At 39.3% G+C, this 57671-nt stretch carries 55 protein-coding genes (1 of these 55 running past the window's edge); 25 read left to right on the forward strand and 30 right to left on the reverse strand.

All coding sequences use genetic code 11. The annotated features are described in order from the left end of the window. Window positions 1-182: 182 nt before the first annotated feature. Genes truA through glmU form a run of 7 tightly spaced genes read right to left on the reverse strand, consistent with a single transcriptional unit; the run spans window position 183 to window position 6555 of the window. On the reverse strand, window positions 183-914 hold the full coding sequence (gene truA, locus CVT05_RS08795; RefSeq protein ID WP_103649046.1) for a tRNA pseudouridine(38-40) synthase TruA: 732 nt from the start codon (window positions 912-914) through the stop codon (window positions 183-185). Beyond that, complete coding sequence (locus tag CVT05_RS08800; RefSeq protein ID WP_107698518.1) at window positions 914-1942, reverse strand: LptF/LptG family permease; 1029 nt, start codon at window positions 1940-1942, stop codon at window positions 914-916. The genes truA and CVT05_RS08800 overlap by 1 nt, the downstream gene beginning before the upstream one ends. Next, a complete protein-coding gene (locus CVT05_RS08805; protein ID WP_107698567.1) occupies window positions 1935-2723 on the reverse strand; it encodes a prepilin peptidase in 789 nt (262 codons plus the stop codon). The genes CVT05_RS08800 and CVT05_RS08805 overlap by 8 nt, the downstream gene beginning before the upstream one ends. A 7-nt stretch (window positions 2724-2730) precedes the next feature. After that, a complete protein-coding gene (gene uppS, locus CVT05_RS08810; RefSeq protein ID WP_107698519.1) occupies window positions 2731-3402 on the reverse strand; it encodes a polyprenyl diphosphate synthase in 672 nt (223 codons plus the stop codon). Between the two features lie 3 nt (window positions 3403-3405). Then, the gene (locus tag CVT05_RS08815) at window positions 3406-4092 is read right to left on the reverse strand and encodes a hypothetical protein (protein ID WP_107698520.1); all 687 of its coding nucleotides are present in this window, start codon (window positions 4090-4092) and stop codon (window positions 3406-3408) included. Beyond that, window positions 4089-5261, reverse strand: a complete 1173-nt coding sequence (gene coaBC, locus CVT05_RS08820) for a bifunctional phosphopantothenoylcysteine decarboxylase/phosphopantothenate--cysteine ligase CoaBC (RefSeq protein ID WP_107698521.1) — start codon at window positions 5259-5261, stop codon at window positions 4089-4091. Before coaBC ends, CVT05_RS08815 begins: the two co-directional genes overlap by 4 nt. After that, window positions 5248-6555, reverse strand: a complete 1308-nt coding sequence (gene glmU, locus CVT05_RS08825) for a bifunctional UDP-N-acetylglucosamine diphosphorylase/glucosamine-1-phosphate N-acetyltransferase GlmU (RefSeq protein ID WP_107698522.1) — start codon at window positions 6553-6555, stop codon at window positions 5248-5250. The genes coaBC and glmU overlap by 14 nt, the downstream gene beginning before the upstream one ends. Before the next feature lie 136 nt (window positions 6556-6691). Between glmU and CVT05_RS08830 the strand changes: the two genes are divergently transcribed. Genes CVT05_RS08830 through CVT05_RS08865 form a run of 8 tightly spaced genes read left to right on the forward strand, consistent with a single transcriptional unit; the run spans window position 6692 to window position 16088 of the window. After that, complete coding sequence (locus CVT05_RS08830) at window positions 6692-7459, forward strand: motility protein A (RefSeq protein WP_021091276.1); 768 nt, start codon at window positions 6692-6694, stop codon at window positions 7457-7459. Then, window positions 7459-8238, forward strand: coding sequence for a flagellar motor protein MotB (locus tag CVT05_RS08835; RefSeq protein ID WP_087577924.1), 780 nt, complete (start codon window positions 7459-7461; stop codon window positions 8236-8238). Before CVT05_RS08830 ends, CVT05_RS08835 begins: the two co-directional genes overlap by 1 nt. An 11-nt stretch (window positions 8239-8249) precedes the next feature. Beyond that, the gene (fliP, locus tag CVT05_RS08840; RefSeq protein WP_196781206.1) at window positions 8250-8972 is read left to right on the forward strand and encodes a flagellar type III secretion system pore protein FliP; all 723 of its coding nucleotides are present in this window, start codon (window positions 8250-8252) and stop codon (window positions 8970-8972) included. After that, window positions 8972-10237, forward strand: coding sequence for a TolC family protein (locus tag CVT05_RS08845; RefSeq protein ID WP_107698523.1), 1266 nt, complete (start codon window positions 8972-8974; stop codon window positions 10235-10237). Before fliP ends, CVT05_RS08845 begins: the two co-directional genes overlap by 1 nt. Beyond that, window positions 10234-10977, forward strand: coding sequence for an efflux RND transporter periplasmic adaptor subunit (locus CVT05_RS08850; protein ID WP_107698524.1), 744 nt, complete (start codon window positions 10234-10236; stop codon window positions 10975-10977). The genes CVT05_RS08845 and CVT05_RS08850 overlap by 4 nt, the downstream gene beginning before the upstream one ends. Then, entirely contained in the window at window positions 10974-14000 is a 3027-nt protein-coding gene (locus tag CVT05_RS08855; RefSeq protein ID WP_107698525.1) for an efflux RND transporter permease subunit, read from the forward strand. Before CVT05_RS08850 ends, CVT05_RS08855 begins: the two co-directional genes overlap by 4 nt. Beyond that, a complete protein-coding gene (locus CVT05_RS08860; protein WP_107698526.1) occupies window positions 13997-15232 on the forward strand; it encodes a TolC family protein in 1236 nt (411 codons plus the stop codon). Before CVT05_RS08855 ends, CVT05_RS08860 begins: the two co-directional genes overlap by 4 nt. Continuing rightward, window positions 15225-16088 carry an EamA family transporter gene (locus CVT05_RS08865; RefSeq protein WP_107698527.1) on the forward strand — a complete coding sequence of 288 codons (864 nt, stop codon included), beginning with the start codon at window positions 15225-15227 and terminating at the stop codon, window positions 16086-16088. The genes CVT05_RS08860 and CVT05_RS08865 overlap by 8 nt, the downstream gene beginning before the upstream one ends. On the opposite strand, the gene CVT05_RS08870 is transcribed toward CVT05_RS08865, so the two are convergent. The 7 genes from CVT05_RS08870 to CVT05_RS08900 all read right to left on the reverse strand — a co-directional run bounded on the left by CVT05_RS08870 (window position 16085) and on the right by CVT05_RS08900 (window position 22829). Further along, window positions 16085-17359 (reverse strand): ComEC/Rec2 family competence protein, encoded by a 1275-nt coding sequence (locus tag CVT05_RS08870; RefSeq protein WP_107698528.1) that lies wholly within the window; start codon window positions 17357-17359, stop codon window positions 16085-16087. The genes CVT05_RS08865 and CVT05_RS08870 overlap by 4 nt on opposite strands. Continuing rightward, window positions 17359-18771 carry a replicative DNA helicase gene (locus tag CVT05_RS08875; protein ID WP_107698529.1) on the reverse strand — a complete coding sequence of 471 codons (1413 nt, stop codon included), beginning with the start codon at window positions 18769-18771 and terminating at the stop codon, window positions 17359-17361. The genes CVT05_RS08870 and CVT05_RS08875 overlap by 1 nt, the downstream gene beginning before the upstream one ends. A gap of 10 nt (window positions 18772-18781) precedes the next feature. Further along, window positions 18782-19840, reverse strand: a complete 1059-nt coding sequence (gene ispG / locus CVT05_RS08880; protein WP_103576799.1) for a flavodoxin-dependent (E)-4-hydroxy-3-methylbut-2-enyl-diphosphate synthase — start codon at window positions 19838-19840, stop codon at window positions 18782-18784. A gap of 239 nt (window positions 19841-20079) precedes the next feature. After that, a complete protein-coding gene (locus CVT05_RS08885; protein WP_107698530.1) occupies window positions 20080-21933 on the reverse strand; it encodes a primosomal protein N' in 1854 nt (617 codons plus the stop codon). Continuing rightward, window positions 21933-22349 carry a type II secretion system protein gene (locus CVT05_RS08890; protein ID WP_084042158.1) on the reverse strand — a complete coding sequence of 139 codons (417 nt, stop codon included), beginning with the start codon at window positions 22347-22349 and terminating at the stop codon, window positions 21933-21935. The genes CVT05_RS08885 and CVT05_RS08890 overlap by 1 nt, the downstream gene beginning before the upstream one ends. Further along, on the reverse strand, window positions 22346-22582 hold the full coding sequence (locus tag CVT05_RS08895; RefSeq protein ID WP_054196819.1) for a hypothetical protein: 237 nt from the start codon (window positions 22580-22582) through the stop codon (window positions 22346-22348). Before CVT05_RS08895 ends, CVT05_RS08890 begins: the two co-directional genes overlap by 4 nt. Before the next feature lie 13 nt (window positions 22583-22595). Then, a complete protein-coding gene (locus CVT05_RS08900) occupies window positions 22596-22829 on the reverse strand; it encodes a cell division protein ZapB (protein WP_021091279.1) in 234 nt (77 codons plus the stop codon). Window positions 22830-22954: 125 nt separating this feature from the next. On the opposite strand from CVT05_RS08900, the gene uvrB reads away from it, so the two are divergent. After that, window positions 22955-24931 (forward strand): excinuclease ABC subunit UvrB, encoded by a 1977-nt coding sequence (gene uvrB, locus CVT05_RS08905; protein WP_107698531.1) that lies wholly within the window; start codon window positions 22955-22957, stop codon window positions 24929-24931. A gap of 307 nt (window positions 24932-25238) precedes the next feature. After that, window positions 25239-25598 (forward strand): hypothetical protein, encoded by a 360-nt coding sequence (locus CVT05_RS08910; protein ID WP_103580117.1) that lies wholly within the window; start codon window positions 25239-25241, stop codon window positions 25596-25598. A 2-nt stretch (window positions 25599-25600) separates the two neighbouring features. Here CVT05_RS08910 and CVT05_RS09585 read toward each other — a convergent pair whose 3' ends face one another. From CVT05_RS09585 to CVT05_RS08925, 4 genes are all read right to left on the reverse strand, one after another. Beyond that, window positions 25601-25831 carry a hypothetical protein gene (locus CVT05_RS09585; RefSeq protein ID WP_234400590.1) on the reverse strand — a complete coding sequence of 77 codons (231 nt, stop codon included), beginning with the start codon at window positions 25829-25831 and terminating at the stop codon, window positions 25601-25603. A 298-nt stretch (window positions 25832-26129) separates the two neighbouring features. Beyond that, window positions 26130-26294: a metallophosphoesterase gene (locus CVT05_RS09590; RefSeq protein WP_234400591.1), complete on the reverse strand. Its 165-nt coding sequence runs from the start codon at window positions 26292-26294 to the stop codon at window positions 26130-26132. A gap of 18 nt (window positions 26295-26312) precedes the next feature. Further along, window positions 26313-26960 carry a hypothetical protein gene (locus CVT05_RS08920; protein ID WP_103580116.1) on the reverse strand — a complete coding sequence of 216 codons (648 nt, stop codon included), beginning with the start codon at window positions 26958-26960 and terminating at the stop codon, window positions 26313-26315. A gap of 201 nt (window positions 26961-27161) precedes the next feature. Then, complete coding sequence (locus tag CVT05_RS08925) at window positions 27162-29702, reverse strand: tryptophanyl-tRNA synthetase (RefSeq protein WP_107698532.1); 2541 nt, start codon at window positions 29700-29702, stop codon at window positions 27162-27164. 168 nt (window positions 29703-29870) lie between these two features. Here CVT05_RS08925 and groES point away from each other — a divergent pair, with 168 nt between their 5' ends. The 4 genes from groES to CVT05_RS08945 all read left to right on the forward strand — a co-directional run bounded on the left by groES (window position 29871) and on the right by CVT05_RS08945 (window position 33607). Beyond that, window positions 29871-30131 (forward strand): co-chaperone GroES, encoded by a 261-nt coding sequence (gene groES, locus CVT05_RS08930; protein ID WP_072594386.1) that lies wholly within the window; start codon window positions 29871-29873, stop codon window positions 30129-30131. Between the two features lie 8 nt (window positions 30132-30139). Next, window positions 30140-30448: a monooxygenase gene (locus tag CVT05_RS08935; protein ID WP_107698533.1), complete on the forward strand. Its 309-nt coding sequence runs from the start codon at window positions 30140-30142 to the stop codon at window positions 30446-30448. Window positions 30449-30470: 22 nt separating this feature from the next. Then, window positions 30471-32105: a chaperonin GroEL gene (groL, locus tag CVT05_RS08940; protein WP_002940160.1), complete on the forward strand. Its 1635-nt coding sequence runs from the start codon at window positions 30471-30473 to the stop codon at window positions 32103-32105. A 134-nt stretch (window positions 32106-32239) separates the two neighbouring features. After that, window positions 32240-33607 carry a phosphomannomutase/phosphoglucomutase gene (locus CVT05_RS08945; RefSeq protein WP_107698534.1) on the forward strand — a complete coding sequence of 456 codons (1368 nt, stop codon included), beginning with the start codon at window positions 32240-32242 and terminating at the stop codon, window positions 33605-33607. 439 nt (window positions 33608-34046) lie between these two features. Here CVT05_RS08945 and CVT05_RS08950 read toward each other — a convergent pair whose 3' ends face one another. The 4 genes from CVT05_RS08950 to CVT05_RS08965 form a co-directional block, all read right to left on the reverse strand. Continuing rightward, window positions 34047-34907, reverse strand: coding sequence for a cysteine ABC transporter substrate-binding protein (locus CVT05_RS08950; RefSeq protein ID WP_021091264.1), 861 nt, complete (start codon window positions 34905-34907; stop codon window positions 34047-34049). A gap of 93 nt (window positions 34908-35000) precedes the next feature. Then, window positions 35001-35738 carry an amino acid ABC transporter ATP-binding protein gene (locus tag CVT05_RS08955; RefSeq protein WP_107698535.1) on the reverse strand — a complete coding sequence of 246 codons (738 nt, stop codon included), beginning with the start codon at window positions 35736-35738 and terminating at the stop codon, window positions 35001-35003. Between the two features lies 1 nt (window position 35739). Continuing rightward, a complete protein-coding gene (locus CVT05_RS08960; RefSeq protein ID WP_103593871.1) occupies window positions 35740-36408 on the reverse strand; it encodes an amino acid ABC transporter permease in 669 nt (222 codons plus the stop codon). Next, window positions 36395-37048, reverse strand: a complete 654-nt coding sequence (locus tag CVT05_RS08965; protein ID WP_107698536.1) for an amino acid ABC transporter permease — start codon at window positions 37046-37048, stop codon at window positions 36395-36397. Before CVT05_RS08965 ends, CVT05_RS08960 begins: the two co-directional genes overlap by 14 nt. A 110-nt stretch (window positions 37049-37158) precedes the next feature. Here CVT05_RS08965 and CVT05_RS08970 point away from each other — a divergent pair, with 110 nt between their 5' ends. The 4 genes from CVT05_RS08970 to CVT05_RS08985 are packed head-to-tail and all read left to right on the forward strand — an operon-like array spanning window position 37159 to window position 40172. Continuing rightward, window positions 37159-37404: a CBU_0592 family membrane protein gene (locus tag CVT05_RS08970; RefSeq protein ID WP_103628398.1), complete on the forward strand. Its 246-nt coding sequence runs from the start codon at window positions 37159-37161 to the stop codon at window positions 37402-37404. After that, a complete protein-coding gene (locus tag CVT05_RS08975; RefSeq protein ID WP_107698537.1) occupies window positions 37401-38369 on the forward strand; it encodes an agmatine deiminase family protein in 969 nt (322 codons plus the stop codon). Before CVT05_RS08970 ends, CVT05_RS08975 begins: the two co-directional genes overlap by 4 nt. Before the next feature lie 2 nt (window positions 38370-38371). Then, the gene (locus CVT05_RS08980; protein WP_107698538.1) at window positions 38372-39298 is read left to right on the forward strand and encodes a cation diffusion facilitator family transporter; all 927 of its coding nucleotides are present in this window, start codon (window positions 38372-38374) and stop codon (window positions 39296-39298) included. 1 nt (window position 39299) lies between these two features. Beyond that, the gene (locus tag CVT05_RS08985) at window positions 39300-40172 is read left to right on the forward strand and encodes a carbon-nitrogen hydrolase (protein ID WP_107698539.1); all 873 of its coding nucleotides are present in this window, start codon (window positions 39300-39302) and stop codon (window positions 40170-40172) included. A gap of 26 nt (window positions 40173-40198) precedes the next feature. Here CVT05_RS08985 and CVT05_RS08990 read toward each other — a convergent pair whose 3' ends face one another. The 4 genes from CVT05_RS08990 to CVT05_RS09005 are packed head-to-tail and all read right to left on the reverse strand — an operon-like array spanning window position 40199 to window position 43410. Next, window positions 40199-40864, reverse strand: a complete 666-nt coding sequence (locus tag CVT05_RS08990) for a phosphate ABC transporter ATP-binding protein (protein ID WP_107698540.1) — start codon at window positions 40862-40864, stop codon at window positions 40199-40201. After that, window positions 40833-41690, reverse strand: coding sequence for a PstA family ABC transporter permease (locus CVT05_RS08995; protein WP_107698541.1), 858 nt, complete (start codon window positions 41688-41690; stop codon window positions 40833-40835). The genes CVT05_RS08990 and CVT05_RS08995 overlap by 32 nt, the downstream gene beginning before the upstream one ends. Next, window positions 41677-42534, reverse strand: a complete 858-nt coding sequence (pstC, locus tag CVT05_RS09000) for a phosphate ABC transporter permease subunit PstC (RefSeq protein WP_107698542.1) — start codon at window positions 42532-42534, stop codon at window positions 41677-41679. Before pstC ends, CVT05_RS08995 begins: the two co-directional genes overlap by 14 nt. A gap of 3 nt (window positions 42535-42537) precedes the next feature. Continuing rightward, window positions 42538-43410: a phosphate ABC transporter substrate-binding protein gene (locus tag CVT05_RS09005; RefSeq protein WP_199906750.1), complete on the reverse strand. Its 873-nt coding sequence runs from the start codon at window positions 43408-43410 to the stop codon at window positions 42538-42540. 321 nt (window positions 43411-43731) lie between these two features. On the opposite strand from CVT05_RS09005, the gene CVT05_RS09010 reads away from it, so the two are divergent. Both CVT05_RS09010 and CVT05_RS09015 read left to right on the forward strand, forming a co-directional pair. Continuing rightward, complete coding sequence (locus CVT05_RS09010; RefSeq protein WP_107698543.1) at window positions 43732-44673, forward strand: TAXI family TRAP transporter solute-binding subunit; 942 nt, start codon at window positions 43732-43734, stop codon at window positions 44671-44673. Between the two features lie 83 nt (window positions 44674-44756). After that, a complete protein-coding gene (locus CVT05_RS09015; protein ID WP_107698544.1) occupies window positions 44757-46823 on the forward strand; it encodes a TRAP transporter permease in 2067 nt (688 codons plus the stop codon). Window positions 46824-46939: 116 nt separating this feature from the next. On the opposite strand, the gene CVT05_RS09020 is transcribed toward CVT05_RS09015, so the two are convergent. The 3 genes from CVT05_RS09020 to CVT05_RS09030 form a co-directional block, all read right to left on the reverse strand. After that, window positions 46940-47425 carry a tetratricopeptide repeat protein gene (locus CVT05_RS09020; RefSeq protein WP_107698545.1) on the reverse strand — a complete coding sequence of 162 codons (486 nt, stop codon included), beginning with the start codon at window positions 47423-47425 and terminating at the stop codon, window positions 46940-46942. A 72-nt stretch (window positions 47426-47497) separates the two neighbouring features. Next, window positions 47498-48160 (reverse strand): M48 family metallopeptidase, encoded by a 663-nt coding sequence (locus CVT05_RS09025; RefSeq protein ID WP_107698546.1) that lies wholly within the window; start codon window positions 48158-48160, stop codon window positions 47498-47500. Beyond that, window positions 48136-49455, reverse strand: coding sequence for an MATE family efflux transporter (locus tag CVT05_RS09030; protein ID WP_107698547.1), 1320 nt, complete (start codon window positions 49453-49455; stop codon window positions 48136-48138). The genes CVT05_RS09025 and CVT05_RS09030 overlap by 25 nt, the downstream gene beginning before the upstream one ends. Before the next feature lie 103 nt (window positions 49456-49558). Between CVT05_RS09030 and abc-f the strand changes: the two genes are divergently transcribed. The 5 genes from abc-f to CVT05_RS09055 all read left to right on the forward strand — a co-directional run bounded on the left by abc-f (window position 49559) and on the right by CVT05_RS09055 (window position 57028). Then, on the forward strand, window positions 49559-51490 hold the full coding sequence (gene abc-f / locus CVT05_RS09035) for a ribosomal protection-like ABC-F family protein (RefSeq protein ID WP_107698548.1): 1932 nt from the start codon (window positions 49559-49561) through the stop codon (window positions 51488-51490). 1 nt (window position 51491) lies between these two features. After that, window positions 51492-51926: a hypothetical protein gene (locus CVT05_RS09040; protein ID WP_107698549.1), complete on the forward strand. Its 435-nt coding sequence runs from the start codon at window positions 51492-51494 to the stop codon at window positions 51924-51926. 76 nt (window positions 51927-52002) lie between these two features. Then, the gene (locus CVT05_RS09045; RefSeq protein ID WP_107698550.1) at window positions 52003-53514 is read left to right on the forward strand and encodes a DKNYY domain-containing protein; all 1512 of its coding nucleotides are present in this window, start codon (window positions 52003-52005) and stop codon (window positions 53512-53514) included. Continuing rightward, a complete protein-coding gene (locus CVT05_RS09050; RefSeq protein WP_107698551.1) occupies window positions 53514-54959 on the forward strand; it encodes a DKNYY domain-containing protein in 1446 nt (481 codons plus the stop codon). Before CVT05_RS09045 ends, CVT05_RS09050 begins: the two co-directional genes overlap by 1 nt. 128 nt (window positions 54960-55087) lie before the next feature. After that, window positions 55088-57028 carry a BCCT family transporter gene (locus CVT05_RS09055; protein WP_107698552.1) on the forward strand — a complete coding sequence of 647 codons (1941 nt, stop codon included), beginning with the start codon at window positions 55088-55090 and terminating at the stop codon, window positions 57026-57028. Window positions 57029-57385: 357 nt separating this feature from the next. On the opposite strand, the gene modD is transcribed toward CVT05_RS09055, so the two are convergent. After that, window positions 57386-57671, reverse strand: the final stretch of a protein-coding gene (gene modD / locus CVT05_RS09060; RefSeq protein WP_107698553.1) for a ModD protein. 548 nt of this gene lie beyond the right edge of the window; the window shows 286 of its 834 coding nt (coding positions 549-834); its start codon lies off the right edge, out of view; it ends in the stop codon at window positions 57386-57388.

Below are 57671 nucleotides of genomic sequence, written 5' to 3' on the forward strand. Positions count from 1 at the left end.
CTAAAGCTTCTTGTGCTTTTAGGAAGTGGGTGGTTAAGAGAGTTTCGATCTTGCCACCAAGCGGGCAAGCTTTGGGTTCTGGGTATTAATACAAAGCAGGGGGTAAACTAGCTATGAAATCCTAGCTTACAAGATTCTCTATTTAATATTTAAATAATCTTACTATTGAATATAATAAATACCTAGTTAAATTTATAAAAAACTCTATTTAGATAAAGTCCTTCAGCTGGAGCTGGGATACGCGTTAATGCGGGCCATCCGTTAAGTGAAGCATTGATGAGCTCACCGCCATTTTTTATACTTAAAGCTTTAAGTAGATTTGCAATCATAAGCCGTACTTGGGCGCGCAAAAAGCCATTCGCTTTAAAAACTATGATAGTTTGGTTTTTGTATTCATAACAAAATGCCTTAAAAATTTCTCGTACTGAGCTTTTTGTGTCACTTCCTGTTTTCATATAGGAGCTAAAATCATGCTCACCAACAAAATTAGATAAAATTTCATTTGCTTTTTTGATATCAAATTTTGGCAAAAAGACTTTATAATTTGAGCTAAAAACATCAAATTCTCCATGATCTATAATGTATCTATAAGACCTTGCTACGGCGTCAAATCTTGCTTGAAAATTTTCATCAACTAAATTTATACGTTTTATATGAATATTTGGGTGGGCATGGCGGTTGATTAGCTCTTTTAGATGCTCTAAATTTTTAAAATGATCGCCACAAATTACGCTTGAGCTTTGATTAATCGCATGAACGTTTTTGTCTGTACGTGAGCTAGAGACTATTTTTTCAAATATTCCAACGTGAGCTAGAGCACGCGAAAGCTCATCTTCTACGCCATTTTCATGCGGCTGAGTTTGCGAGCCTTGGAATTTGGAGCCATCGTAGCTATAAATTAGTTGGATTTTCATTAGTATCTTCGCATGATTTTGGCTTTAAAAAGCAAAATTCCTGCCAATAAAAAGACGAAAAATATGAGCGGGATCGCAAAAGCTGGTTTTGATGAAAGTAGCATTATGAGCGTAAAATACCCAAATAAAACGCCAAATGTCCCAACATAAACCATGCCCTTTTCATATCTATAAGTAACGATGCCAAAGCTTATAGCAAAAAGTGTACTGGCAAGTGGAAATAGCGCAACAAGCACATACGTACTAAGATCTTTTCTTCTTTTTTCACTACTATTTGCCTCCGCCCAGTACTCTTTTATGCCGCCTATATCGCTTATCTCTTCACTTTGGGCAGTCCTTATCTTCATAGATTTGAAGTTACTTTGATGATAAATTTCATCTTTTATGTCATACATTTTTCCATCTACTAAAGAGAGTTCGATGCTTTGATTTGTATTAGTGATCTTTGCGTTTTTAGCAGTGATTAAGCGTTGGGAGTCTTTAATGTAAGGATTAAACATCACGATATCTTTATAGGTAGTGCCGTTGTTATCTTGCATTTCACTACCCACATAGACCATCCAGTCAGAAAATTTTTGTCCAAACTGGGTTGGCTTTAAATTTAGCTTTGCGACAGTCTTTTTATAATCAATAAAATTTGCATTTAGCTGTGCGGCTATTGGTATCATTATGGTAGCGATTATAAGTAGAGCAGTGCTTAAAAATGCTGAAAATATTAAGAAAAATTTAGCAATCTTATTTGGTGAGCCACCAAGCGTAAAAATAACGATACTTTCATTCTCTTTTGATAATCTAAAAAAAGTCATCGCAAGTGATACAAAAAATGCTATAGGCACGACAAAAAGTAGCACGCGTGGAAGCATAAATGAGTAGAGTTTAAAAAGCTCGCCAAAGCTGATCTCAATGTAGGAAGTAATGCGCGCGATCTGGATGAAAAATACGATCGACATGATCAAAAAAAGCGTACTAAATAGCGACGCAAAAGTCCCTATGAAGTTAAACAAAAGATATCTGTTCACTCTACTCATAAATAAACCTTAAAATTTCTAAAATTTGCTCTTTAAAAGCGTATGTAATAAGTAAGCCAAGACTTAAAAATGGCACAAAGGCTAGCTCGTAGCTCTTTTTGCGAACGAGCGCATACACTGGAAGTGTAAAAAGTGCTGCAAGATAGATCGCCACTAGAGCCAGTTTGACTGGCAAGATAGCTCCGATGATCGCCGCTATAAAGATATCTGCACTACCCATCGCTTCTTTTTTTATGGCAAAACTTACGACAAATCTAAGCACCCAAAAGATAAGTGCAAAAAGGAATAAATTTAAAATCTGGGCAAAATTTCCTTTAACTATAAAAAGCATCAGAGCGTAGATAAATGCGAAAAATAGCGCCGCAAAAAGAAGCGGATCTGGCACAGCTTTATATCTTATATCTATGACGCTAAGAGCTAGTAGCATTATAAAGCAAAGACCTAAAAATAGCGCATAAAGCAGCGTTTCTACACTTAAAATTTTGCCGCACTCTTTAAAAAAGCAGATCAGAAAAAGTATCCCAGAAACTAGCTCGATCACTGGGTAGATGAGGCTTATTTTTTTCTTACAAAAGGCACATTTGCCGCCTAAAAATAGCCATGAAAAAAGCGGAACATTGTGATAAAAATTTAGCTTATGGTCGCAGTTTGGGCAATGAGAAGCTGGAAAATTTATACTTTCATTTCTTGGTAAGCGGTAGATCAAAACATTTAAAAACGAACCGATGCAAATGCCAAGAATAAATGTAAAAACGGCAAAAAAAATGACTAAATTATCCATTATCTCGCTAAACTCCGCCAAATCTTCGCTCTATATTTTTAAATTTGCTAACGATGCTTGCAAGCTCATCCTTACTAAAGTCAGGCCAAAGTGTGGGCGTAAAAAATAGCTCTGCGTAGCTTGCTTGCCAAAGCATGAAATTTGAAAGCCTGCTCTCGCCACCAGTCCTAATGAGAAGATCCACCGGCTCACTCTCATCAAGTGCTGCATTTAGGCTTGCTTCGTTTATCTCTGTACCTTTTAAATTTAGCTTTCTCACAGCTCTAATAATCTCGTCTTTTGAGCCGTAGTTTATAGCTAAATTTAATAATAAATTTTTATTCTCTCTTGTAGCGTTTTTGGTGATTTCTATCTCGTTTTTTAGCTCATCGCTAAATGGCGAAATATCACCAATCGTATTAAATTTGATCCCATTTTTTATAAAGTCAGCGCGCTTTAAAATGAGAAATTTCTTAAGCAAATTCATCAAAAATTCGACCTCTTTTTGCGGTCTTTTCCAGTTTTCAGTACTAAATGCGTAAAGACTTAAAATTTTCACACCATTATCGATACAAAATTCGCACATATCGCTTACTACATTTGCTCCAGCTTCGTGCCCGTTTGTCCGTAAAAATCCACGTTTTTTAGCCCAGCGCCCATTTCCATCCATGATAATAGCAAGGTGGTTTAATTCATTCAATCTTTAGCCTTTTATATCAATAATTTGTTCTTTTTTGCTCCAAAGAGCACTTACATTTTGCACTGTTATGTTGGCGCTAAATTCACTTTTTAACAAGCTAGCTACATTATTAAATGGAGTGGCGATCTCGTATAAAACTTCATCTTTAAATTTAAAAATAAGTGGAGCAAAATTTGAAAATATTAAAAAAATTTTCATATCACTCTCCTCTTTTTTTAGCTGAAAAACGCCGTTTATGCCATTATAAATAAATGGTATATGCACGACATTTTCTTGCAGAGCAAAGAGCATTTTCGCTAGCACTTTCATCTCGTCTTTTGTCTTAGCTTCACTTAAACTTTTAAATAAATGGTCATAAAACCACGATAAATTCTCATTTTCTATCAAATTTTCGATAAGATTTAGCCCATCAGCCAAGACATCTTCGTCTAAAATTCTTGGCTTTTCGTATAAATTTTTTATGACGATATTTTCGCCCTGGCTTTGCACCTCGCCCCAGTATCTCGAGCCTACGTTTAGCTCTTTTGCGCTTTTTGTGTTTAAATTTCTATTTGCAAAATTTAAAATGTATCTGTTAAAACCGATCTTTTGGCTTACTAAGATACTAAGCGGAAGTGACGAATTTATAGCTACTAACGGTGAATTTGCATTTTTTGCTATTTTTTGAATGCGAGAAATTTTCTCTATCATAAATTTGCCGCTAGCTCCACGATATGTCTTGCGATCTCGTCTTTTGCGGCAAGCGGCAGCAAAGTTTCACTATTTTTCGTGATGAAATTTACCTCATTTTGCTCACTTGCAAAGCCATTTTTCTCACCCAAGATATTTAGGCAAACTGCGTCAAGCCCCTTTTGCTCTAGCATTGCTCTAGCATTTTCGTGTGCGCTCTCGCTTGAGATTTCAAGCTTAAAGCCGATCTTTTTGCATTTAAACTTTTTTAAGCTTTGCAAAATATCGACATTTCTCTTTAGACTTAAGCTTAAAATTTCGCCAACGTCCTCTTTTTTTATCTTGCCATCTATCTTTGTCGGTACAAAATCACTAACTGCAGCACACATTACAATTAAATTCGTGCTCTCACACTCGCTCTTGCAAAGCCCTAAAAGCTCACTACTTGAGCTAAATTTAAGGCTAAGAAATGGCTCATTTGCGGTTTCAAAGCTAGCAAGCAGTTTTACCTCCGCACCTGCATAGTAAAAGGCTCTTGCCAAGGCTCTTGCCATCTTACCGCTTGAGAAATTTGTAATGGCTCTAACATCATCTATCTTTTCGGTTGTTGCGCCACCCGTGATCACCACTTTTTTGCCTGCGAAAATGGGCTTGCTAAGCCTTTTAATGGCCGCTTCTACTATCACTTCAGGGTTTGCAAGACCGCCTTTACCAACGTCGCCACAAGCTAGAGTTTTTAAAACCGGCTCAACTATTAAAGCGCCGTTTTTCTTTAAAATTTCAAGCGAATTTTGCGTCGCGAAGTGCTCTATCATACTGTTATTTGCAGCTAGTGCGACAACCAAAGGTACGTGCGAGGCGGCGATTAGCGTTTGCATAAAGACATTGTCACAGATGCCAGCTATTAGCTTATTTATCGTATTTACAGAGGCTGGAGCGATTAGAACTAGATCCATTTTAGAGTAGGCTATGTGATTTACGCCATCTTGCCAGTTTTGCGTTTGCGAGCTTAAAATTTTATGCTCACTTAGCGCCTCAAAGCCGCTTACACTGCAAAATTCAAGCGCTCCGTCACTTAAAGCCACATAAACATCAGCACCTTTCTTTTTAAGCAGCGATAAAATTTCGAATGCCTTATAAAAGGCGATACTACCGCAAACGGCAAGTAAAATTTTCTTATTTTTTAACATCGTCTTTGCCAAAGAATTTCTCAAAAAAGCCGCTTTTGTTCTCTTGACGAGCTCTGCTAATCGCTAGCGCTCCACTCTCAACATCTTTTGTGATGGTGCTTCCTGCTGCGATGATGACGTTATCAGCGATATTTACAGGGGCAACTAGCTGCGTATCTGAGCCAACAAAGACGTTTTTGCCGATTTTGGTTTTGTATTTTGCTTTGCCGTCGTAATTGCATGTGATTGTGCCACACCCGATGTTTGTGCCGCTTTCTATCTCGCAGTCGCCAAGATAGCTCAAATGTCCAGCTTTTACGCCGCTAAGAACGCCCTTTTTTACCTCGACGAAATTCCCTATGTGTGTGTCAGAAATTTCAGAATTTGGTCTGATGTGAGCTAGTGGCCCTATATCTGAGTTTTTGATAATGCTACTTTCGATCACTGATGAGCTTTTGATGATGCTCTCTGTGATGACGCATTCGCCAAGGATACTTACGTTTTCTTCGAGCACGCACTCGCCTTCAAATTTAGCCCTGCTGTCTATGAAAATGCTCTCAGGCATGCGCATCAAAACGCCAGCTTTCATCAAATTTTGCTTGATCTCATCTTGCATGATCTTTTCTGCAATGCTAAGCTGAAATTTATCATTTATTCCCATGAAATTTTGCTCATTAACATTTACTGCAACGCACTTTAAGCCCTTTTCATTTGCTATTTTTATGGCGTCAGTTAGGTAGTACTCTTTTTGTGCGTTTTGGTTGCTTATGAGTGGTAAAATTTGCTCTAGAGCCCCGCGTTTAAAGCAGTAGCAGCCAGCATTTACGCTTTTTATGGCAAGCTGCGCTTCGCTCGCATCTTTTTGCTCGACGATGCCTTCAACTTTGCCATTTTTTATGATGACTCTGCCGTAGCCAAAAGGATTTGCTGCTTCAAATGAGCTCATAACCACGTCAGCTTCAGCATTTGCTAGACGCATTAGGTCGGTTGATTTTACAAGAGGCATGTCACCACAAGTTACTATCACCTTTTCGCCGCTTAAATTTACGCTCTTTATCGCGCCAGCAGTGCCTGGGTAATTTGTGTGGTCTTGCTCAAAAATTTTAGTTTGAGGGAAAATTTCTTTTATTTTTTGACTAATTAACTCTTTTTCGTAATGAAGCACGACGCTAACGTCATTTGTGATAGCATAAGCTTGCTTTAAGATGTGAATGATCATCGGCTCACCGCAAAGTTCAAATAGGACTTTTGGACGTTTTGATTTCATCCTGGTACCAAGACCAGCAGCTAAAATTATGATTGAAGTATTGTTCATTTTTAAGCCTTTTAACGTTAAAAATTTCGCAGATTGTAGCAAAAAATGCCAAACATTTTTTTTAATTTAACGATTGTTTCAACAAAAAGCTAATAAAATAGCAATTCTTAAGAATTTATAAATAAAGTGAGCTTAAATGGATTTAGGAACCGTCGTCGGCTGGGTTTTGACCCTAGTGCTTTTGTTTGGATCAATGGCGATAGGCGTTGGTATAGGACCATACATCGATATTCCTTCTGTGATGATCGTTTTTGGTGGTACTATCGGCGTTATGATGGTTGGCTTCAAGATGGAGACGCTTAAAGGAATTGGTAAATTTTATGGCATTGCTGTTAAGCCATCAGTCGTAGTAAATTTACCTGAGACTATAAAAAAAATAGTCGATTATTCAACTAAAGCTAGACGTGATGGTATCTTATCGCTCGAAAGCGAAGTAAATAATGAGACAAATCAGTTTTTAAAAAGAGGCCTCTCAATGGCGGTCGATGGCAATGAGCCAGATGCGATAAGAGCGCTTTTAGAGATTGATATCGATCAAACTAGCACAAGACATTCAAATAATATTAAAATTTTTGAGCAAGTCGGCGGTTTTGCGGGTGCTATGGGTATGATAGGAACGCTCATTGGTCTTGTTGCGATGCTTCTTAACATGTCAGATCCTAGTGCGATCGGCCCATCAATGGCGGTTGCCTTGCTTACGACACTTTATGGTGCGATGATAGGTAACATTATAGGTGCACCTGTGGCAAATATCCTCTCTATTCGCGATGCTGATGAAGCACTTGAAAAACAAGTCGTACTTGAGGGAATCATGTCGATACAAGCAGGTGATAATCCAAGAACGCTTGAAGCTAAACTCTTAGCCTTTTTACCACCAAAAGATAGAAAAAGTCAGTTTGAATAATGGGTAAGTTAATAAAACCAGAAGAGTGTCCAAAATGTATGCCTGAGTGGCTAGCTGCTTTTGGCGACCTCATGTCACTTTTGCTTTGTTTTTTCGTTTTATTACTTTCTATGGCGACAATGGATGCTAAAAAGATGGAGGCCGCTGTTGGCTCACTAGCTGGTGCTTTGAGTGTGCTTGAAGGTGGTGCTAGACCTGAAAATCAGATAGAAAAAGAGACGGATCCAGAAAATACTCGTGCAAAAAAGATAAGCAAGCAAAAGGGCTCACAAAGTGAGCTAAATATGAATGTTAAAAAGATAAATGAGTTACTAGCTGCTAGCGGGGCACCTGAGATCACTATGGAGGAGAGTGAAGATGGCTTTATCGTAAGGCTTCCAGCAGCTATGCTTTTTGAGAAAGATAGTGCTGAAATTTCTGGTGAAGATGCGAAGCTGTTTTTAAAACGAATAGGCATGATTGTGGCAAAAATGCCTAATGATGTAAAAGCCGATATTATCGGCCATACAGATAATATAGAACCAAGTAAAGACTCAGCTTATAAAAATAACTGGCAGCTCTCAACTGCAAGGGCTTTAAGCGTGGTTGAAGAGCTAATTAACGATGGCGTACCACAAAATAGAATAATAGCTTCTGGCAAAGCTTCGTTTGATCCGATCGCTAGTAACAGCACAGAAGATGGCAGAGCTAAGAATAATAGAGTAGAAATTCACTTCATATCGCTTGAGCCAAAAAATAAAGAGGCTACTAAGAAAAGTATCCTTGATATGAGGAATTAGTCGTGAAGGCACTGCTTGCTTTAGCGGTTTTACTTTGCACGGTTTTTGGGGCTGATCCTGCGCTACCAACTATAAATTTAAGTCTAAATTCTCCAGCAAATGCCGAGCAACTAGTAAATTCTCTAAACGTTTTACTAATCCTCACCGCACTTGCACTTGCTCCTTCGCTCATTTTTATGATGACAAGTTTTTTAAGGCTTGTTATCGTATTTTCATTTTTACGCCAAGCCATGGGCACACAGCAAGTTCCTCCTTCAACAGTGCTTATCTCGCTTGCGATGGTTCTTACCTTTTTTATCATGGAGCCAGTTGGACAAAAGAGCTATAATGATGGCATAAAGCCTTATATAGCTGAGCAGATAGGCTATGAAGAGATGCTTGATAAGAGCTTAAAGCCATTTAAAGAATTTATGGTAAAAAACACAAGAGAAAAAGACCTTGCGCTTTTCTTTAGGATTAGAAATTTACAAAATCCAGCAAATATTGAAGAGATACCGCTAAGTATCGCAATGTCGGCTTTCATGATAAGTGAGCTAAAGACATCTTTTGAGATAGCGTTTTTGCTCTATTTGCCATTTCTTGTCATCGACATGGTCGTAAGCTCAGTACTGATGGCTATGGGTATGATGATGCTTCCTCCTGTCATGATCTCACTACCATTTAAACTGCTCATATTTGTGCTTGTTGATGGCTGGAATTTACTAATAGGAAATCTTGTAAAAAGCTTTCACTAATGAAAAAATTTTTATTCATTTTTTTGCCGGTATTTTTGCTTGGTTCAAATTTAAGCGTGATCGCAAACAAAGCAACGCAAAATGAAATTTCAAAGATCAAAGAGCTTGAGCTAAAAAGAGCAAATTTAAACGATGAAGCCACATTAAGCTCATATATGCCAAGCCTTAGCCTAGAGGGCTCATACGGCAAAAATGCAAGCACTTTTCCAAGCATAGTCGCTAAAGAGTCAGCTGGCGTGCTGGCTAGAATTGATTTTTTACTATATGATGGCGGAGCGAGAGAGGCTAGGCTAAAGATGAGCCAGCTTTTAAAAAACAAAGCCATGATCGCTAGTGATGAAGCCAAAAACTACCTTGCATTTAAGGCTGTAAATTTATATTTTAATGCTCTAGCACTTGAAAATATAATCACAGCCAAACAGGCTCAAGCAAATTTTTTAAAAGGCGTTCTAGACAAGCTTGAAAAGGCAAACATTGCAGGTCTTGCCGCAAAAGATGAGCTTGAGAATGTAAGGGCTAAATATTACTTAGCTAATAGCACGCAGCTTGAATACAAAAACAAAATGGAGCAAATTTTAAATGAGATAAATTTACTAACTGGTGAGAAAATTTTGCCATTAGGCGGAGCAAAGATGGCTGATATTAGCTCAAATTTAGCTTCAAAGAATGCTGAGCTTGATAGACTAAGCCAAGATATATTTTTAGGTGAAGCTAAGCTTAGCGAGACAAGAGCTGGCTTTTTGCCCCAAATTTCGCTTTATGACACATATGGATTTTATAAAAATAATTACGATATCGATCTAGGCAGGCTTAGTTCTTACCGCTCATACGTGGATAAATACCTAAAAGAAGATACTCATGGCAATAAATTTGGTATCGCTTTTAAATGGAAAATTTTTGATTTTTTCGCCACTAGTAAGATGAGTCAGGCTCAAAAGATCGCACTTGATGAGGCAAGGCTAAATTTGGAGTATAAAAGGCGTGAAAACGAGACAAAGCTTAAAAATTTGCAAAGTGAAATCGTGGTGCTCACTTCAAAAATCACTTCACTAAACGAATATGTAAAAGCAAGCGATTTGGCATTAAAAGCTAGCTATGAGAAGTATAACTCTGGGCTTTTGGGATATAGCGACCTGCTTGAGGTGCTCTCTCAAAAATTTGACGCCATTAGCCTTTTTGAGAGTGCAAAAGATGAGCTTGAGATTAAAAAAGCGGAGTTCTTTTTTGAAAATGGTGAGCCGATTTTAGAGAGGATTAGAGATTGAAAAAACTGATAATTTTGATGATATTTGGCATTTTTTCATTTGCTAGTGAAGAGATTTTTGCTGATTTTGAAGTCTATGCTAAGCAAAGCTCAAAGCTTGCATTTGAGAGCAGCGGCAAGGTGGATAAAATTTTTGTAGATGTCTCAAGTCACGTTAAAAAAGGTGACGTGCTAGCTAGCCTTGATCAAACAAGCCTAGATATCGCTCTAAAAAAGGCAAAAAACGACCTAGCGCTTGCCAAAAATGCCAAAGAATTTGCTAAAAATACCTTTAATAAATTTAGCCAAGTAAAGGACGTCACTTCAAAGCAAGAATTTGATGAAGTAAAGTATAAATTTGATGAGGCAGCTCTAAGAGTTCAAGCGGCTGAGATCGCCATTTTAAATGCAGATGATCATCTTAAAAAGGCTCTTTTAAAAGCTCCTTTTGATGGCGTGATAGCTAGTAAAAATGTCGAGCTTGGCGAGAGTGCTTCGCCGCTTCAGCCAGCCTTTGTCTTAAACTCCGAGGAGGCTAAAATTTTAATAGCGATTGACGAAAAATACGCAAATTTAGTAAAAGTTGGCGATATGTTTAAATTTAAGCTTGACGCGACAAACGAGGAAAAAGAGGTTAAAATCGCGCTAATTTACCCAGAGATAAAAAGAGAGACCAGGAAATTTTACGCCCAAGCTTACGATATGGGGATGAAGCCAGGCATGTTTGGTCAAGGAAAAGTGATAATCGGCGAAAATAAATGATAAAAACAGCCATCAATCGCCCCATAACTACGCTTATGATATTTTTAAGTCTCGTTGTCTTTGGCATCTACTCGCTAAAGACGATGAATGTAAATTTATACCCGCAAGTAAATATCCCAATCGTTAAGATCACGACCTACGCAAATGGCGATATGAACTACATCAAGACAAAGATCACGCAAAAGATAGAGGATGAGGTCTCAAGCATCGAGGGGATAAAAAAGCTTTACTCAACCAGCTTTGACAACCTAAGTGTGGTAAGCATCGAATTTGAGCTAAACAAAGACCTAGAGAGCGCTACAAACGACGTCCGCGACAAGATGCAAAAGGCTAGGTTAAACGCAAACTACGAGATAGAAAAGCTAAATGGCCTCTCTTCAGCCGTCTTTAGCCTTTTTATCACAAGGTTTGATGGCAACGAAACTAAGCTCATGCAAGAGATAGATGATGTGGCAAAGCCATTTTTAGAGCGCATTAGTGGCGTCTCAAAGGTCAAGACAAATGGCTTTTTAGAGCCAGCGGTGAAAATTTTGCTAGATAGATTTAAGCTTGATAAAAACGCTCTTAGCGCAAACGAAGTGGCAAATTTGATAAAGGTTGAAAATTTAAAAGCACCTCTTGGCAAGATAGAAAATGAAAAAATCCAAATGGCGATCAAGTCAAATTTCAGCGCCAAAAGCATAGATGAGATAAGAAATTTAACGATCAAACAAGGGGTCTTTTTAAAAGATATCGCAAGTGTTGATCTTGCTTACAAAGATGCAAACGAAGCAGCGATAATGGATAAAAAAAGTGGCGTCTTGCTTGGTCTTGAGCTGGCTCCAGACACAAACGCTCTAACCGTGATCGCTCTAGCTAAGTCAAAGCTAGATCAGTTTAAAAGCCTGCTTGGTATCAAATACGATGTAAAAATAGCTTATGATAAGAGCGAAGTGATACAAAAACACATCGATCAAACCGCCTTTGATATGATCCTTGGCGTCTTGCTAACCATAGTGATCGTGTATTTATTTTTAAGAAATTTCTCGATCACTATCATCTCGGTCGTAGCGATACCAACTAGCATCGTGGCGACGTTTTTCATCATAAACGCCCTAGGATACGACATAAACCGCCTAAGTCTTATCGCATTAACGCTAGGCATTGGAATTTTTATCGATGATGCGATAGTTGTCACTGAAAATATCGCTAGCAAGCTAAAAGATGAGCCAAATGCCCTAAAAGCAAGCTTTGCAGGTATAAAAGAGATAGCATTTAGCGTCTTTGCGATCTCGCTCGTGTTGCTTTGCGTCTTTGTGCCAATAGCCTTTATGAGCGGCATCGTTGGCAAGTACTTTAACTCATTTGCGATGAGCGTGGCAGCTGGCATCGTCATCTCGTTTTTTGTGAGCATCTTTCTTGTGCCAACGCTTAGCGCTAGGTTTGTAAATGCCAAACAAAGCGGTTTTTTTCAAAAGAGCGAGCCATTTTTTGAGGCACTTGAAAATGGCTATGAGAAAATTTTAGCTTTAGCGCTTAAATTTAAGCTCATATTTTTATCCATAACGCTTGTGGTCGTTGTTTGCTCATTTGCTCTGGCTAAATTTGTAGGTGGTGATTTCATGCCAAGCGAGGATAACTCGGAGTTTAACATCTACTTTAAGCTTGACCCATCACTTAGCCTGCAAGCTAGCAAAGAGAGGCTAAAAGATAAAATTTCACTCATAAATACCGATCCTCAGGTAGCTTACGCCTATTTCATCCTTGGCTACACAGACGCCAAGCAGCCTTATCTTGTAAAAGCTTACGTTAGGCTAAAGGAGCTAAAAGATAGAGCTAATCACGAGAGGCAAAACGCTATCATGCAAAGTTTTCGTGACAGACTGAAGAGCGATGATATGAGCGTCATCGTGGCTGATCTGCCAGTGGTTGAAGGTGGCGATGTGCAGCCAGTTAAGCTTACTATCACATCTGAAAATGGCAAAGAGCTAGAGAAATTTGTGCCAAAGATCAGCAAAATGCTAAAAGAGATAAATGACGCAACGGATGTAAATTCGCCCGAAGAAGATCTGCTAAAGCGCGTGCAAATTTCTATCGACGAAGATAAAGCTAAGAGGCTAATTTTAGACAAAGCCAGCATCGCAAGCGCTGTTTATAGTGCATTTAGCGAAAATGAAGTTTCTGTTTTTGAAAACGAAAATGGCAAAGAGTATGAGCTTTACATGCGCCTTGATGATAAATTTAGAAGCGATACAAACGATATTTTAAAGACCAAGATAAGAAGCAAAGAGGGTTTTTTTGTCACACTTGGTGACGTGGCGACGATTAGTTTTGAGCAAAAGCCAGCTAGTATTTCGAGGTTTAATAGAGCTGATGAGATAAAATTTTTAGCAAATACCAAAAACAACGCTCCGCTAAATAGCGTGGCAAATGAAATTTCAAAGAAGCTTGATGAAATTTTGCCTGCAAATTTCAAGTATAAATTTCTTGGATTTGTCGAGCTCATGGACGATACAAACGCTTCTTTTATCTTTACAGTAAGTGCTAGTGCGGTGCTTATTTATATGGTGCTAGCGGCACTTTATGAGAGCTTTTTGCTGCCATTTCTCATCATGCTTGCTATGCCGCTTGCCTTTTGTGGCGTCGTGATCGGACTTTTTATAAGCGGCAATCCATTTAGCCTATTTGTCATGGTTGGCGTCATCTTACTCTTTGGAATGGTCGGTAAAAACGCCATTTTGGTAGTTGATTTTGCAAACCACTTTGCAAATAGCGGCATAGAGGCAAACGAAGCTGTGAAAATGGCTGCAAAAAAGCGCTTAAGGGCTGTTTTGATGACCACTTTTGCCATGATATTTGCTATGCTGCCGCTTGCACTTAGCAGGGGTGCTGGCTTTGAGGCAAACTCACCTATGGCCATAAGCATCATCTTTGGGCTCATTAGCTCGACCTTGCTAAGCTTGCTTGTCGTGCCAGTGCTTTTTGCATGGGTTTATAATCTTGATAAATTTATAAGAAAATTTTATGAAAGGGAGAGAATTTGAAGAAGATTTTGGCGGTTTTGCTCTTTGCTTTGCCTCTTTGGGCTGGAAATTTACTAGAGATCATCGCTCTGGCGCAAAGTGCAAGGCTTGAGAGTTTGAAAGAATTTAATAAAAATGAATATATAAATAAAAATAAGAGTAAAAAGCTAAATTTATCCCTTGATGGCAGATATACCTTTGTGCCTGATGAGATAAAGGGCGGATATATGACAAAGGCGGGATCGATCACGGCAAAGGTCGAGTATCTTATCTTTGACGGCGGTGCAAGCGAGGCTGCTGATAAAATTTTAGACCACAAGGGCGTGGAGAAAATTTACAAAGATGAAGAGCTGATGAATCTCACTGCTTTTCAGGTCGCAAAGGTCTATTTTAACGCCGTTGCCCTAAATTCACTTATAAATTTAGAGACAAAATTTGTCGATAGCTTTGCTAAGGCTGCGGCTGAAAATGAGTTTTGGTTTGAGTATGGCGAGATAGATAAGAGCGAATTTGATGCGATAAATTTCACCTTAAATAAAAAAAGAGCTGAGCTTGACGAGCTTGGACTTAAGCTAGCTGAGCTAAACTCAAGGATAAATTTGCTCTCAAATGGCGAGATTGGCTTTAATGCTGGCTCAAAGATAATGATGCCTGATTTTAGTAAAGATGATATAAGCGCAAAACTTGGAGCAATGGAGCAAGAAAAATTTATAAAAGAGCGAGAAAATGAGAAACAAAAGAGCAAATTTGCTCCAAAAATTTACTTAAAAGATACGCAAAGTGTGAATAATAACAGCTTTAAAAAAGGTGAGAGGACGACTTCGCAGATGATAGGTGCTTACGCTGATGCGAACAAGCCTAGAGTGGAGTTTGAGTGGAAGCTGCCTGATAGCTTAAGTCTTAGCAAGCAAAGTCAAGTTAAACGCATTGAAGAGCAAAAGGCGGCACTTGATCTAAGCGATGAAGAAAATAGGATAATCACTCGCCTAAAAGAGCTAGAAAGCACAATCAAAGGCTTAAATGCAAAGCTAAATTTGCAAGATTTGAAGCAAGATAAGCTTGATAGTGATTTTATTGATCTGCTAAATGGCTATCTTGATGGCGAGATAAAATATGAAGAATTTCTATTTGTGAGTGAGAAAAATTTTAGTGATAGGGCAAATTTCATACTTGATGGCGATTTACTTGAGCTAAATAAACTTGAGTATTTTTTCGAATGTGCAAGAAAAATAAATGAGGTGATAATTGAATAAACTGATTTTTGTAACCATTTTGTGGGCGTTTAGCTTTAGTTTGATAGGTGAGTTTTTAGCTGGCAAGGTTGATAGTTATTTGGCTGTTTTTATTCGGGTTGCGCTTGCGAGCTTAGTCTTTTTACCATTTACAAAATTTCGTGGCATCAGCCCAAAGCTAGCATTTGGCATCATGGCGATCGGAGCGGTGCAAATAGGGCTTATGTATCTATTTTATTACAATTCATTTTTGTATCTAAGCGTGCCAGAAGTCGCACTTTTTACCATTTTTACGCCGTTTTATGTGACGCTCATCTACGACGCATTTAGCTTTAAATTTAGGCCACTTTACCTATTTAGCGTTGGCGTTGCGGTTTTTGGAGCTTTGGTTATAAAATATGGTGCTATAAACGATGGTGTATTAAAGGGCTTTTTGCTAGTGCAAGCGGCAAATATCTGCTTTGGAGCAGGGCAGAGCGCATATAAGGCACTTTTAGAAAAATTTGACGTGGATCAAAAAAATGTCTTTGGCTACTTTCACTTTGGGGCATTTTTTGTAGCTGTCGTTGCGCTTCTTACTCTTGGCAATCCAGCCAAATTTTCACTTACTTCAACGCAAATTTTAGTGCTTCTCTGGCTTGGCATAGTCGCTAGTGGAGTTGGGTATTTTATGTGGAACAAAGGTGCTTGTGAGGTCGATAGCGGCGTGCTTGCCATCATGAATAACGCTCTCATTCCAGCTGCTATCATTGTAAATTTAGTCTTTTGGCAAAAGGATACAAACTTAACTAGGCTAATTTTAGGCGCTGTTATAATGTATATATCTTTGATAATTCATAACAAGATAATGAAATTTTATGGTATGAAGATCGCTTAGGCGTAAATTTTATAGCTAGCAATAGCGAAGCATAAAAGCCCAAGTAGTGGCAAGATGTAGAATATGGATCTAAATTTTATAGCTAGAAGCGAAGCGATATTATAAAAGATAAAAATAATAGCTGGCACGAAAATTTTAGTCGAGCTTAGTCTAAAATTTAAAACATTATTTAGCAATCCATCAAAAATGTCGCCATACGAAGCGATATGAAGTGCGGCATTTAATGGATAAAAAACGCTAAAGATGTAGTTGATAGCAAGGACGCTAAGCTGCTGTAAGCTAATGAGTGGGAAGAAATAAAGCACGCAAATTTCCATTGCAAAGCAAACATATAAATTTAAAAGAATAAGATGAATGAAAGGCGAAAATTTATCTTTTAGGTGTTTAAAGTATAAAAATATGTAAAAAACGCCCATAAGTGAAAAGTAAAAACCTACGCTAAAAAGTAGCTGCGGAAAGAGCGATATGCTAACAAGCGCTACTATAAAAAGTGTCTTGAAGTTTAAAATTTTGACGCCTTTTAACGTGCAATAAAATCCTAAAATGCTCATTAAGAATGCTCGCAAAAAGCTTGGTATAAAGCCTATTATAAAAAAGTAAAATGACAAGACTATAAAAACGATAATAGCTAGATCAAAGTTGTAGTTTCTAAAAGGTAAAAACCTAGCATATAAAAATTTTAAAAGCGGCCTAAATACAAAAAATATAACTGCACTTATAAAACCTAAATGATAGCCACTTATGGCTATAAGATGCGCTATACCAAGGTGTGAGACGTCATCTCTTAACTCTGCGTCAATGCTTGTGCCTAAAAATAGAGCCGAGTAGAGTTGTGAAATTTTGCTATTTTCATGCTGGGCATAGATTAGTGATTGTAGTTTTTGGTTGATATTTAGCGTGGCTTTTTGTGGCAGTTTTTCGCGTGAAAAGCTAGGCATGTAAAAGGAGGAAGCAAGATAGTCTTTAAAACTAACGTCTAAATTTATGACGCTTAGAAATATATTATCTCCAGCTTTAAAGTCATCTGTTTTAGCTCCAAGCGTATAAAATGAAAACTCATCAGTCTTAAGCTTTAAAATTTGCCTTTTCTTGCCGTCATCTCCAAGCTTTTCGTAGCTAGAAATCACGGTTGCTGTTAGCTCTTGTTCTCCTTTGTCCATAAAAATTTGATATTTATGATAGTTAATAGCTAAATTTATAGAAAAAATACAAAGGCAAATCAGACAAAATATAGTAAAAATTTCTTTATTTTTTAAAGCTTTAAAACGCATCAGCCTTCAAATGAAACATCAGATACTGGCATGACAGACATATCTTCAAACCTTGAGTGTTGCTTTTGAAAGAGCACATCAACTGAGCCAGTTTCGCCATTTCTGTTTTTGCCAACTATGATCTCAGCCTTTTCTTGAAGCTTATTAAAGACGTGATTGCTCTTGTACTCTTTGCCCTCGGCACTTGCGCGTTTTTCTTTCTCTTTTTCTTCTTGCTCTAGGTAAAACTCATCTCTGTAAACAAAAAGAATGATATCAGCATCTTGCTCGATCGCGCCTGATTCTCTTAGATCGCTTAGCATAGGGCGTTTATTTGCGCGAGATTCTAGGCTTCTGTTTAGCTGAGAAAGAGCGATGATTGGCATATCTAGCTCACGTGCCAAAAGCTTTAATCCACGAGAAATTTCAGCTATTTGGACGTGACGATCAGCGTAGTTATTTGTACTCATCATAAGACCGATGTAGTCGATCACGCAAAGTGAAATTTCAGGATGCATAGCCTTTAGTTTTCGCATTTGTGTTCTTACTTGATGGATATTTACATAGCCACTATCATGTACAAAAAGCTTGCTAGCCGCAAACTCCTCGCAAGCATCGCTAAATCTAGCCAACGCTTCATCATCCATCTTTGCAGTCATTATGTCTTGAAGTGGGATAGAGGTCTTGCTTGCTAGCATTCTCATCATTATTTGCTCAGCTGGCATCTCAAGCGAGAAGAAAACAACTCCAGCATTATTTTTTAAAACCTGACTCATAAAATTTAAACAAAGTGTCGTTTTCCCCATGCCTGGACGAGCTGCGACGATGATGAGGTCTCCATTTTTAAAGCCCTTTATCATCTCATTTAGCTTCTTAAATCCAGTATCAAGTCCAACGATATCTTTTTCACCAAGCGAGGCTTGAGCATTAATATGATCCATCATTTTCATGATGATCTCTTTGCCTTCTTTTATAACTCCAGTGCTTCCACCTTCTATCAAAGAGTAAAATTCCTGGCTAAGATCATCGACCATATCGCGGCTTGGCTTATCTTCATTTACTTTGCTTGGTATGTTGTGAGCGATCTTTACAAGACTTCGTTTTATAGATTTTTCTCTTAGTTCGTTTGCGTATTTTTGAATGTCTATTAGGGAATTTGTGCCCAAAATATCCAGTATTAGCTCTTCGTCGTATTTTTCGCCAAGTCTATTTTTTAAAAATGGCATAGTTATGGGATCATCGCTATTTAGGCATGCTACCATTGCATCATATATTTGCGAATGCCCTTTTAGATAAAAATCCTTTGCCTTAACAATGTCAAAAATTTCACCTAAAATATCGTTGTTTTGCAAAATGGAGCTTAGTATAGCTCGCTCCATATCAATGTCGTAAAGGTTGGTAAATTCTATCTCGTTAACTCTTTGCTTTGCCACAACTTTTCCTTTAGTCTCTACTTTTTATCTCGTCATCGATCTCTTGTAAAAATCTATCCACAAGCTCGCTCTCAGGCAGCCTTGCGACTACTTCGCCGTGACGCATTATCATGCCATTGCCTTTTCCAAATGCTATGGCAACATCTGCGCCCTTTGCCTCGCCGATCGCATTTACCACGCAGCCCATGACTGAAACGTTTAGCGGCTCTTTTATACCTTTTGTTTTTTCTTCTACGAGCTTTACTGCTGCCATGAGATCAGCTTGCAAACGCCCACAAGTTGGGCATGAGATGATATTTAGTCCCTCTTTTTGGCGGCCACTATCTTTTAAGATCGCCTTTGCGACTTTGATCTCCTCTTCAAGCTCGCCTGTAATGCTAACTCTCATCGTATCGCCGATACCTTCAAGTAAAAGCCCACCAAGTGCGATCGCGGACTTGATAGTCGCGTGAAATGTTGTACCTGCCTCTGTTACACCAAGGTGAAATGGGTAGTTTGTCTTTGGACGAAGTGCTCTATAAGCTTGCATCGTGCGTTCAACGTCGCTTGATTTAAGTGAAATTTTGATATCTGTAAAGTCAAAATCCTCAAGAAGCTTGATGTTATACATAGCACTCTCCACCATCGCCTCAACTGTGCGGCCATAGCGATCCTCAAACTGCTTTTCAAGCGAGCCAGAATTTACACCTATGCGGATAGGTAAATTTCGCTGTTTGCAGGCATCAACTACTGCTTTTATGTTTTTTGCTGAGCCGATGTTGCCTGGATTTATACGGATAGCATCGACAAATTCGCTAACGATGAGCGCGTAGGTGTGGTTAAAATGAATGTCTGCAACGACTGGGATGGGTGAGCCTGCGACGATTTGCTTTAGCGCGCTGGCGTCCTCTTTGTCAAAAACTGCGCAGCGCACGATGTCACAGCCTGCAAAATACAGCCTTTGTATCTGCTCTAGCGTGCCTTTTACATCCTTTGTCTTTGAAAATGTCATCGACTGCACGGAGATCGGTGCGTCACCGCCTATTAAAACATCGCGAATTTTTATCTGTTTTGTCGGGTATCGTTGCAAAATTTTGCCTTTAAATTTTTATTGGGGATTATAAAGAAAAATGGCTTTTAAAAGGCTTGAAAATTTATTTTTAATAGTTTATAAAAATTAGTATTTTATTGGATATAGTTTTTAAACTTCACTTGCTTTCCATAGCCAACTCATCAAATTCCATAATGCTTTCATAAGCATTAGGTTTCCCTATATGTCTGTTTTTAAAATTTGCCATATCTTTGTTGGATAGTTTTTAGACTAACATTTTAAGTAAAATTGACTGGATCTATATCGATATCACTAAGCTCGCTTTTGCAGAGGTTTGCAGCTTTTAAAAGAGGTATATGAGAGTTTGAGCGAAGTAAAATTTCATATCTAAATTTGCTTCCAAGATACTCTATCTGGCACTTTCCGTATCCTATAATCTCAAGCTCATCGCTTCTTAGAGGTTCTATTCTTTGCACAAATTCATTCATTGTATTTTTTACTATGTTTTCATCTTTATGCGAGATGATAATGCGAAGGAGCCTAGTAAAAGGCGGATATAGCCCCTCGCGGTAGCCAATCTCATCTTTTAAAAATGCGTCATAATCACTGATGTAGCTCTCAAAAAATTCTCTTTGTTTGCTTTGAATGATAACTCTGCCAACCCCGTTTCTACCAGCTCTTCCGGCTACTTGCATGGCAAGAGCGAGCGTTCGCTCTCTGGCTTTATAATCAGGAAAATTTAAAAGCTCATCAAAGCCCATGATGACGGCAAGCTCTACGTTGTGATAATCATGTCCTTTGCTTAGCATCTGCGTACCAAGTAAGATATCTATCTTGCCGTCGTTAAATTCCTTCAAAGCCTTTACGAGCTTGTTTTGCGTCGTTATTTCATCCCTGTCAAATTTAGCGATTCTGGAGTTCGCAAACTCAGCTTGCAGCCGCTCAAGTAGCTCGCTAGTACCGATCTTTTTGGCCTCTATCATCTCGCTGCCGCACTGATGGCAGGTCTTTGGCACGGCCATTTTATGCTCGCAGTATTGACACTTTAGCACGTTTTGTTTTTTGTAGTAGCTCATGCCGATACTGCAAAATGGGCACTTTAGCGTTTCACCGCAGTTTTTGCAGACTAGATATTTAAAATTTGCCCTTGTTGGCAGGCAGATGACAGCTTGTTTTTTATTCGCGAGTGTCTTTGAAATTTCATCTTTTAAAATTTCACTAATTCCAGTCTCGCTCTCATCGAAAATGTAATTTTTTTGCGAATCAAAATATGTCCCTTTTAAGCGAAAATGCTCCTGCTTATAAAAGCTAGTAAGGCTTGGCGTGGCACTTCCAAGCACCACTTGTAGATCAAATTTACTAGTTAAAAAGAGGGCGAGATCTCTTGCGTTGTAGTGTGGTTTTGAGCCTGTGTTTTTATAGCTATCGTCGTGTTCTTCGTCGATGATGATGAGTTTTAGCCTCTCAAGTGGTAAAAATAAAGCCGATCTCGCACCTGCAACGAGCCTAACTTTTCCACTTTTTATATCTTTTAAAATTTGCTCTTTTTTCTTTGACGTGATCTTTGAGTGCCAAACAGCTACCGCCTCGCCAAAGAAGCCCTCAAGGCGTTTTTGCATTTGTGGCGTGAGTGAAATTTCAGGCATTAAAAATAGCGCTTGGCTGCTTGCGTTTAAAATTTCTCTGATCTTAGCGATGTAAATTTCGCTTTTTCCGCTTCCAGTGTCGCCAAAGATGAGTGAAATTTTACGTTTATTTATAAAATCCAAAGCCTCTTGCTGTTTTTCGCTTAGTTTGGGTGCCACATTAAAATTTTGATTTTCATAAATTTGATCTACTGCAATAGTGTCATTTGGTTCAAATAAATTTAGGCTGACGCCAAGCTCGCACGTGTAATATTTTGAGATAAATATTGCCAATTCGCTTTGCATTGAAGTTAGATTAATCGGTAAAATTTCTAAAATTTTACTTGTTTTAAACTCTGGTTTGCCAGTTTCTTTTACAATAAAAGCAGTAAGAATTTTGCCTCTTAAAGAAGCCTTTACGCCTTGAAATTTTTCTAGTTTTTGATCGCTTTCATAAGTGAGTGGGGCTAAATTTAGCCCATAAAATGCGAGTATGTAATAATGCATTACTGAAGTGATTTGCAAATTTCATTTTCATCACTGCAACCAAAATCGCCAGTATTTTTGTCGTATTTGAAATTTGCTACTTTGCCATCTAGTCTAAATGTGTATTTGTCATCGCTTATTCTGTGCCAGCCATTTTTGCTACCGCTATCTTTTATCGGTATATTTATAACATTTTTAAAGAGTTTGCTTGGATCGCCATCGTCTAGTTTTTGTGGAAATTCTGGTTTTGCCTGCAAGATATTATCATTGTATTTTAGTGAAATTCCGCTTCTTATAGCAGCAAGTTGAGTTTTTGCATTTGAGATGGTAGCATCACTTCTAGAAAAAAATAGTCTAGGTATAGCGACTGTGCTTAAAATACCTAGTATAACTACTATAAATATTAGCTCAAGCAAAGTATAAGCTCGTCTTTTCATCTCTCTTCTCGCTTTAATATCTCATCAACGTTGCCAGTTAAATTTTTTACTGCCTTTATCACAGCATAATTTTCATAACATTTTTCTATAAAGGCATTTAAAAGCTCTTTTGGCTCGATAAATTGGCGTCCGCCCATTAAATTTTGCCAGTCATCTTCAAAGAATTTAGCAAAATCATCATCAAGCGTGATCGTATAGTCGCGAGATGATATCGTGAGCGTGATTTTTTTCATATTTTAGCCAAGCTTATCTGCCAAGGACAGCTTCGATTTTTCTCATTACATCGTCAGCTTCGGTATTTTTCTTGTCAAGATCCTCTTCTAAACGCATGATTTGATTACTTTTTGCCTCATTTTGTGCTTTTAAAGTTACGATCTCGTTGCGTAACTCTTCGTTCGTTTTGCAAAGTTCGTCATATTTTGTGATCAGGTCATTTACTTTATCGCTTAGTGTGGTTAAGATCGCATTATCTTCAAACATAAAAGTTCCTTTAAAATAATAATTAGGCTCGTATTCTAACACGCAGAGGCTAAATTCTTATTAAAATTCTCATTTGACAAAGCACTATCTTTGCTATAAAATTCGCCCAAATTTAAAGGCAATCAATGAGTAAATTTGAAATTTCATCTAAATTTAGCCCAAGCAGCGACCAAGCAAGAGCGATAAAAGAGATAGTAAAAAGCATAAAATCAGGCAATAAATACCAAACACTTCTAGGTGTGACAGGATCTGGCAAAACCTTTACTATGGCAAACGTCATACGTGAGCTAAACATGCCAACGCTTATCATGACGCATAACAAATCCTTGGCTGCTCAGCTTTACAGCGAATTTAAGGGCTTTTTCCCAAAAAATCACGTCGAGTACTTCATAAGCTACTACGACTACTACCAGCCAGAAGCCTACATCCCAAGAAGCGACCTATATATAGAAAAGGATAGCTCTGTAAATGAAGAGCTTGAGCGTTTGCGCCTCTCTGCGACGGCTAGTTTGCTAAGCTTTGATGATGTGATCTGCGTGGCCTCAGTCTCTGCAAACTACGGTCTTGGTAACCCAAGCGAGTATAAGGGGATGGTGGCGTATCTTAGCGTGGGTGAGAAGATAAGCCAAAGAAAGCTTTTAGAGCAGCTTGTGGATATGGGCTATAAGCGCAACGACAACTACTTTGACAGGGGGGATTTTCGTGTAAATGGCGATGTGGTGGATATTTATCCAGCTTACTATAACGACGAAGCCCTAAGAGTTGAGTTTTTCGGCGATGAGATCGATGCGATGTATCATTTTGACGTGCTTGATAACAAAAGACTAAAGGATATCTCTAAATTTACGCTTTATGCGACCAGCCAGTTCATCGTGGGCGCTGATAGGCTAAAGATCGCGATGAAAGAGATCGAAGAGGAGCTTGATATTCGTTTGAAAGAGTTTAACGAGCAGGGCAAGCTAGTCGAGGCACAGAGGCTAAAGCAAAGGGTGGAGTTTGACCTTGAGATGATGGCAAGTACGGGTATGTGTAAAGGCATCGAAAACTACGCTCGCCACCTAACTGGTCAAAAGCCCGGAGAGACGCCGTACTCGATGTTTGACTACTTTGAGATAAGCGGCAAAGACTATCTGGTTATCGTCGATGAGAGCCACGTAAGTTTGCCGCAGTTTAGAGGTATGTACGCGGGTGATAGGAGCCGTAAAGAGGTGCTTGTGGAGTATGGATTTCGTTTGCCATCAGCGCTTGATAACAGGCCGCTTAAATTTGATGAGTTTATAAGCAAAAAGGCGAAATTTCTCTTTGTCTCAGCTACGCCAAACGAGTACGAGCTTGGTATCAGCCAGGGGCACGTATATGAGCAGATTTTGCGACCTACGGGGCTGCTCGATCCTCTTATCGAGATAAAAGATAGTGACAATCAAGTTGAGGTGCTATTTGACGAGGCAAAGGCGGTTATCGCAAGAGGTGAGCGCGTGCTAGTTACGGTGCTAACTAAAAAGATGGCCGAGGAGCTAAGCCGCTACTACATCGAGCTTGGCGTCAAGGTCAAGTATATGCACTCAGACATCGACGCGATCGAGCGAAATGAGATCATTAGGGGGCTTAGAAGCGGCGAATTTGACATGCTAATAGGCATAAATTTACTCCGTGAGGGGCTAGACCTGCCTGAAGTGAGCCTGATAGCGATCATGGATGCCGATAAAGAGGGCTTTTTGCGCTCGACCACAAGCCTTATACAGACGATGGGGCGCGCGGCTAGAAATGTAAATGGCAAGGTGCTAATGTTTGCCAAAAAGATCACGCACTCGATGAAAGAGGCGATCGATACGACGACAGCTAGGCGTAAATTTCAAGATGAGTACAACAAAGCTCACGGCATAACGCCGCGCTCTGCAAGTAGAAATATCGAAGAGAGCTTGCACGTCGAAGATGATGGTGAAATTTATAAACGCGGTAAAAATTTAGAGAAGATGCCAGCGAGCGAGCGAGCTGCGATCGTAAAAGAGCTAAGAAAGCAGATGCTTGAAGCGGCGGCGCAGCTGGAGTTTGAGAAGGCGGCAGCGTTGCGTGACGAGATCGCCAAAATCCGCAAGCTTTAAATTTGACGGCTTGTCTTTTTCCGCCATACTTCGTTACCGGCTCAGTCGGCTTCGGTCGCGGACGGCTAGTCCGCTCCCTCGCCTCGCTCGCCGCTGCCTCGTCTGACGAAAAATACTTCGCCTTATCGTTTTACGCTCAAATTTGAAGTTAAATTTGTAAATTTCGGTTTCAAATTTTACTCACCGAGACCCATATCTTAAAAATGCCAAATTTTAAAAATGGCACAAAAATTTATTTAGCCAATTTTTACTAAAATATGACGTATTTGTAAAAAAGCAAAATTTTAATCAAAAAAGGAGTCCATAAATGACAAAAGAAGAGATAAAAATTGTAAAACGTGGTTTTGTTTCTGTCTTTGATATAAAAGGCGGCTTAATAAAAACGTTAGCAGAGTGTGCGCTTGACGGCAAGTACTATGGCTCTGCAGTCAGAATCACAACAAGAAATTTATATCAAAATCTAAACAAAAAAACAAATTTTGTAGACGATATAGAAACGGAAATTATTTTTAGGATACCTTGCTCAAGCGACAAAGATGCAGGTATCCTAGCGGCGCATGTCAGAGAGATGTTTTCGAATAGTAAAATTTTGCGCCTAAGTTGTGATTTTATAGATAATGAAATAGTTAATATCAAAGAAAGCTACGATGAAATTTTAGCCCAGTAATCTCACCCGCCCTCTTCGATATTATCCTGCAAAAAGACTCGCATACTCGGAAACTCAAGCGCGCAAAGACGGCCAAAGCCGTGCCTATAGATGCAGCCCGTGTCGATATTTGCACCAAATTCCGTGATATCGGGGCTCGCGATCGGCGTATGGCCGTAGACGTTAAAGACGCCATCGTTTTGGCTAAAATCGCCCCTACCCGCAAAGTACGTGCCGCCTAAACTCCGCCGCACTATCGCCGTCCGAGCTGCGCAGCGGCCACATCCGCCCGGCCGCCGAGTGTGATACGACGAGCCGCCTGCCCTGCGCGTTTTTAAACTCATGAAATTCCAAATAAAGCGGCAAATTTGACAAAAACTCTATGTGCGCGAGTTTCTGGACGCGGTCGGCTTTGGCGTAGGATGCGAAAGTCTGCGCACCGCCGTTTAGGAAAAACCAGCGCGGATCATTAGGCATTTCGCCGCACAAAAATGCATCCTTGTGTTGCAAAAGGTGGTATTCGTGATTGCCCATCACGGCCGCGTAACCGCGCTACATCGCTAACTGCACGACCTCAAAACTCCCCTCGCTGCGGTCTATCAGATCGCCCACGAAGCAAATTTTAGAATCAGCGCCGCGCGGCAAGCGATCTATCAGGGTGCAAAGAGTTTTATAACAGCCGTGAACGTCGCCGATAAGGTAAATTTGGTCGTTCATTTTGCTAAAATTTATACATTACCAACGATAGTTTTTATCAAAAAGACTATCTAGATTTTGCTTTAATTCATATGCTCTATTCAAGTGTTTTTCTATATCGTTTTTATTCTCGCCGACAGCATTTATTCCCACAAAGTCAATCGATATACTCACGCCGTTATCGCTAATATTTGAAACTCGCATAACATAAAGATAGATATCGAATTTGCTCCCGTTTTTAAAAACCTCAAGCTGCTTGTTGTATATTGTTATAGCCTGCTTTATTATCATCTTTGTCTTATATTCTTGTTCAGTATTATAACCAGATACGGTTGGAACTAAATTTTCGATATTTTTCTCGTAGGACGCAAAATCAGCTGTTTTAATCACATTTTTACTCTTATAAGTTTCAAGGGCAGATTTCAAAAACTCTATATTTAAATTTACCATCGAATAAGAATCAGCTTTAATCCAGTCCAATCTATATTTTTCATTTCCAGAACTTCGTATATTTCTCCAAAATTTATCGTAGTTTTCTTTATTAAAATCAATCCAGCCGCCCGACATATCTATGGCTACCCTCTTTGCTATATGAAAATTCATATTACTTGAGGCTCCATCGCCCTTTGACGCTATGCCACACCCGCAAAATAGTAGCGCAATCATAAAAATAATCAGCTTTTTCATCGCTTCTCCTATAAACATAATTTTGCAAAATTTTACTACCGCAAGCATTAAATTATACTTGCGTAGCGCAAGCTAAATTTCGCATCAAATTTGAGCGCTATCACTCGCCAAGTACTAGCATCGCGCCAAGGGCACTTTGGTTTATGTCGCTACAAAAGTGCCCAAGCCCCATTAGATACTTTAAATTTTCCGTCTTTTTATCTAAAATAGCCCCTTTAAAAGCCCTTTTAAATTTTGCTTTTCGCCGTTTGCGTCATCATCTTTGCCAAGCTTTTTATCTAAAAATCTACCTATCTCTTTTTTGACCTTATTTTCGAGATATTGTGATCTGACGTCGTATTTTAGCTTATCTGTCGTGCCTGAAATTTGCACGTTTAGGTCAGTCTTTTCGAGCCTGCAAACAAGCGGCGCGTTAAGCATTTTTGTCGCAGTATTGTAAGTGCCACCTGCAACCTTTATGTCGCTCTTTGGCGAGCTTAAATTTACGTTAAAAACAACGTTATTGCCCTTTATGTCACCGTAAATTTTGCCGTCTTTGTAAATTTCTTTTGTGATGTCCTTGCCGGTGAAGGTTTTTATATTGTTTGTGAGATTTGTGTTGGCTAGGTGACCCTCTTTTAGCAAGATGTCAAATTTGCCGAGCTTTTGCTTTGTTTCGTAGTCAAATTTTGCATCGCCGTTGCCGTCATATAGATGATCCAGCCCCAAAGTCTGCGTTAGCCCTTTGACTTCAAAATTTTTTAGCACCGCATCAAGCGCGCCACCTTTGTAGTTTGCCTCTAGTTTGCCCTTAAATAGATCATCTGAAGTGGCTTTTACGCTTAGATCATCCACTTTGCCATTTGCCGTTACGAGGGCTGCAAATTTACCGTGAAGCTCGCGGCCAGCTAAAAATGCAAGCTTATTTAGCTCTGAAACTACCGCTTGAAGCTTTAAGCTTAGCGTGCTTTTACCCACGTCAAAACTGCCATCTATGCCCTTTATATCAGCTAGTGAGCTAAGAAAGTCGCCGCTAAATTTTGCCATTTCGCCTTTATAGTCTAGGCTCAAATTTGAGCTAAATTTCTCATTTTCAGGGAATTTTTTATCAAGCATTTTGCTAAGCGCTGCGACGTTAAATTTACCATCATTTAAAGCGATCGTTGCGGTGATACTTGGGCTTTTGCTAAAGATATTTTGCCCCTTTGCTTGGACATTTGTCTTAGCGTTTGCCAGCCTGTCGTTGCCGCTAAGTGCCAAGATCTCTCCTAACTGTGCCTCTTTTAGGCTAAGATCAAGATTTTCATTTTTTATGGTGACGTTTAGCTTGCCAGCAAAGGCATCGCCGCCTAAATTTAGCTCATCTATCTTGCTCTCTTTAACCTTCACATCGCCCGCAAGTGCCATCTTTGAGCCCACCTCAAAGCCACTAACCGCTTTAAATTTCTCAGGGTCGCTAATGAGCAGGGCAAATTTGCTAAAAATTTGGCTGTTTTTTAGGTCATAAACGCCCTTTACATCCTTTAGCTCGCCAAGGTCGCTAAGCACGTTTGCGTCAAAATTTACAAGCTCACCTTTTGCGGTGGCACCGCCTTTTAGCTCAAATTTAGCTTCGTTTTTAAGCTTTGCAAGACCATTATCTATAAGACCGTTTTTTATCTCAAATTTAGCCTCGCCTGCAAGCTTTTTTAGCTCGTCAAAGCCGCTAAAATTTGCGTTTAAATTTATCTGCCCGTCTGCGTAGCTAGGCTGCAAGGCAAGCGCTAGAAGCTCTTTTAACTTGATGCTAGCCGCATTTAGGGCTAAGTTTTTGCTATCAAAATTTGCATTTATCTTGCCGCCAAGCCCGTTGATCTCAGCTTTTAGGTTTTTAAGGGCATTTTCTTGCATTGTAATTTCGCCGTTTGCATCCACAGCGCCGCTTAGTTGCTCGCCTAAGAGCTTGCCAAAAAGGGCAAGATCAGGCACGTTTAGCAAAAAGTCGCTCTTTAAATTTTTGCTAGCTAGATCATAAATCGTCTCGTTTGCTTTTAAAGTGGCTTCAGGTGCGATGATGAGGGTTTTTGCACTCACTTTTTCATTTGCAAATTTAGCATTTACGCCACCTTTAAAGTTTATATCTTTTGCTAAATTTAGCCCAAATTCATTTTTAAGAATTTCTTTGTTTATCGCTGCGTCGCTAGCTAAAATTTGAGCGTTAATGATGGGCTCATTTTTCTCATCGACCCCTTGCATATTGCTCGTTAGATCAAGCTTGCCGCTAGCTAAATTTGGTTTTTTGGCAAGAGCAGAAATCTCAGAAAGTTCGATGTCTTTAGCGTCAAGATTTAGAGCTTTTGGCAGATAGTCTTTTAAATTTGCATTTAAATTTATGTTTGAGCCAAGCCCCGTGCCAGTTGCCGCTAGCTTGAAGTCGCTAAACTTACCGATCGCATTTGCCTTAAGCGCGATATCTTGTTTAAGTCCAAGCTCACTAGCCTTTGCCTTGTCGGCGTTTATGTCTATGTTTAAGTTCATACTTTGAGCAAGCAGTGAAAGCTCACCATTTGCCTTTAAATTTATGGCGTTCATCACGGTCGCTTCTAAATTTAGCGTGCTAAATCCTAAGCTAAAATCTTTAAATTTCACATCGATACCGCGAGCAAGTGCCTCTTTTTCTATTTTACTTGCTATAAATTTATTGCCAAAAGAGCTAAAGATAAAGCCAAAAATGCAAAGGAATATCAGCCCCAAAGCCACTACTAAATAGGCTATTTTTTTCATAAATTTCCTTTATATTAGTTTTACATATCATAAAACTTTAGTGTAAGTGACTAAAGTTTTAATAAAATTTAACTATAAATTATTGACTTTTTTAGAAAAAAGTGCTAGGATCTCATCACTCAAAAATAAAGAGTGCTAAAAAAGACAATTAAACCAAAAGGATGAACAATGAACTTTCAACCATTAGGCAAGCGTGTTCTAGTCGAACGCGTAGAGGAGACAAAGACCACAGCTTCGGGCATTATTATACCTGATAACGCAAAAGAAAAACCTTTAAGCGGTGAGGTAAAAGCAGTCGGTGCTGAAGTAGAGGGCGTAAAAGTTGGTGATAAAGTTGTATTTGCAAAATACGGTGGCACTGAGATAAATTTAGATGATAAAACATATCTTGTTTTAAACATTGATGATGTTTTAGGCGTTTTAAAATAAGGCTGCAGATGGCTGCGATTATGTATGTTGATTTTCCGCAAGAAGGTCTTTTTGGAGACGAGATGTCAAAAGCTTTTGAGGATTTGGCTAAAAGTATCAACCAAGAACCCGGTATGATATGGAAAATTTGGACTGAGAATAAACAAACAAAAGAAGCCGGCGGAATTTATCTTTTTGACAATAAGGAGAATGCGGAAAAATATCTGAAAATGCACAGTGAAAGACTAGCTAAAAACGGCTATTCAAATATTCGAGGCAAAATTTTTGATATTAATATACCTTTGTCAATGATAAATAAGGCTGATTTTTTAAAATAAATTAAAACCGAAAGGAAAAACAATGGCAAAAGAAATTTTTTACTCTGATGATGCAAGAAACCGCCTATACGAGGGCGTAAAAAAACTAAATGACGCTGTAAAAGTGACAATGGGACCAAGAGGCAGAAATGTCCTTATCCAAAAGAGCTTTGGCGCGCCAAACATCACAAAAGACGGCGTTAGTGTGGCTAAAGAAGTTGAGCTAAAAGATACTATCGAAAACATGGGTGCAAGCCTAGTTAGAGAAGTGGCAAGTAAGACAAACGACCAAGCAGGTGACGGCACGACAACAGCTACTGTGCTAGCTCATGCGATATTTAAAGAGGGTCTTAGAAACGTAACTGCTGGCGCAAATCCTATCGAAGTAAAACGCGGCATGGATAAAGAAGTAGCAGCTCTTATAGATGCACTAAAAAACATCTCTAAAAAAGTTTCTGGCTCAAAAGAGATCGCGCAGATCGCTACTATCTCTGCAAACTCAGACGAAAGCATCGGCAAACTTATCGCTGATGCGATGGAGAAAGTCGGCAAAGACGGCGTCATAACAGTAGAAGAGGCAAAGTCTATCCAAGACGAGCTAAGCGTTGTTGAGGGTATGCAGTTTGACCGCGGATACCTAAGCCCATACTTCATCACAAACCCTGAAAAGATGCAAGTTGAGCTAAGCAATCCATTTATATTGCTATTTGACAAGAAGATCACAAATTTAAAAGACCTGCTTCCAGTGCTTGAGCAAGTACAAAAGAGTGGTAAACCACTTCTAATCATCGCTGAAGATATCGAGGGCGAGGCGCTTGCAACACTTGTTGTAAATAAACTTCGCGGCGTGCTAAACATCTCAGCTGTAAAAGCTCCTGGCTTTGGCGATAGAAGAAAAGCGATGCTTGAAGATATCGCTATTTTAACAGGTGGTGAGGTTATCAGCGAAGAGCTAGGCAGAACACTAGAAAGCGCTACTATAAACGACCTTGGTCAAGCTTCAAGCGTAGTTATCGACAAAGATAATACAACTATCGTAAATGGCGCAGGCGAAAAGTCAGCGATCGACGCTAGAATCACTCAAATAAAAGCTCAAATCGCAGAGACTACAAGCGACTATGACAAAGAAAAACTACAAGAGCGCCTTGCGAAACTAAGTGGTGGCGTGGCAGTTATCAAAGTAGGTGCTGCGACTGAGACTGAAATGAAAGAGAAAAAAGACCGCGTAGATGACGCTCTAAGCGCTACTCGTGCAGCTGTTGAAGAGGGCATCGTAGTAGGTGGCGGTTCAGCTCTTATCCTTGCTTCAAAGAGCGTAAATTTAAATTTACAAGGTGACGAGGCAATCGGAGCTGAGATCGTTAGAAGAGCGCTTCGTGCTCCACTTCGCCAAATCGCTGAGAACGCTGGCTTTGACGCAGGCGTAGTAGCAAACGCAGTTGAGACAAGCAAAGATGCAAATTTTGGCTTTAACGCTGCAACTGGCGAATATGTAAATATGTTTGAAGCTGGTATTATCGATCCAGTTAAAGTTGAGAGAGTTGCGCTTCAAAACGCTGTTAGCGTGGCTAGCTTGCTACTAACGACTGAGGCAACTATCAGTGAAATAAAAGAAGAAAAAGCAATGCCTGCAATGCCTGACATGGGCGGAATGGGCGGTATGGGCGGCATGATGTAGCAGCCCTTTTCGAGCTAGAGCTTTCTAGCTCGAATTTATACTTAAACTTTAACCTCACTAAATTTATAAAATTATTTTACTCCTTTTTAAATTTATTCTTGTATCATTTTGCTTTCTTTCAGGGAGAATTTACAATGAAATATGATGAAATTTTTAGAGAATACGATATCCGTGGCATTTTTGAAAAAGACTTGACAGAAGATAGCGTCAAGGCTATAGGGCTTGCTTTGGGTAAGAAATTTAATGAATTTGGCGTAAAAACTTTAAGCGTTGGCTTTGACGCAAGACTTAGTGCTAGCACGCTTTTTAGGTATCTACTAAGTGGTCTAAACAAGGCTGGTGGCTTTAAAATTTATAACATCGGCTTGCTACCAACTCCTGTTGGCTACTTTAGCGTTTATGCTGATTATTTTGACGCAAATATCATGATCACTGGCTCTCACAACCCAAAAGAGTACAACGGCTTTAAGATCACTATCAAAAAAGATAGTTTTTTTGGTAAAGATCTGCAAATTTTAAAAGACAAGGTTAATGAGATAATCGCCTCTGGTGAGCAGATCATAGACGATGAGAGCTGTGAGAAATTTAATATCTTAGAAAAATACGTTGAGTTTTTTGTAAAAGAATTTAGTGAGCTTAAAAATTTCAAAAAGCCCTTTGTCATCGACTGTGCAAATGGCGCTGTTGGTGTGAGCTTGGTGCCGATCGTCAAAGCACTTGGGCTAAATGCGAAAATTTTATATGAAGATCCAGACGGAAATTTCCCAAATCACCATCCAGATCCAAGCGAAAAAGAGAATTTAAAAGAGCTGTTTTCACTCATTGAAAAAAAAGAATTTGACCTTGGATTTGGCTTTGACGGAGACGGCGACAGGATCGCGGTTATAACGCCAAAAAGAGATATAAAAGGCGATGAACTAGCATATCTTTATGCTCTAAATATGAAACATCCAAAGGTGCTTGGCGAGGTTAAATGCTCACAAAATATGTACGATGAGATCGCTAAGATCGGCGAAGTTTTTATGGGAAAAACAGGACACAGCAACATCAAAAAGATGATGAAAGAGCTAAACGTAGATCTTGCAGCTGAAGTGAGCGGTCATATCTTCTTTAAAGAGCGATACTTTGGCTTTGATGATGCGCTTTATGCGATGATGAGAGTGCTCGAACTAGTTCATAAGGGCTTTGACCTTGACGGCGAGCTTGATAAGATGCCACTTGTCTTTAGCACCGATGAGATCAAGGTAAAGACGACTGACGAGGCTAAATTTAAGATAGTTGCCAAGTTAAAAGAGTGCGTGAAAAACGAGAGTTGCGACCTGCCAAAGATAAAAAATATCATTGATATTGATGGTATTAGAATTCAGTTTGAAAATGGCTGGGCGCTGGTGCGTGCATCAAATACAACGCCAGTTATCGTCACTAGATTTGAGGCAAAGAGCAAGGAATTTCTAGAAGATATCGAGCAAAAAGTGACAAATTTGTTAAAGAGCTTAATGTAGCTTACAATGAGCATTTTGGGCTAAATTTACTCCAAAATGCTCTTTAAAATTTTTGTTTAAACATTTAAAAACTAAGTTGTATCTTTCTCGCCTAGCTTTCGTGGATTTTTTGGAAACTTTGCATACATACCATCCATCTAGAATTTAAATTTATAAAATAACAATTTAAATTTATAAAATAACATGCGGCTTAACTTTTTTGAACCTTCATGTGGATAATGTAATTTAAATCCACAAGTAGCCTATCTAATGTTGGCATTTTTTTAAAAATAGCTCATTATTTTGCAAGAGGTCGTCTACTAGCTTGCTGCTCAGATATGTAAGATATCCGTCCTTTATGGATTTTATGCAGTGTAACCTGCCGGCAAAAAACTTTACAAGTATATTTGTTAAATTTAAAAGATAGAGAGATGGCGTAAAAATTTACGCCATTAAATTTTTAGAGTTTGCCGCCTTCAACGACAAGTGATTCTGGATTGACGCTATCGCCGTAGATCGGTTTTAGTGTAGCATCATAGTCTTTGTGGAAGAAATTTTCTTTTCCAAGCTCAATGATCTCATTGTTTAGCCAGTCAAGTAAAACTTTGTTTCCTTTTTTAACAGCTGGTGCTATCACGTCCACATCACCAAGCGCTTCAACGCCTACAACAAAACCAGGAGTCTCTTTTGCCCAGGCAAAAAGTAGGGCATTATCATGTGCTAGTGCGGCACCTCTTTTATCAACCAAAGCTGCAAATGTTTCAGTATTTTGGTCGTATTTTGCAAGCTTGATATCAGGATAATTTTTTGTAAAAAACGCGTCTGCGGTTGTGCCCTTATTTACGATTAGGGTTTTGTCTTTTAGCTCATCGATGCTCTTTATCACCGCACCTTCAGGGCTTACGATGCCAAGTGAAACCTTCATGTATGGAAGCGCAAAATCAACAACTTGTGCGCGCTCAGGTGTTTTTGTAAAATTTGCAAGCGTGATATCTACTTTATCTGCTACTAAAACTTCAACTCTACCAGCAGCCTCGACTAGCTCAAATTTTACCTTGCTCTCATCGCCTAGTAGGTCTTTTGCGATACGTTTTGCAAAGTAAATATCATAGCCTTGGTTTTTGCCGTCTTTATCGACATAGCCAAATGGTGGTTTGTCGCTGAAAACGCCAATTCTTACATATCCGCGCTCTTTGATCTTTGCGATCGCATCAGCTTCGTTTGAAGCAGCTTTTGCCGTGTCGGCACCTTTGTCATTACCACAACCCGTTAGAAAGACGGTAGCGATTAATGCTAATAAGAAAAATTTAAATTTTCTCACTCTTTCTCCTTGTAAAAAAGTTAAATAAATAAGAGCGTTAAAATTTCGCTCTAAACGCATTTTGAAAAAACGGCAAATTATCTCTTATTTTTTCTAAAACGAGAATAAATTTAGAAATTTCTTCGCGCGATCGCTCTTTGGGTTTGTAAAAAATTCCTCTGGCTCGCTGATCTCCACGATCGCCCCAGCATCCATAAATACGATCTTGTTTGCAACCGCCCTTGCAAAGCTCATCTCATGGGTGACTATTAGCATCGTCATTCCATCTTTGGCTAAATTTAGTATAACATCAAGCACTTCTCTAACGATCTCTGGATCAAGCGCAGCTGTAACCTCGTCAAATAGCATAATTTCAGGGTTTAAACAAAGGCTTCTTACTATTGCTATGCGTTGCTTTTGGCCACCACTTAGCTCCTTTGGATAGGCAAATTTCTTATCAAGCAGTCCAACCTTGCTTAGCCACATATCAGCAGTCTTTTCGGCTTCAGCTCTATCTCTTTTTTGCACCTTTAAAGGCCCAAGAAGGACGTTGTCTATGACGTTCATATGATCAAAGAGCTCGTAGCTTTGAAAGACCATGCCGACTTTTTGGCGGATCCTTTGCCAATCATTAAATTTAGCATCAATTACTTCGCCATCAATTATTATCTCGCCGCTTGCGATACTCTCAAGTCCGTTTATACATCTAAGAGTTGTGCTCTTGCCACAGCCCGATGGTCCAAGGAGCACGACTACTTCGCCGCTTTTTACATCTAAATTTATATCCTTTAAGGCGTGAAGCTCTCCATAAAATTTATTTATTTTTTTAAGTTCCAAGATGTTTTCGCTCATTTTAGCTCCATTTTTCTTCTAATTTTTTTGATAGTTTTGAGACTGGATAGCAGATCACAAAATATAAAAAGAATATGAGCGTGTATATCCAAAATGGCGCCATAGGATTTGTAAATACATTTCGCTCGATGATCTGCTGGCCGACCTTGACTACCTCTACAACGCCGATTAGAACGACGATAGATGTCGTTTTTATCATACGGCTTAGTAAATTTACAGCTCCAGGTACTAGCCTTCTCGTGGCTAGTGGGATGATGACGTGAGAGTAAATTTGAAATTTACTAAGCCCAAGTGAGGCGGCTGATTCAAATTGATGTTTTGGTATTGATGTTATTGCGCCACGCACGATGTCCATCATTTCAAAAATTCCCCACAAGCTAAAGACGATGAGTGAGGCTGTAAATGCTGAAATGTGAATATCAAACGCCTTACTGACACCAAAATAAAATAAAAATAGCCAAACGATCTGAGGCATTATGCGAACGATTTCTAGGCAAATTTTTAAAATAAAATAGATAAATTTGTTTTTCATGCTCATAAGCACGCCAAGCACTAAGCCACCGATTATAGAGATAAAGATAGAGATAAATGAAATTTCTGTGCTAACGACTAGACCTTCAAAGAGCCTTAGTAAATTTTGCGTGTCAAATAATATACTAACTCCTTGCATTTCTTACCCTTTTTTCGATATAGCTAAGCACCAGTGAGACTGGCAAGATGATGATAAGATAGCTAATTACTAGCATAAAAAGTGCCTCGTCTGTCTTGTAATAAAGCCCAATGAGATCCTTTGCGACGTAAACTAGATCAGCAAGTGCCACGATGCTAACGATGCTTGTCTCTTTTAGTAAAAAGATAATATTTGCACTAATACTTGGCACCGCTACGCTAAATGCTTGAGGCAAGATAACATATCTTAGGAGCTGATTTTTGCTAAGCGCGATGCTAAGTCCTGCTTCTATTTGCGACTTTCTAACCGCCTCAAAGCCAAGCCTAAAGCTCTCACTCATATAGCTGCCTCCAAGAAAGCTAAGCCCAGCGACCGCACAGGTAAAGCCGCTCATCGACACTCCAAGCTTTGGCAAGCCATAATATAAAAAGAAAAGTTGTATAAGAAGAGGCGTATTTCTTGAGAGTTCGACGTAGCAGTCAATCACTTTTGATAGAAATTTTAGCTTGTAAAATTTCACAGCCATACAAAAAATACCGATCAAAATAGAAAAAAAGATCCCTAAAAAGGCGATCTCACAGGTAAGCACTCCTGCCTTAACATAAAGCGGATAAAATTTCTCAATAAACTCAAAATCCATAAAACTTTAATCCAATCTGAAAAATGGAGTTATTTTATCTTATAATCATAAATTTAAAACTAATTAGATATGATCTTGCTTTAAATTTAAGCTTGCAAAAAGGATAAAATTTGATCGATCTTTTTCAGATCATCGGCTTTTTAGGGATGATTTGCATCGTGATGGGCTACTTTTTACTTCAAATCGGCCGCCTAAATAGCCGCGATCTAGCCTATCAGATAATAAATTTAGTAGGCGCTATACTACTCATCATCTCGCTTTTTGTGCACTTTAACCTTGGCTCATTTTTGATAGAGGTCTTTTGGATAATCATTACGATTTATGGAATTTACAAAATTTATAAGGAGAGAGCGTGAGAGCATACGCGGAGTGGGAAGAGCAGGAGCTTTTATTTTTATCACTGCCACATAGTAAGAGCGACTGGGAGCCCTATTTGGAGGAGATTTTGGCGGGCTATGAGGAGCTTGTGGCTGCTGTTACGCCGTTTCAGAAGGTAGTGCTCATCTGCCCAGATGAGGCAAATTTTGCTAGATTTAAGAAATTTAAAAATGTTGAGTTTGTTAAGCTTGAGACTGATGATACTTGGATCAGAGACTACGGCATGATCGACGTTTGTGCTGAAGATGGCGTAAAGAGCTACAACTTTAAATTTAATGCCTGGGGCGGTAAATTTAAGAGTTCAAAAGATGATGCGATAAATTTAGAACTAGCTAAAATTTACAAAACCAAGCTTGAGCCCGTTGATATGATACTAGAGGGCGGAAGTGTCGAGTTTAACGGAGATGGCGTGCTTTTAACCACTTCAAAATGCCTACTAAATAAAAATAGAAACAAATCGCTTAGCAAAGAGCAGATCGAAGAAAAACTAAAAAATTTATTTGGCTTAAAGCGTATCATCTGGCTTGAAAATGGCTTTATAAAAGGCGATGACACAGATAGCCACATCGACACTTTAGCGCGCTTTATCACGCCTGATACTATCGCTTACGCAACTTGTGAAGATGAGAGTGATGAGCACTTTGATGAGCTAAAAAAAATGGAGGATGAGCTTAAAAAAACTGGCTTTAAGCTGCTTGCTCTGCCACTACCAAAACCTAAATTTTATGATGGCAAAAGGCTTGGCTGCACCTATGCAAACTTTATCTTTATAAATGGTGCGCTAATCGTGCCAACATATAACGACGAAAACGACGAAAAAGTGCTAAATTTACTAGCCAAGGCACTGCCAGATAGAAAGATCATCGGTGTAAATTCGCTAGTTTTTGTGCGTCAAAATGGCTCGCTTCACTGCTCAAGCCAAAATAGATATAAAAGGTCTTAGTCTTGTCAAGTCCGTTTGATTATGAGTTTAACCGCATAAATAAGCAGGAGTGCACGCAAGGCGAAAACAAGGCAGTTATCGCAGCTGGAGCTTGCGCCTTTTTGCTAGCACTTGTGAAATTTACAGCTGGGCTTTTTAGTGGCTCGGTCGCTGTGCTTGGCTCGGCGATAGACTCGATGCTTGATTTTATTGTCTCGCTTTTAAATTTATTTGCGCTTAGAAAGTCAAGAAAGCAAGCCGATGAGAGATTTAACTTTGGCTACACAAAGCTAGAGGCGTTAGCAGCGCTATTTGAGTGCGTCATCATCGTTGTGGCTGCTGGATATATTTTTTATGAGAGTATTAAAAAATTTAGCGAGCCAAATTTAGAGATAGACCTTGGCTTAAGCCTTGGTGTGATGGTTTTTTCGGTAGTTGTGACGTTATGTTTGGTGCTATTTTTAAACCAAATTTCTAAAAAAAGTGGCAATCTTATCATAAAAGCAGACGCACTACACTATAAGATCGACCTTTTTAGTAACCTAGCAGTCATCATCTCGCTACTTATCATTAAATTTAGCGGATTTGTGATGATAGATGCGATCTTTGGCATCGTGATAAGCGGCTACATCGCTCAAAGTGCGATAAGCCTTGGCAAAGACGCTCTTGGTGTCTTGCTAGATCACGCAGCAAGCCCTGAGGTCACAGATGAGATCATCAAGATGATAAAGGCAAAAGAAAGAATTTCTGATTTTCACTATCTAAACACAAGACAGAGCGCAAATACCATATTTTTAACGCTGCATTTAGTTTTTGACAAAGATATCTCGCTTTACGATGCGCACGAGGTGGCCGACTCGCTTGAAGCTGAGATAAGAGAGAAATTTAGGGATTATTCGTGGCAGATAACCACGCATTTAGACCCATATAACGACAAAGAAGGGAAATGAGATGAAAGTAGCACTACTTCAACAAGAATTTAAAGGCACAAAAGAGGCGACTATCGCAAAGACACTTGAGCTAATTACCGAGGTAAAAAAAGGCGGTGCTGACCTAGTCGTCTGCCAAGAGCTACACCAGACGCAGTACTTTTGCCAAAGCGAGGATACAAATTTCTTTGATCACGCAAACGACTGGCAAGAGGATGTCGCTTTTTGGGGCAGGGTAGCAAAAGAAAATGGCGTTGTTTTAGTCACTTCGCTCTTTGAAAAAAGAGCCGACGGACTTTATCACAATACCGCCTTTGTCTTCGAGCGTGACGGCAGTGTGGCTGGCAAATACCGAAAAATGCACATCCCTGATGACCCTGGATTTTACGAGAAATTTTACTTCACGCCTGGTGATATCGGCTTTGAGCCAATTGAAACAAGCCTTGGCAAGCTTGGCGTTTTGGTTTGCTGGGATCAGTGGTATCCAGAGGCAGCAAGGCTGATGGCACTAAAAGGGGCGAAAATTCTCATCTATCCAACGGCTATTGGCTGGTTTGAGGGCGATAGTGACGATGAAAAATCAAGACAGCTTGAAGCGTGGGTGGCAGTTCAAAGAGGTCACAGCGTGGCAAATGGCCTGCCAGTTGTTGCAGTAAATCGTGTGGGCTTTGAAAAAGATGATAGCGGCGTGATGGATGGGATAAAATTTTGGGGAAATAGCTTTGTTTTTGGGCCACAAGGTGAGCAGCTTTTCCGCGCAAATAGCACAGATGAGCTATGCAAGATCGTTGAAATAGACATGAAAAGAAGTGAAGAAGTGCGCAGAATTTGGCCATTTTTAAGAGACCGCAGGATAGATGCCTACGCAAATATCACAAAAAGATTTATCGACTAAATTTAGAGCTAGAATTTCTAGCTCTTTTAAAATGTAAATTTCTTATCTACGATGCGAACTATTCTGCCGCCAAGCCTTTTTGCCTGCTCTTCATTGTGCGTGGTGATGATGATGGTGTATCTTTGCGACAAGCTTTTTAAAAGCTCTTCTACGATCAAGACATTTTTCATATCAAGTGACGAGCAAGGCTCATCAAGCATGAGCACTTCAGGCTTTGTAGTTAGCATCCTTGCGATGCAAAGTCTTTGCTTTTGACCGCCAGAGAGCTTGTTAGCTAGCATATCTAAGTCGTTTATTTCGCCCAGTAAATTTACGCTTTTTAATAGCTCCTCTACTCTTTTTTGCTTATCCTTTATGCTGCCCTCATAAAATTCCATCGCATAGGTCAAATTTCTCTCGACGCTAAAAGGAAAGAGCGTGGCGTCTTGAAAGAGTATGGCTAGCTTTCGTCTTAGCCAAATTTCGCCCTTATTTTTGATATTTCCGCCTTTAAATAGGATCTCTCCGTTATATCTGCCGCCCTTTTGCTCCAAAAAGCCATTTAGCGCTGATAGAAATGTCGATTTACCACATCCTGAGCTGCCCATTAAGCAGATGATCTCGTTTTCGGCGACGTTTAAATTTAGATCTTTTAAAATTTCATTATCTTGGTAAAAGATACTAAGATCTTTTATACTTAAAATATCTGGCAATTTTCTCTCCTATATCAAATAAAACTACGGCTGAAAGCAAGTGCAAAATGATCAACATAAAAATGAGCACGAGCGCTGTAGCGTAGGCATTTTGCGTTGCGACTGACTGGCTTAGGAGCATGTGCAGGTGAAAAGGTAGTGCCATGACCGGCGAGAGCAGGCCTTCTGCCTTTGCCATGAAGACGACTCCAGTTAAAAGTAGTGGCGCAGTTGCCCCTATGGCGTAGCTGCCAGCAAGTATTAAAATAGATATTATATTTTTTCTAATAGTTGGCAAAACAAGCTTTCTAGCCATGAAATCTTTATCAACACCAAGCGCGAAGCTATCTCTTAACATCTTTTCATCGATCTGCGAGATCACCTTTTCTGTGCTAACTTCAACAAATGGAAAGACCATCAAAGCAAGCGTAATGCTAGCTGTTAGCAGGCTCTTTGGGATATCAAGACTAACGATAAAAAGCCCATAAACAAACATCCCAAGCAATATAGAGGGTATTGAGGCCATCGTTTGGATGATAAATTTAAGTCCAAGTTTGATCTTACTAGAAGTGCAGTAAATTTGTCTATAAATGGCGCAGCTAACGCCAAGAAGTGCAGAAAATATCATAGATAGTATCATCAGCAAAAATGAGCCTATGATAGCGTCTCTTATGCCGCCACTCTCACCTAAATTTAAACCTTGCGGATTTTTAGTCAGAAAGTCTAAATTTATCTGAGAGACGCCATTTGTAAAGATGAAATAAAATATCCAAAATATCATCGCAACCACTATAAATACGCAAAGATAGGCGTAAAATTTGACTAGATGATCTTTAAAAGCGTTCATTGTTTTTCTCAAATTTAAAGATAAAAATATTTAGCATAAATATAAAAACAAGCAGGACAAATCCGCTTGCAATAAGAGCGTGATAGTGCAAGCTGCCAGCCTCGCTCATGCCCATTTCAAGGGCTATTAGAGATGGTATGGTCTGAGCTTTTGAGAGCAGGTGCGGAAAAAGCGGGGTGTTGCCTATGACCATCATCACAGCCATCGTCTCGCCAGCTGCCCTTGAGAATGCAAGTATAAAGCCTGAAATGCTAGCTTTCATGGATTTTCTTAAAATTATTTTTCTTATAAAATATCCCGTGCTTACGCCAAGCGCGTCTGAGTTTGTTTTGAAATTTTGCTTTAGCAGACCCACGCTTTGGAGCAAATGCGAGGTAAAAAAGGGCAGTATCATGACGCTAAGGATGAGGCTAGCTGCCAAAACTGACTCGCCAGCAGACATTTTTAGCCCTGACTCTAAAATTTTTACAACCGTGTAAAGCGCAAAAAATCCATATATGATAGATGGTATGCCAGCTAGTATTCGTATCATCCAGTCTAGCACGTGCCTAAGCCAGGCGCTCGCAAAAAAGCATATAAATATAGTAACGCCAAGCGAGATAAAAAATGAAAATATACAAGCTAAAAACGCAACTGCGAAATTTGCGATTAGGATATTAAACAGCCCAAAGCTAAAAGGCTCTGTGCTAACGTCCCAGTCGCTGTTTAGCAAGAAGTCAAAAAGGCTTACTTCTGCAAAGAAACTCGTGGAATTTAGCAGTAAAAATCCCACGAGTAAAAGCAAAAGCATGGCGGATAAAAGTGTAAAAAGATATATCGCGCCTTTAAAAATTTGCCCTGTCATTGGCTATTTTACTGGTATAAATCCCATTTTTTCGATAGTCTTTTGACCTTCGGCCGAATTTAGCACGTCAACAAAAATTTGCTCGCTCTTGCTTAGATTGCCACTTTTTACGATGATGAGCGGGCGAGAGATGTAGTATTTGCCATCAACTATATTTTTAACAGTTGGCTCCACACCGTCAACGTTTAGCGGTATTAGCTTGCCTTTGTTTTGGTTTGTGATACCAAAAGATGCGTAGCCAATGGCGTTTTTATTTTCGATGATCTTTGAAACAAGTGCGCCCATTGATGGTGACTGGATGACGTTTTTGCTAACTTTGACATCCTTCATGATCTTTTTTTGAAAAACCTCGTGAGCACCGCCACCAAGATCTCTTGTAACTACGACTATTTCGTCATTTGGTAGGGATTTGTCAAGGTCACTCCACTTTTTGTACTCGCCTGAGAAAATTTTGACGATCTCGTCTTTACTCAAATTTCCGCCCTTTAGCTTTATCACCTCATTTTCTGGGTTTACAGCCACGCAAAGTGCGTCTATGCCAAGCGTATAGGCTTTCATATCTTTGATCTTTGCTTTTTCGCTATCTTTTATATCGCGAGCTAGCATGCCAAAGTCAGCGACATGATCAAGCACGGCTTTTACGCCAGCGCCAGAGCCGCCAGCTGAGACGAAAATGGTGATGTTTTTGTTTGGTAAAGAGCTATCTACTTTATCCCAAGTTTCGTACTTTTCGATAAAGTCGGTTGAAATTTTAGCAATGACCGGAGCTAGAGTAGATGAGCCACTAAAGCTAACTTGCGTTTTCTCATCCGCGCCAGAAGCGAAATTTAGAGATAAAAGCAGCATAGAAGTAGCCAACATAAGTGATTTTTTCATGAATTCCTCCATAAATAAATTTTTGATTGTTATTAACATTTGTAAAAGCTATTGATTAGTTGTAAATTTGCAACAGTTTTTCTAAAACTTAGAACTGTGGTGGATTATACAATAAAAAATGATATTTAAATAGCCGGTTTATCAAATTTATTTTGACTAATAAAGAAATATAAATTTAATCTTAAGAAAATATTTTTTTAAGTCTTGATTGTGTAGAATGGTTGCAACTTTACCAAAACGGCATGAAAATATCATATTAAATAAGGTAAAAAGCTAAATTTATAGAATAAAATAGCCTTAAATTTCTTGAAAGGATCTTAGATGAAAACTACTTCTTTGGCACTTGCTGGCTTGCTTTTAGCAACAACTCTTTCAGCAAAAGAATTTATCAGTATCGGCACTGGCGGCATGACAGGCACTTATTATCCGATAGGTGGAGCGATTTGCCGTTTAGCAAACAAAAATACTAATGTAAAATGCTCAGTCCAATCAACTGGCGGCTCTGTTTATAACGTAAATAACGTTTTGAAAAAAGAGCTCACATTTGGCTTTGTTCAAAGTGACGTTGTCTATGATAAATTTAACGGCACTGGCAAATTTGACGGAGCAAAAGATGAAAATTTACGCTCAGTAGTTGCGATCTATCCAGAACTTCTTGCATTTGTTGTAGCAAAAGATAGCGGTCTGACAAGCGATCTTGCTTCATTTGCAGGTAAAAAATACAACGTTGGCAACCCAGGCAGCGGCAACGAAGTGAGCACACTTGAAGTCTTTAAAGCAAAAGGCTTTGACGTTTCAAAACTAGGATACCGCGGCGTTTTAACAGTTGGCGAATGCCCACACGCACTAAAAGATAAAAAGATAGACGGATATAGCTTTGTCGTCGGCCATCCAACTGCAAACATCACTGATGCTGCGACATCTTTGCCGATTGATATCCTAAATATCGAAGGTAGTGAGATCGATAAGCTTCTTAAAGAGAAACCATACTTTGCAAAAGGCGTCATCCCAAAAGGCTCTTATGATGGCGTCGATCACGATGTAAATACTATTGGCGTAAAAGCTGTTTTAGTAACTAGCAAAGACACAAAAGATGAGGCTGTAAAAGCTGTGATAAAAGCTATTTTAGACAACTTTGATGAGTATAAAACTCTTCACCCAGCACTAAAATCAGTTAAAAAAGAAGATCTCGTTCAAGGTCTTTCAGCTCCGCTTCACCCAGCTGCAGAGGCTGCGTTTAAAGAGGCTGGTATTTTAAAATAATCCATTTCCAGGGGCTTTTGCCTCTGGATAAAATTTAAATATGCAAATTTTTAATTTATATATTTAAATTTTAAAGGAGAGAGATGAACGAAGTCAAAGACAACGAAGAACAATTTGTCGAGGTAAAAACAAGGGAGATAAATAGCAATTTTTACAACTATTTCATTGCGATCGTATGCTTTTCTTGGTCAGTTTTTCAGCTTTATATAGCTTATTTTCCGCTAAATACTAACATTTCACGCTCAATACACTTAGCCTTTGCGGTTGGGCTTGTATTTTTGCTTTATCCAGTCACTTTTCATAAAAAGGCACATTCTAGTTTGCCATTTTACGATCTGGTCTTTTGTGTAGTAGGCGTTGTTGCCGTGCTTTATCCAGCGGTTTATTTTTATGAGCTAGCTGATAGGATAGGGGACTACATCACACAAGATATCGTCATATCGTTTTTGACGATTATTGTCTTGCTTGAGGCTGGCAGGCGCGTAATGGGGCCAGCACTTCCAATTATTTGTATATTATTTTTGATATATGATCACTTTGGCCCTTATATGCCAGACATCATCGCTCATCAGGGTGCCAGCTTTGAAAAGATCGCAGGCCATATGTTTTTGACGACTGAGGGCATCTTTGGTGTGCCTATCGGAGTTAGCGTTAGTTTTATCTATCTTTTTGTCCTTTTTGGCTCATTGCTTGAGAGGGCAGGTGCTGGGCAATATTTCATAAATTTAGCTTTCTCTCTTCTTGGCAAATATAGAGGTGGCCCAGCTAAGGCTTCAGTCATCGCAAGTGGCCTAACAGGCATGGTTTCAGGCAGCTCCACAGCAAATGTTGTAACAGTTGGTACATTTACCATACCACTTATGAAAAAAGCCGGTCTTTCGCGCACAAAAGCTGGAGCCATCGAGGTTGCAGCTGGTGTAAATGGTCAGCTCATGCCTCCGATCATGGGCGCAGCTGCTTTTATCATCGCTGAATTTTTAGGTATGACATATACAAATGTCATGATGGCAGCGGTAATTCCGGCTTTTGCTTGCTATTTGTCACTATTTTTTATCGTTCATTTAGAGAGTGTGAAGCTTGGCTTAAAAGGTATAAATCAAAGCGAATTTCACTCAAGATTTAAAATTTTTGTAAGCGGACTTCACTATATAACTCCGATTTTGATTTTGCTTTATACGCTATTAATCGCAAAAGAGTCAGCCATCGCTGCGGCGTTTAATGCGATTGGATTTTTATTTTTAATAATGATCTTTCAAGAGCCAGTTAAAAAGCTAGCAAGTGGCGAAAAAGTTGGAATAAATGATGTGTTAATAGGCTTTGAAGATATATTTTGGGCGATGGTTGCAGCCGCAAAAAGTATGACAACGATCGCCATTGCAACCGCACTTGCAGGTATCATCGTGGGTTCTATCTCTCTAACTGGCCTTGGTCAAGTACTTTCAGATCTAGTTGAGTTACTTGCTGGTGATAATATAGTTATGATATTGCTTCTTACTGCTATGATGTCGCTAATACTAGGGATGGGTCTTCCAACAACAGCAAACTATATCGTAGTTTCAAGCCTTGTGGCACCTGTTATTTTATTTTTGGCGCATAAAAATGGCTTTTTAATTCCTGCTATCGCCGTGCATCTTTTTGTCTTTTACTTTGGAATTTTAGCTGATGACACGCCACCAGTTGGTATCGCAGCTTATGCAGCAGCTGGTATCGCCAAAGCAAATCCTATAACTGTTGGCGTTCAAGGATTCTTTTATGATCTAAGAACGGCGATCTTACCATTTGCTTTTTTCTTTAACAACAAACTTATGCTAATAGAAAGCGTAAATGAGGGCGATCCGCTTGATTCAAAAGGAATAGTCTGGATGAGTAATCCGCTTGAAATTTTACTTGTCTTTGGTATGGCGATCGTGGGAATGTTTGCATTTTCAAGCTTACTTCAAGGCTACTATGTCACAAAGCTTAGGATCTGGGAGCGTATTCTTTTGATCCCTGTTGTGCCACTAGCTCTTGTGCCAAATATATGTGCGAAATTTAATCTTATACCAAACGAATACACTGCTTATATCGTAGCTGCTGTGCTTTATGGATTTGTTTTTATGACTCAATGGGGCATTAAAGACAAGCCGCTTGATCAAATAAAAATAATCTAATCTTAGGCAAGAGCATTCTTGCCTAAATTTCTAATATAAGTTTTTAGACTATCTTTATACAAGGATATTGGTGTAATAAATAAAATAAGAAATTTTTAGGCTCGTAAGCCTAAAAATTATAGTTGTTTTGAGCGTCTTAGATCGCCTGCAAATTCGCAAGACATCTTATCGCCTAATTCGCAGCCTTTTACTAAAAATTCATAAGCTTTTTTAAATTCCTTAGCTTCTATTAAGATAGAACCTACCATCTCGCAAGAATATCCATTATTCTTCTCACAAGCTTTATTAAAAAGTTCTCTTGCTTTTTGTGGCTCAGTATTTAGATAAAGTCCACCAGCTGCCGAGCAACCTTCAACCTCACCAGCTTCGCAAGCTTTGTTATAGTACTCTAAGGCCTTGCTTGGATTAGGTAGAGCTGTTTTTCCTAGTTGGTAAATCGCTCCAACTTTTACGCAAGATTTTACGTCATTTGCCAAACATCCTGCTTCAAATTTAGCCAAAGCTTCTTTAAAATTTGAGCTCCCATATGCCTTTAGGCCATCTTCAAAGTTACCTGCAAAAGCACAAGTGGCTAAGATTGAGATAAAAATCATTTTTTTCATTGAAATTCCCTTTTTGTGAATTAACATGCGATTTTAGCATATTAATTTTTACACTTACTTGATGAAAAATAATTACGCTTTTAAAATTTGCTCTTGTTTTTTATAATCAGGCATGATTTTTTCTATAAAATCGTAAAAACTTTTTTGATGATGTGGATAGAGCAGGTGTGTTAGCTCGTGAAGAACGACGTAGCGTACGGCTGAGAGCGGCTTTTCTATGAGTCTTAGGCTTAGGTTTATGTAGCCCTTTTTGTGATTGCAGCTGCCCCAGCGAGTTTTGCTATTTCGTATGACTATACGCTTGATTGGTTTGTTTATAAAAGGCTGAAAATAGCTCACAAGCTCTAAAAATAGCTCTTTTGCTCTTACTTTTACAAAACGCTCAAGGCTTTTTAAATTTGGCGTAAAGACAAACTCGCCATCAAAAAATGGCTCTTTAAAATTTTCATCAAATTTTATCTTATAAATTTGCCCAAGAAATTTCATCTCATCATCTTTTGGTAAATTCAAAAGAGCTTTTTTGTAAGTATTTTCAAGCCAAATTCTGTGCATCTCAAGAAAGCTAAGAGCCATCTTTTGTGTGCTATAAAATGGCATAGATAGCGTGATCTTAGCATCCTTGCCAACTCTTAGACGCATGGATTTTACATTTGTTTTAAAATTTATTAAAACGCTTAGCCCATAAAAGTCTAAATTTATGCTCTTTTGCTTTAAACTAGGCGTTTTTCTTGCCATTTTTTACTTCTCCAACGCCACGTATTTGCAAGACCTCTTAGCCACTCATCAGCACAAAATCCTATCCAAACGCCGATAATTCCCCAGCCAAGATAGATGCCTAAAAAATATCCAAGTGGTAGCGAAAGCCCCCACATAAAGATAAGGCCGGTTACTAGTGGAAATTTTGCATCACCACTTGCACGAAGGGCATTTACGATGACTATGTTAAAGGTTCTACCCGCTTCAAGAAATATCGAAAGTGTAAAAAGCGGTAGCATGATCGCACGTAAATTTTCGTTTAAATTTAGTGCGTCCATGATTTGATGCTTTAGCGCATAAGCTATAAGTACGACTACGAGCGTTATAAAAACGCCGAGTCTTAGCGCCCTAAATGTCCTTGTATAGGCCTCGTTAAACTCGCTTGCTCCAACTAAATGTCCTACAATGACCTCGTTTGCCACGCTAATGCTCGCTCCACAAAGCAAGATAAGAAGCGTGATCTGAAAGTAAATGGTCTGCACGCTAAGGCTAGCCTCGCCCATGCTTGCCACAAAGCCAAAAGCGACCATATATTGTGCCATCCAGAGTAAATTTTCGCCTGCACTTGGAAGGCCAATTGAGAGGATTTTCTTTAAAATTTCAAATGGTACGACAAGTAGCTTTTTAAAGTAAATTTTAACTTTTGCCTTTTGACTTAGCATATAAGCTAGCACAAAAATGCCTACTAATCTGCCAACAAGTGTCGAGATAGCGACTCCTTGTAAGCCTAAATTTGGTAGATTAAACCAGCCAAAAAGGGAGATGGCATTGCCTAAAATCGTAATTACGTTCATTAAAACCGAAGTTAGCATAACAGCAGTTGCTAGATTATAAACACGAAGTACCGCAGCTAGCACCATACCGATACCATCAAAAAGTAGGGCAAAGCCAAGGATGTGAAGATATGAGAAGCTATCATTTATAAGCTCTTTTGGCACGTTTAGTAAATTTAAGATGTTGTAGCCAAAGACGTAGATGACGATAGCTGAGAAGATACCAAAGAGCGTATTTGACGTGATGCTTGCGTGTATGACGTTTGAAGCAAGATCGTTCTTTTTAGCTCCCAGTGCTTGGGCAACGACAACCGAGCAGCCAATGCTTAGGAAGTTAAAAATGGTCATAAAAAGATCCATCACTTGATTGCCAGCACCCATTGCACCAACTAGATGTACACTCACTTTTGTCACCATGTAGGTGTTGATAATAAGCGTAATGAAGTGTAAAAACATATCCAAAAATATCGGAACTACGAGTTTTCTCATAGATAAATTCATTAAATTTTCCTTAATTATTTTAAAATTTTTGGCGATTATAGCCAAAATTAGGTTTTAGCTCCCTTTTGATATAATCGCGAGAAATTTAAAAAATGAGAGAAAAATGGCATTAATCGACCTGATAGACGTAAGTAAAAAATTTGGTGCAAATGAGATTTTAAACGCTGTAAATTTTAGTGTAAATGAAAATGAAAAGATAGCGATCATCGGCAAAAACGGCAGTGGCAAAAGTACACTTATGAAGATCATCTCTGGCGAGGTGGCAGTAGATAGTGGCAGACGCATAGTGCAGAGCCTAATAAGCGTCGAGATGCTAGCTCAAACTCCAAATTTTAACGCAACTTTTACCGTAAGGCAGGCACTAAATAACGAGCTAAAAGAGATATTTGACGCGATAAGCGAATATGAAAAGAGTGGCGTTTTACTAGCAAATGATCCAGAGAACAAAGAAATTTTAAAAGAGCAAGAGAGACTTATAAAATTTATAGAAGCAAAAGATGGCTGGAATATTGAGCACAAAATAGAGCGAATTTTGCAAGAATTTAAGCTAAAAGAGTATGAAAACAGGCCCATTTGTTCGCTTAGTGGTGGCGAGATCCGCCGCGTGGCACTGGGCGCTCTCATCCTTAAAAAGCCAGATGTGCTGCTGCTTGATGAGCCGACAAACCACCTTGATGTTTACATGGTCAAATTTCTTGAAGATATGCTTAAAAGCTCAAATCAAAGCATAGTTTTTATTAGCCACGATAGGTATTTTATCGATGCGCTCGCTACTAGGTGCGTTGAGGTCGAGGATGCAAGCTTAAAAAATTTCGAGGGCGGATATGCAAACTATCTAACCAAAAAAGAGGAAATTTTAGCAAGTCTTGCAAAGTCGCATGAGACACTGCTAAAACAGCTAAAGGCTGAAGAGGAGTGGCTAAGGCGCGGCGTAAAAGCTAGGCTAAAGCGAAACGAGGGCAGAAAAGAGCGGGTGCTCGCCATGCGCGAGGAGGCCAAGAAAAACCCAGGTGTGATAAGACGCGTGAGGCTAGAGCTTGAGCGTGCGAGTAAAAATTTCAACCAAACGCAGAGCCAAAACCGCAAAAAAATGCTCTTTGAGTTTAAAAATTTAAGCAAAAGTATAGACGGCAAGGTGCTTTTTGAGAAATTTGACGCAAGGGTTTTGCAGGGCGAGAGGATAGCCATAGTTGGGCGAAACGGCAGTGGAAAAAGCACGCTACTTAAAATTTTGCTAGGACTTGAAAAGCAAAGTAGTGGCGAGATAAAAAGGGGTGAGGTGAGTATCGGCTACTTTGATCAAGCTAGAAATGTCCTTGATGATGATAAGAGCCTAATAGAGACATTTTGTCCAAATGGCGGCGATCACGTGCTAGTTCGTGGGCGAAATATGCATGTTTATGGCTATCTTAAAAATTTCCTCTTTCCAAAGGAATTTTTAGATAAAAAGATAGGCGTTTTAAGTGGCGGCGAGAAAAACCGCGTGGCACTGGCGATGCTTTTTACTAAAACTTACGACGTGCTGGTGCTTGACGAGCCGACAAACGACCTTGATATCGCAACTATCAATATCTTAGAAGACTATCTGCAAAGCTTTGAGGGGGCGATCTTGCTAGTTAGCCACGATAGATATTTTGTCGATAAGATGGCAAATAAGCTTTGGGCGTTTGAGGGCACAAAGATAAATGTCTTGCACGAAGAGTATAGCGTCTATTTGGAGCTTGAAGATGAGATGAAAGAGCTTGATAAATTTGAAAAAGAGCTTTCAAATAGCCAAAATGAAGCCAAACAAAAGAGCAAATCTGGCGCAAAACTAAGCTACAAACAAACGCAAATTTTAAACACATATCCAGATAAAATTTCAGCCCTTGAAGCAAGAGTAGCCGAGCTAAATGAGGGGCTTAGCGATCCTAAAATTTATCAAGAAGTGGGACTTACTACGCTTTATGAAGAGCTTGAAAAGGCAAAAGCTGAGCTTGAAAGCCTAGAAAATGAGTATTTTGAAGTGCTTGAGATCGCTGAGGAGCTAGAGTAGCTTGAAAAAGATCGGTAGGATAAGCGCGCTAAATAGAAGAGTTGTTAGGCAAAATTTAGCCACAAGCATGAGCCTTTTGATAGGTAAAGAGAGATTTAGCGGGGTGTTTTCGCCAGAGATAGAAAAATATGAAGTAGGCGATCTAGTCCGGATAAAATATAAAAAGGTTGGATTTTTAAATAAGATAGAGACAATTAGGCTAATCGCGACAAATAGAGAAAATTCGGACTTATATGAAAGGTTGAAAAATTTATTTTATTTGATTATGTTTTTATATTTTTCTATTTTTTTGTTGATGGTGATTTATTATGGGGTTTTAAAGAATTTTAGTATTATTGGAGCTATTTTAGCGTTATTTGCCGTATGGCTATTAAATACAGTAGTTAGAGTAGTATATTATCAGTTTTTGATATTTAGATATTTTATATTTGGATAGGTTTTGTGAAATTTAAATGTATGGAAGGTTTTTGCGCCATGATGAGGTCGCTAAATTTGTTTAAAATGGGGCTAAAATGTTAAAAAAACATCCGCTAATCTCAGTAATAATCGCCATAGTTGTGATATTTTTTGCTACCTACTTTTTTATCTTTGGGTTAGCTACTATTTTAGATGACGACATTGGTGATAGTAAAGAGTTAAATAATAGCTATTTTTATGTCAAAGATGACAAGGTCTATGCCATGGTGCCAAGTGGTGGTGAATTTGAACTAATAGGCGTGAGGGCCAGTAAATTTAGATACATTGACACTGGCAAATACGACAACAGAAACGTTGGCGCTAGCGATAAGGCAGTATATTGTGGTAATCTCGTGATGAGTGGGCTTGATCCAAATGGCGTTAGAGCGCTTGGCAATGGCTACTTTGGCGATGGCAAGATAACATACTTTTGCGATAGCGAAAGCGAGACAAACCTTGAAATATCCGCACTTAAAGAGTTTTGGGACATCTTCTCACATAAAATGTTTAACACTCCAAAAGCGCAAACTCATATCTATAAATTTAGACAGGTTGATAACGTAAATTTAGCAGCGATCTTGGGCTTTGGCTACGCAAGCGACGGCGTGAAGGTCTATCATGATGGCAAAGAGCTAGAGGGCGCAAATGCTAGCAATATGCGATACATCGAGCAGGCATCTGGCAGAAAGAGCATACATTTTACGACTGACGGAGAAAATGTCTATTATGACAGCACAAAATTAGGGATCAAATTTAGCCCACAAATGCGTGATATCGGCGAGATATGGCGCATTCACTATCTTTATGAGCCAAATTCTGGCATGGTTTATGCAAACGATCACGAATTTGACCCAAAATTTGCCCCATACGAGCCACTTTTTAACATAAAAGATGAGCACTCCTATCATGCGCTCTTTCGTGGCAAAGGCGGTATCTATCACTGGGAGCGAAAGTGGCAGTGGTATAACAGCATAGATGAGGGTGAGTTTGTAAGAGACGGCGATGATCCATTTAAAGGCGAGATAACGCCGCTATATGGCGACGTGGTGATAAGTGATGGCAAGACATATTTTTTAAAAACCTATGAAATTTGGCACAACACAAAAATTAGCCACGGCCTAAGCTCACGCCACACGTTTATCGTAAGGCTTGATACAAAAGAGCAGTGGCGAAAGATAGGGCTTGTAAGAAACGATGGCTACGGAGCGGTCTATGCAAATGGCGATAAGACATATTATTTTGATAACGTCGGCTACGGCTGGCATTTTAACAGCAGTGTTTATGATATAAACGACCTTGGTGTGGTTGAAATTCTCACTCGTCCTTATGGCCCAAATGTTAAGAATTTAAAACTTGATGAGATAGTAAAAATGGTAGATCAAGGCGCTATGGTGCCAGCTGAGGGCGAGGTGGTGATCGATGCGATAAGCGACTTTGATGATTACTCGCAAAAATATGCCTACTGGATATTTTTAGCCATTGCATTCATAGTCTCGGTAGTTGGCGCTATTTTTAAAAACAAAAAGCAAAAAAGTGGGCTTAAAAAAAGGGTGGATGATTATAGATAATGAGAAAAATTACTATTAGATTTGTTTATTTTTTAGTTATCTTGACGCTATTTTTTGTTTTGGCGATGCTTTATCTCTGGCATGAGGGCGAGTATCAAAGAGGCTTTGCAAATATTGATAATAGTGAGTTTTACCGCTCACCAGAGGGTAAAATTTATGTTCAAATTTCAGGCAGCGGCAAGTATGAGCTACAAGGAGTTGATGAGGCTAGTTTTAGGGTTTTAAAGCTAAAACACGCGTATGATTACTCAAACGTGGCGGCTGATAAAAACAGCGTCTATTGCGCTAGAGAAATTTTGCCAGGTCTTGATCCAAACAGCACCAAAGTGCTTGGCAATGGCTATATAAGTGACGGCAATATAAGCTATTATTGCAGCTCTAGAAGTAAGAAAAAGGCGGGATTTAATGAATTTATCGCCGTCATGAAAAGCGTCGCTCACATCTTTATAAAAAGCTACGATGATAGCTCATATTTTTATAGGACAAAGCTGGTTGAAAGTGCAAATTTAGAGCCTATATTTGACGCTGGTTTTGCAAGAGATGGCGGCACGCTTTACTACAAGGGCGAAAAGCTTGACGCACAGCCTAGCGAGCTAAGATACATCACGGCAGAAAATGGCGCTCCTAGCGGATATTACACAGATGGTAAAAGCCTATTTTTAGGCTTTTATAAGCTTGATGCAAGCTACTCAGATGAGGTGCGCCAGATATGCTACGACCCCAAGCACGACATAGAATATCTTTTTGAACCAAAAAATGGGGCGGTGTTTGCAAATGAGCGTAAATTTAGCACTCAGCAGATGCCTTATAGTGCCATTTATAGCGTGGATAACGTGCACTCTTTTTGGCCTCTTTTTGCCAGCAAAGATGGAATTTACTTTTGGGATAGCATGAAAAACGAACAAGCTAAAATTTCAGACTACCAACTAAAAGGCGAGCTAAAAAGGCTCTATGCTGACGTTTTTGTAGATGAGAGCTCAGCGTATTTTTTACAGCAAGGCGAAGAGTGGCGGCGCTCAAGGCACGGCAGACACTTAGTGGCGCAAACAGTATCTTTATATAAATTTGCCCCAAGTAGCTCTTGGCGTGAGATAGGGCTGGTAAAAGATGGCGAGTATGGCGCAGTATATGCAAACGGCGAGAAGGTCTATTTTTTTAGCAAAATAAAGCCATTTTACGGCATAAAGCATAGCGTTTATGAGGTGGCTGATTTTAGCGTCATAGAAAATTTAACAAGAGCGTCTAAAGAGCTTAGCACAAAAGATATCAGCGAGATGATAAAACGCGGCGAACTAGTGGAGACAAGCGGCGAAGAGGTCGCAAGGTCGAGGATAGAGTATGACTCCCCAAAGATCATCTTATATATCACATTTGGCATTGCTTTTGTCGTCATAGTGCTAATAACTCTTGCAAAACCAAAGAGAGATAAAAGCGACTTGAGATAAATTTCAAAGTGGCTATTTTTGGTGGCTAAAGCTTAAAATTTCATAAAAATTTAAAGAGAAAATTTGACCCATTTACTCTTTTTTGTTATTTTGAAATGAAGCTGAAATTTACAAAAAAAAGGAGAAAAATGATCAAATTTCAAAGGTCGAAATTTAACAATTCGGTATTTATCCCATCGCTTGCCGTCATATTTTTAATAACGGCATTTGCAGCGATATTTCCAAATTTCTCAAATGAGTTTTTTAAAGGTATGCAAAACTACATCGCGGCCAAATTCGGCTGGTTTTACATCCTGGCCGTCGCCGTCATACTTATAAGTATCATTATCCTTGGCTTTAGCAAGCTTGGCGAGATCAAACTAGGAGCCGATCACGTAAAGCCAGAGCACAAAAATATCTCGTGGTTTTCTATGCTTTTTGCCGCCGGTATGGGCATCGGGCTTGTGTTTTTTGGCGTGGCCGAGCCGCTCATGCACTATCTAAACCCGCCGGTCGGCGACGCACAAACTATCGCAGCGCAAAAGCTTGCTATAAACATCACCTTCTTTCACTGGGGTATGGGCGCATGGTCGGTCTATGCCATCGTGGCGCTAATTCTTGCCTTTTTCTCGTACAGACACGGCTTGCCGCTCACGCTTAGATCGGCGTTTTATCCGATCATCGGAGATAAAATTTACGGCAAGATAGGTAGCGCCATCGACACATTTGCCGTCGTGGCGACGCTCTTTGGCGTGGCGACATCGCTAGGATACGGCGTACTCCAGGTAAATGCGGGCCTTACGCACGTTTTTGGCCTGCCGACTATGCATATCACGCTTCTTGTCGTGCTTTGTTTTGCGGCTACCGTCTCAGCGGCAAGCGGCGTGGATAAGGGGATTAAAATTTTATCAAACTCAAATATCGCGCTAGCCATTTGTTTCATGTTTTTGATACTATTTTTGGGCGATACGACGCAGCTTTTAAAGTCATTTGTACAAAACAGCGGCGACTACGTCTCGACGCTCATCTCAAATACATTTAATCTCTACGCCTATGAGAGACAAAACGAGAGCTGGCTTGGCGGTTGGACGCTGCTATACTGGGCTTGGTGGCTATCTTGGTCGCCGTTTGTGGGACTATTTATAGCTAAAATTTCAAAGGGCAGGACGATAAGAGAATTTGTGGTCGGCGTGCTTCTTGTGCCGACGGGCTTTACATTTGCTTGGATGAGTTTTTTTGGTAACTCGGCGATTGCCTTGGTGCAAGGCGGCTTTAGCGAGCTTGCCGGTACGGTAAATTCTGACTCAGCCTCAGCGCTCTTTATGTTTTTAGAAAAATTTAGCTTTTCAGGCGTGCTAAGCACGATTGCGGTCTTTATGATCGTCATATTTTTTGTCACTTCCGCCGACTCTGCGGCGATCGTTATGAACATGCTTTGCTCAAACGGCAAGGATGATACACCAGTTTGGCAAAAGGTCTTTTGGGGTGTTACAGTGGGCATCGTGGCGGCATTTTTGATGCTAGCAGGCGGTCTTGGCTCACTTCAAGCACTTACGATCACGACTGCGCTGCCATTTGCCATAGTGCTACTTGGTGCCATTTATGGGCTATTTAAGGCGTTACGTGTGGATCTAACCAAAAAAGAGACAAATAACTTTAGCAACATGCCTATTAGTGATCTTTCAAAGCCGTGGCAAGAGCGCCTAAGTGCGATCATTACGCTACCAGGCAAAAAAGATGGCAAGAAATTTTTAAACGAAGTCGTGCTAAAAACTTTTAACGAGTTAAAAGAGGAATTTGCCAAAAACGGCCTTGAAGCAAAGGTCACAAATGGCGAAAATTTTGTAAATTTAAATGTCGGACTTGGCGACGAGATGGACTTTAGATATGGTGTCTATCTCACTAAAAGCCAGAGCCCAGACTACACCAGAGAGCTTGACGGCGATGATCTTTACTACAGGGCTGAAGTCTATCTAAAAGAGGGCGGTCAGGACTACGACGTGCTTGGTTGGAGCGAGGCCACGCTGATAAACGACGTCATCGAGCAATACCGCAAACACATGCAGTTTTTACATGTTGTTAGAGAGTAAATTTGAGTGAAATTTGCCTGGAATTTGAAAATTTCTAGGCAAATTCTAAATTTTACTCACTCGTTATCGTTTGTTACTGAATTTAAAAGCGTGATATACTTGTTTGTAAATTTTAAAATTTGATTGAGTTTTATGCACGTGGTGTAAAGCAAGATATGAGTGTCCTTATTTTTTAGAGAAAACAAATTAGAAAATTTAACTTTATTAATTTGTATTTTTGCTTGTAGCTATGAGATAAATTTGAAATAAAAAATGTTAATTTTTTGTTGCGTATCGTTCAAATTCCAGAGCCAAAATGCATTTTCTGTAAATTTTTAACTTTGATAGATGTTTTGCTGTATCGGTCATTGTAAAAATTTATAAAATCTCAAGTCTGGTGCTGATATCAGCAACGCCTTTTGAATACATCGCTGATGTTACTATCGCATCGGCATTTGCGTAATCTTTTGCATTTGATAAATTTATACCACCGGCTGCTAGGATAATGGTATTTGGAGAAATCTCATCTCTTAAAGAGAGTACATTTTCGATGAGCTCTGGACTAAATTTATCGCACTGCACGACGTCGCAATTTGCTTTTAAAAGCTTGCTTACTTCGTCTAAATTTTCAGCTTCAATGCATACTTTTCGCTCAGCCATTTTT

Origin of the sequence: Campylobacter concisus (assembly GCF_003049705.1) — a bacterium.
Classification (GTDB): domain Bacteria; phylum Campylobacterota; class Campylobacteria; order Campylobacterales; family Campylobacteraceae; genus Campylobacter_A; species Campylobacter_A concisus_AR.

Coding starts and splice junctions, on each gene's coding strand:
- CVT05_RS08830 (WP_021091276.1), top strand. CDS start 6,692: ATGGATTTAGGAACCGTCGTCGGCTGGGTTTTGACCCTAGTGCTTTTG.
- CVT05_RS08920 (WP_103580116.1), bottom strand. CDS start 26,960: ATGAAAAAGCTGATTATTTTTATGATTGCGCTACTATTTTGCGGGTGT.
- CVT05_RS08965 (WP_107698536.1), bottom strand. CDS start 37,048: ATGGATTTTGAGTTTATTGAGAAATTTTATCCGCTTTATGTTAAGGCA.
- pstC (WP_107698542.1), bottom strand. CDS start 42,534: ATGACAGGGCAAATTTTTAAAGGCGCGATATATCTTTTTACACTTTTA.
- CVT05_RS08955 (WP_107698535.1), bottom strand. CDS start 35,738: ATGAGCGAAAACATCTTGGAACTTAAAAAAATAAATAAATTTTATGGA.
- CVT05_RS08890 (WP_084042158.1), bottom strand. CDS start 22,349: ATGAAAAGACGAGCTTATACTTTGCTTGAGCTAATATTTATAGTAGTT.
- CVT05_RS08945 (WP_107698534.1), top strand. CDS start 32,240: ATGAAATATGATGAAATTTTTAGAGAATACGATATCCGTGGCATTTTT.
- CVT05_RS08885 (WP_107698530.1), bottom strand. CDS start 21,933: ATGCATTATTACATACTCGCATTTTATGGGCTAAATTTAGCCCCACTC.
- CVT05_RS09045 (WP_107698550.1), top strand. CDS start 52,003: ATGTTAAAAAAACATCCGCTAATCTCAGTAATAATCGCCATAGTTGTG.
- CVT05_RS09020 (WP_107698545.1), bottom strand. CDS start 47,425: ATGAAAAAAATGATTTTTATCTCAATCTTAGCCACTTGTGCTTTTGCA.
- CVT05_RS08855 (WP_107698525.1), top strand. CDS start 10,974: ATGATAAAAACAGCCATCAATCGCCCCATAACTACGCTTATGATATTT.
- CVT05_RS08960 (WP_103593871.1), bottom strand. CDS start 36,408: ATGCAAGGAGTTAGTATATTATTTGACACGCAAAATTTACTAAGGCTC.
- CVT05_RS08910 (WP_103580117.1), top strand. CDS start 25,239: ATGACAAAAGAAGAGATAAAAATTGTAAAACGTGGTTTTGTTTCTGTC.
- CVT05_RS08995 (WP_107698541.1), bottom strand. CDS start 41,690: ATGAACGCTTTTAAAGATCATCTAGTCAAATTTTACGCCTATCTTTGC.
- CVT05_RS09030 (WP_107698547.1), bottom strand. CDS start 49,455: ATGAATTTATCTATGAGAAAACTCGTAGTTCCGATATTTTTGGATATG.
- CVT05_RS08985 (WP_107698539.1), top strand. CDS start 39,300: ATGAAAGTAGCACTACTTCAACAAGAATTTAAAGGCACAAAAGAGGCG.
- CVT05_RS08870 (WP_107698528.1), bottom strand. CDS start 17,359: ATGCGTTTTAAAGCTTTAAAAAATAAAGAAATTTTTACTATATTTTGT.
- truA (WP_103649046.1), bottom strand. CDS start 914: ATGAAAATCCAACTAATTTATAGCTACGATGGCTCCAAATTCCAAGGC.
- abc-f (WP_107698548.1), top strand. CDS start 49,559: ATGGCATTAATCGACCTGATAGACGTAAGTAAAAAATTTGGTGCAAAT.
- CVT05_RS08805 (WP_107698567.1), bottom strand. CDS start 2,723: ATGGATAATTTAGTCATTTTTTTTGCCGTTTTTACATTTATTCTTGGC.
- CVT05_RS08925 (WP_107698532.1), bottom strand. CDS start 29,702: ATGAAAAAAATAGCCTATTTAGTAGTGGCTTTGGGGCTGATATTCCTT.
- CVT05_RS08935 (WP_107698533.1), top strand. CDS start 30,140: ATGGCTGCGATTATGTATGTTGATTTTCCGCAAGAAGGTCTTTTTGGA.
- CVT05_RS08845 (WP_107698523.1), top strand. CDS start 8,972: ATGAAAAAATTTTTATTCATTTTTTTGCCGGTATTTTTGCTTGGTTCA.
- groL (WP_002940160.1), top strand. CDS start 30,471: ATGGCAAAAGAAATTTTTTACTCTGATGATGCAAGAAACCGCCTATAC.
- CVT05_RS09590 (WP_234400591.1), bottom strand. CDS start 26,294: ATGAACGACCAAATTTACCTTATCGGCGACGTTCACGGCTGTTATAAA.
- CVT05_RS08835 (WP_087577924.1), top strand. CDS start 7,459: ATGGGTAAGTTAATAAAACCAGAAGAGTGTCCAAAATGTATGCCTGAG.
- CVT05_RS08815 (WP_107698520.1), bottom strand. CDS start 4,092: ATGATAGAGAAAATTTCTCGCATTCAAAAAATAGCAAAAAATGCAAAT.
- CVT05_RS08900 (WP_021091279.1), bottom strand. CDS start 22,829: ATGTTTGAAGATAATGCGATCTTAACCACACTAAGCGATAAAGTAAAT.
- CVT05_RS09025 (WP_107698546.1), bottom strand. CDS start 48,160: ATGGCAAGAAAAACGCCTAGTTTAAAGCAAAAGAGCATAAATTTAGAC.
- CVT05_RS09050 (WP_107698551.1), top strand. CDS start 53,514: ATGAGAAAAATTACTATTAGATTTGTTTATTTTTTAGTTATCTTGACG.
- coaBC (WP_107698521.1), bottom strand. CDS start 5,261: ATGTTAAAAAATAAGAAAATTTTACTTGCCGTTTGCGGTAGTATCGCC.
- glmU (WP_107698522.1), bottom strand. CDS start 6,555: ATGAACAATACTTCAATCATAATTTTAGCTGCTGGTCTTGGTACCAGG.
- uvrB (WP_107698531.1), top strand. CDS start 22,955: ATGAGTAAATTTGAAATTTCATCTAAATTTAGCCCAAGCAGCGACCAA.
- CVT05_RS09005 (WP_199906750.1), bottom strand. CDS start 43,410: ATGAAAAAATCACTTATGTTGGCTACTTCTATGCTGCTTTTATCTCTA.
- CVT05_RS08800 (WP_107698518.1), bottom strand. CDS start 1,942: ATGAGTAGAGTGAACAGATATCTTTTGTTTAACTTCATAGGGACTTTT.
- CVT05_RS09055 (WP_107698552.1), top strand. CDS start 55,088: ATGATCAAATTTCAAAGGTCGAAATTTAACAATTCGGTATTTATCCCA.
- CVT05_RS08895 (WP_054196819.1), bottom strand. CDS start 22,582: ATGAAAAAAATCACGCTCACGATATCATCTCGCGACTATACGATCACG.
- CVT05_RS09010 (WP_107698543.1), top strand. CDS start 43,732: ATGAAAACTACTTCTTTGGCACTTGCTGGCTTGCTTTTAGCAACAACT.
- CVT05_RS09015 (WP_107698544.1), top strand. CDS start 44,757: ATGAACGAAGTCAAAGACAACGAAGAACAATTTGTCGAGGTAAAAACA.
- groES (WP_072594386.1), top strand. CDS start 29,871: ATGAACTTTCAACCATTAGGCAAGCGTGTTCTAGTCGAACGCGTAGAG.